Annotated in this window: 52 protein-coding genes (2 of these 52 cut by a window edge); 18 read left to right on the top strand and 34 right to left on the bottom strand. The window is 70.3% G+C overall.

Features of this window, described 5'->3' with window-relative positions; all coding sequences use genetic code 11:
- The 9 genes from NCG93_RS15555 to NCG93_RS15515 all read right to left on the bottom strand — a co-directional run.
- Window positions 1-245 carry the beginning of a LacI family DNA-binding transcriptional regulator gene (locus NCG93_RS15555; RefSeq protein WP_194412675.1) on the bottom strand. The gene continues 763 nt to the left of window position 1, outside the view, so the window shows 245 of its 1,008 coding nt (coding positions 1-245); the start codon lies at window positions 243-245; its stop codon lies off the left edge, out of view.
- A gap of 42 nt (window positions 246-287) precedes the next feature.
- Window positions 288-1,799, bottom strand: a complete 1,512-nt coding sequence (gene arfA / locus NCG93_RS15550) for an arabinosylfuranosidase ArfA (protein WP_194412674.1) — start codon at window positions 1,797-1,799, stop codon at window positions 288-290.
- Window positions 1,800-1,848: 49 nt separating this feature from the next.
- Window positions 1,849-2,775, bottom strand: a complete 927-nt coding sequence (locus tag NCG93_RS15545; protein WP_194412673.1) for a carbohydrate ABC transporter permease — start codon at window positions 2,773-2,775, stop codon at window positions 1,849-1,851.
- A complete protein-coding gene (locus tag NCG93_RS15540; protein WP_194412672.1) occupies window positions 2,772-3,698 on the bottom strand; it encodes a carbohydrate ABC transporter permease in 927 nt (308 codons plus the stop codon). The genes NCG93_RS15545 and NCG93_RS15540 overlap by 4 nt, the downstream gene beginning before the upstream one ends.
- Before the next feature lie 71 nt (window positions 3,699-3,769).
- Window positions 3,770-5,131: an ABC transporter substrate-binding protein gene (locus NCG93_RS15535; protein WP_194412671.1), complete on the bottom strand. Its 1,362-nt coding sequence runs from the start codon at window positions 5,129-5,131 to the stop codon at window positions 3,770-3,772.
- A gap of 196 nt (window positions 5,132-5,327) precedes the next feature.
- Window positions 5,328-6,281 carry a 3-hydroxyacyl-CoA dehydrogenase family protein gene (locus NCG93_RS15530; RefSeq protein WP_194412670.1) on the bottom strand — a complete coding sequence of 318 codons (954 nt, stop codon included), beginning with the start codon at window positions 6,279-6,281 and terminating at the stop codon, window positions 5,328-5,330.
- Window positions 6,278-6,739 (bottom strand): ribose-5-phosphate isomerase, encoded by a 462-nt coding sequence (locus NCG93_RS15525; RefSeq protein ID WP_194412669.1) that lies wholly within the window; start codon window positions 6,737-6,739, stop codon window positions 6,278-6,280. The genes NCG93_RS15530 and NCG93_RS15525 overlap by 4 nt, the downstream gene beginning before the upstream one ends.
- Before the next feature lie 3 nt (window positions 6,740-6,742).
- A complete protein-coding gene (locus NCG93_RS15520) occupies window positions 6,743-8,476 on the bottom strand; it encodes a dihydroxyacetone kinase family protein (protein ID WP_194412668.1) in 1,734 nt (577 codons plus the stop codon).
- Entirely contained in the window at window positions 8,473-9,450 is a 978-nt protein-coding gene (locus NCG93_RS15515) for a sugar phosphate isomerase/epimerase family protein (protein WP_194412667.1), read from the bottom strand. The genes NCG93_RS15520 and NCG93_RS15515 overlap by 4 nt, the downstream gene beginning before the upstream one ends.
- A gap of 171 nt (window positions 9,451-9,621) precedes the next feature.
- Between NCG93_RS15515 and NCG93_RS15510 the strand changes: the two genes are divergently transcribed.
- Entirely contained in the window at window positions 9,622-10,650 is a 1,029-nt protein-coding gene (locus NCG93_RS15510; protein WP_241741572.1) for a LacI family DNA-binding transcriptional regulator, read from the top strand.
- Between the two features lie 49 nt (window positions 10,651-10,699).
- Here the strand turns inward: NCG93_RS15510 and NCG93_RS15505 are convergent, their stop codons facing one another.
- Window positions 10,700-14,515, bottom strand: coding sequence for a proline dehydrogenase family protein (locus tag NCG93_RS15505; protein WP_194413733.1), 3,816 nt, complete (start codon window positions 14,513-14,515; stop codon window positions 10,700-10,702).
- A gap of 185 nt (window positions 14,516-14,700) precedes the next feature.
- Here NCG93_RS15505 and NCG93_RS15500 point away from each other — a divergent pair, with 185 nt between their 5' ends.
- From NCG93_RS15500 to NCG93_RS15485, 4 genes are read left to right on the top strand one after another with little or no spacing between them, the layout of a single operon-like run.
- On the top strand, window positions 14,701-15,606 hold the full coding sequence (locus tag NCG93_RS15500) for a LysR substrate-binding domain-containing protein (protein WP_194412665.1): 906 nt from the start codon (window positions 14,701-14,703) through the stop codon (window positions 15,604-15,606).
- A gap of 9 nt (window positions 15,607-15,615) precedes the next feature.
- Window positions 15,616-16,284: a hypothetical protein gene (locus NCG93_RS15495; RefSeq protein ID WP_194412664.1), complete on the top strand. Its 669-nt coding sequence runs from the start codon at window positions 15,616-15,618 to the stop codon at window positions 16,282-16,284.
- Entirely contained in the window at window positions 16,271-16,837 is a 567-nt protein-coding gene (locus tag NCG93_RS15490; protein WP_194412663.1) for a hypothetical protein, read from the top strand. The genes NCG93_RS15495 and NCG93_RS15490 overlap by 14 nt, the downstream gene beginning before the upstream one ends.
- On the top strand, window positions 16,822-17,349 hold the full coding sequence (locus NCG93_RS15485; RefSeq protein WP_194412662.1) for a hypothetical protein: 528 nt from the start codon (window positions 16,822-16,824) through the stop codon (window positions 17,347-17,349). Before NCG93_RS15490 ends, NCG93_RS15485 begins: the two co-directional genes overlap by 16 nt.
- Here NCG93_RS15485 and NCG93_RS15480 read toward each other — a convergent pair.
- Window positions 17,253-18,662 (bottom strand): hypothetical protein, encoded by a 1,410-nt coding sequence (locus tag NCG93_RS15480; RefSeq protein ID WP_194412661.1) that lies wholly within the window; start codon window positions 18,660-18,662, stop codon window positions 17,253-17,255. The genes NCG93_RS15485 and NCG93_RS15480 overlap by 97 nt on opposite strands.
- A 45-nt stretch (window positions 18,663-18,707) precedes the next feature.
- The gene (locus tag NCG93_RS15475; RefSeq protein WP_194412660.1) at window positions 18,708-19,349 is read right to left on the bottom strand and encodes a hypothetical protein; all 642 of its coding nucleotides are present in this window, start codon (window positions 19,347-19,349) and stop codon (window positions 18,708-18,710) included.
- 223 nt (window positions 19,350-19,572) lie between these two features.
- Between NCG93_RS15475 and NCG93_RS15470 the strand changes: the two genes are divergently transcribed.
- Window positions 19,573-21,525, top strand: coding sequence for a bifunctional diguanylate cyclase/phosphodiesterase (locus NCG93_RS15470; protein WP_194412659.1), 1,953 nt, complete (start codon window positions 19,573-19,575; stop codon window positions 21,523-21,525).
- Here the strand turns inward: NCG93_RS15470 and NCG93_RS15465 are convergent.
- Window positions 21,517-21,819: a DUF7882 family protein gene (locus NCG93_RS15465; protein WP_194412658.1), complete on the bottom strand. Its 303-nt coding sequence runs from the start codon at window positions 21,817-21,819 to the stop codon at window positions 21,517-21,519. The genes NCG93_RS15470 and NCG93_RS15465 overlap by 9 nt on opposite strands.
- Before the next feature lie 43 nt (window positions 21,820-21,862).
- Here NCG93_RS15465 and NCG93_RS15460 point away from each other — a divergent pair, with 43 nt between their 5' ends.
- On the top strand, window positions 21,863-22,120 hold the full coding sequence (locus tag NCG93_RS15460; protein WP_194412657.1) for a hypothetical protein: 258 nt from the start codon (window positions 21,863-21,865) through the stop codon (window positions 22,118-22,120).
- An 88-nt stretch (window positions 22,121-22,208) separates the two neighbouring features.
- Here the strand turns inward: NCG93_RS15460 and NCG93_RS15455 are convergent, their stop codons facing one another.
- Window positions 22,209-22,997, bottom strand: a complete 789-nt coding sequence (locus NCG93_RS15455; RefSeq protein WP_194412656.1) for an EAL domain-containing protein — start codon at window positions 22,995-22,997, stop codon at window positions 22,209-22,211.
- A gap of 137 nt (window positions 22,998-23,134) precedes the next feature.
- On the opposite strand from NCG93_RS15455, the gene NCG93_RS15450 reads away from it, so the two are divergent.
- Entirely contained in the window at window positions 23,135-23,440 is a 306-nt protein-coding gene (locus tag NCG93_RS15450) for a DUF7882 family protein (protein ID WP_194412655.1), read from the top strand.
- A 26-nt stretch (window positions 23,441-23,466) separates the two neighbouring features.
- On the opposite strand, the gene NCG93_RS15445 is transcribed toward NCG93_RS15450, so the two are convergent.
- Window positions 23,467-24,027: an acyl-CoA thioesterase gene (locus NCG93_RS15445; protein ID WP_194412654.1), complete on the bottom strand. Its 561-nt coding sequence runs from the start codon at window positions 24,025-24,027 to the stop codon at window positions 23,467-23,469.
- Between the two features lie 203 nt (window positions 24,028-24,230).
- On the opposite strand from NCG93_RS15445, the gene NCG93_RS15440 reads away from it, so the two are divergent.
- Both NCG93_RS15440 and cofE read left to right on the top strand, forming a co-directional pair.
- Window positions 24,231-24,737, top strand: a complete 507-nt coding sequence (locus NCG93_RS15440) for a GNAT family N-acetyltransferase (RefSeq protein WP_194412653.1) — start codon at window positions 24,231-24,233, stop codon at window positions 24,735-24,737.
- 81 nt (window positions 24,738-24,818) lie between these two features.
- Window positions 24,819-25,595, top strand: coding sequence for a coenzyme F420-0:L-glutamate ligase (gene cofE / locus NCG93_RS15435; protein ID WP_194412652.1), 777 nt, complete (start codon window positions 24,819-24,821; stop codon window positions 25,593-25,595).
- A 106-nt stretch (window positions 25,596-25,701) separates the two neighbouring features.
- On the opposite strand, the gene NCG93_RS15430 is transcribed toward cofE, so the two are convergent.
- From NCG93_RS15430 to NCG93_RS15415, 4 genes are all read right to left on the bottom strand, one after another.
- Entirely contained in the window at window positions 25,702-26,559 is an 858-nt protein-coding gene (locus tag NCG93_RS15430) for a hypothetical protein (protein ID WP_194412651.1), read from the bottom strand.
- A complete protein-coding gene (locus NCG93_RS15425) occupies window positions 26,556-27,305 on the bottom strand; it encodes a response regulator (RefSeq protein ID WP_194412650.1) in 750 nt (249 codons plus the stop codon). Before NCG93_RS15425 ends, NCG93_RS15430 begins: the two co-directional genes overlap by 4 nt.
- Window positions 27,293-28,558: a sensor histidine kinase gene (locus tag NCG93_RS15420; RefSeq protein WP_194412649.1), complete on the bottom strand. Its 1,266-nt coding sequence runs from the start codon at window positions 28,556-28,558 to the stop codon at window positions 27,293-27,295. Before NCG93_RS15420 ends, NCG93_RS15425 begins: the two co-directional genes overlap by 13 nt.
- 126 nt (window positions 28,559-28,684) lie before the next feature.
- A complete protein-coding gene (locus tag NCG93_RS15415; RefSeq protein ID WP_194412648.1) occupies window positions 28,685-29,560 on the bottom strand; it encodes an LLM class flavin-dependent oxidoreductase in 876 nt (291 codons plus the stop codon).
- Window positions 29,561-29,619: 59 nt separating this feature from the next.
- Here NCG93_RS15415 and NCG93_RS15410 point away from each other — a divergent pair, with 59 nt between their 5' ends.
- Complete coding sequence (locus NCG93_RS15410) at window positions 29,620-30,309, top strand: pentapeptide repeat-containing protein (RefSeq protein WP_194412647.1); 690 nt, start codon at window positions 29,620-29,622, stop codon at window positions 30,307-30,309.
- Between the two features lie 86 nt (window positions 30,310-30,395).
- Here NCG93_RS15410 and NCG93_RS15405 read toward each other — a convergent pair whose 3' ends face one another.
- The 3 genes from NCG93_RS15405 to NCG93_RS15395 all read right to left on the bottom strand — a co-directional run bounded on the left by NCG93_RS15405 (window position 30,396) and on the right by NCG93_RS15395 (window position 34,029).
- Complete coding sequence (locus NCG93_RS15405; protein ID WP_252787574.1) at window positions 30,396-31,790, bottom strand: cytochrome b/b6 domain-containing protein; 1,395 nt, start codon at window positions 31,788-31,790, stop codon at window positions 30,396-30,398.
- A 483-nt stretch (window positions 31,791-32,273) separates the two neighbouring features.
- Complete coding sequence (locus NCG93_RS15400) at window positions 32,274-33,239, bottom strand: electron transfer flavoprotein subunit alpha/FixB family protein (protein WP_194412645.1); 966 nt, start codon at window positions 33,237-33,239, stop codon at window positions 32,274-32,276.
- A 13-nt stretch (window positions 33,240-33,252) separates the two neighbouring features.
- Complete coding sequence (locus tag NCG93_RS15395) at window positions 33,253-34,029, bottom strand: electron transfer flavoprotein subunit beta/FixA family protein (protein ID WP_194412644.1); 777 nt, start codon at window positions 34,027-34,029, stop codon at window positions 33,253-33,255.
- A gap of 179 nt (window positions 34,030-34,208) precedes the next feature.
- On the opposite strand from NCG93_RS15395, the gene NCG93_RS15390 reads away from it, so the two are divergent.
- Entirely contained in the window at window positions 34,209-34,745 is a 537-nt protein-coding gene (locus NCG93_RS15390) for a MarR family winged helix-turn-helix transcriptional regulator (RefSeq protein WP_194412643.1), read from the top strand.
- Between the two features lie 132 nt (window positions 34,746-34,877).
- Here the strand turns inward: NCG93_RS15390 and NCG93_RS15385 are convergent, their stop codons facing one another.
- The 3 genes from NCG93_RS15385 to NCG93_RS15375 form a co-directional block, all read right to left on the bottom strand.
- Window positions 34,878-35,654 (bottom strand): enoyl-CoA hydratase, encoded by a 777-nt coding sequence (locus NCG93_RS15385; protein ID WP_194412642.1) that lies wholly within the window; start codon window positions 35,652-35,654, stop codon window positions 34,878-34,880.
- Between the two features lie 103 nt (window positions 35,655-35,757).
- Window positions 35,758-36,657 carry a 3-hydroxyisobutyrate dehydrogenase gene (mmsB, locus tag NCG93_RS15380; RefSeq protein WP_194412641.1) on the bottom strand — a complete coding sequence of 300 codons (900 nt, stop codon included), beginning with the start codon at window positions 36,655-36,657 and terminating at the stop codon, window positions 35,758-35,760.
- A gap of 41 nt (window positions 36,658-36,698) precedes the next feature.
- Complete coding sequence (locus NCG93_RS15375) at window positions 36,699-37,877, bottom strand: acyl-CoA dehydrogenase family protein (protein ID WP_194412640.1); 1,179 nt, start codon at window positions 37,875-37,877, stop codon at window positions 36,699-36,701.
- Window positions 37,878-38,105: 228 nt separating this feature from the next.
- On the opposite strand from NCG93_RS15375, the gene NCG93_RS15370 reads away from it, so the two are divergent.
- A complete protein-coding gene (locus NCG93_RS15370; protein WP_194412639.1) occupies window positions 38,106-39,800 on the top strand; it encodes a choice-of-anchor I family protein in 1,695 nt (564 codons plus the stop codon).
- Window positions 39,801-39,881: 81 nt separating this feature from the next.
- On the opposite strand, the gene NCG93_RS15365 is transcribed toward NCG93_RS15370, so the two are convergent.
- Complete coding sequence (locus tag NCG93_RS15365) at window positions 39,882-40,268, bottom strand: YciI family protein (RefSeq protein WP_194412638.1); 387 nt, start codon at window positions 40,266-40,268, stop codon at window positions 39,882-39,884.
- A 200-nt stretch (window positions 40,269-40,468) separates the two neighbouring features.
- On the opposite strand from NCG93_RS15365, the gene NCG93_RS15360 reads away from it, so the two are divergent.
- The 4 genes from NCG93_RS15360 to NCG93_RS15345 are packed head-to-tail and all read left to right on the top strand — an operon-like array spanning window position 40,469 to window position 41,871.
- Window positions 40,469-40,648, top strand: coding sequence for a hypothetical protein (locus tag NCG93_RS15360; protein WP_194412637.1), 180 nt, complete (start codon window positions 40,469-40,471; stop codon window positions 40,646-40,648).
- 40 nt (window positions 40,649-40,688) lie between these two features.
- Window positions 40,689-41,057: a bleomycin resistance protein gene (locus NCG93_RS15355; RefSeq protein ID WP_194412636.1), complete on the top strand. Its 369-nt coding sequence runs from the start codon at window positions 40,689-40,691 to the stop codon at window positions 41,055-41,057.
- A gap of 26 nt (window positions 41,058-41,083) precedes the next feature.
- Window positions 41,084-41,431: a hypothetical protein gene (locus NCG93_RS15350; RefSeq protein WP_194412635.1), complete on the top strand. Its 348-nt coding sequence runs from the start codon at window positions 41,084-41,086 to the stop codon at window positions 41,429-41,431.
- Window positions 41,428-41,871 carry a hypothetical protein gene (locus tag NCG93_RS15345; protein ID WP_194412634.1) on the top strand — a complete coding sequence of 148 codons (444 nt, stop codon included), beginning with the start codon at window positions 41,428-41,430 and terminating at the stop codon, window positions 41,869-41,871. The genes NCG93_RS15350 and NCG93_RS15345 overlap by 4 nt, the downstream gene beginning before the upstream one ends.
- Before the next feature lie 49 nt (window positions 41,872-41,920).
- Here NCG93_RS15345 and pulA read toward each other — a convergent pair whose 3' ends face one another.
- Complete coding sequence (gene pulA, locus NCG93_RS15340; protein ID WP_194412633.1) at window positions 41,921-47,719, bottom strand: pullulanase-type alpha-1,6-glucosidase; 5,799 nt, start codon at window positions 47,717-47,719, stop codon at window positions 41,921-41,923.
- Window positions 47,720-47,999: 280 nt separating this feature from the next.
- Here pulA and NCG93_RS15335 point away from each other — a divergent pair, with 280 nt between their 5' ends.
- A complete protein-coding gene (locus NCG93_RS15335) occupies window positions 48,000-48,137 on the top strand; it encodes a hypothetical protein (protein WP_194412632.1) in 138 nt (45 codons plus the stop codon).
- A gap of 19 nt (window positions 48,138-48,156) precedes the next feature.
- Here NCG93_RS15335 and NCG93_RS15330 read toward each other — a convergent pair whose 3' ends face one another.
- From NCG93_RS15330 to NCG93_RS15300, 7 genes are all read right to left on the bottom strand, one after another.
- Window positions 48,157-50,283: an MDR family MFS transporter gene (locus NCG93_RS15330; RefSeq protein WP_194412631.1), complete on the bottom strand. Its 2,127-nt coding sequence runs from the start codon at window positions 50,281-50,283 to the stop codon at window positions 48,157-48,159.
- Window positions 50,284-50,424: 141 nt separating this feature from the next.
- Window positions 50,425-51,603 carry a thiolase family protein gene (locus tag NCG93_RS15325; RefSeq protein ID WP_194412630.1) on the bottom strand — a complete coding sequence of 393 codons (1,179 nt, stop codon included), beginning with the start codon at window positions 51,601-51,603 and terminating at the stop codon, window positions 50,425-50,427.
- A 110-nt stretch (window positions 51,604-51,713) separates the two neighbouring features.
- Window positions 51,714-52,166: a hotdog fold thioesterase gene (locus tag NCG93_RS15320; RefSeq protein ID WP_194412629.1), complete on the bottom strand. Its 453-nt coding sequence runs from the start codon at window positions 52,164-52,166 to the stop codon at window positions 51,714-51,716.
- A 4-nt stretch (window positions 52,167-52,170) separates the two neighbouring features.
- Entirely contained in the window at window positions 52,171-53,361 is a 1,191-nt protein-coding gene (locus NCG93_RS15315; protein ID WP_194412628.1) for a bifunctional 2-methylcitrate synthase/citrate synthase, read from the bottom strand.
- Between the two features lie 103 nt (window positions 53,362-53,464).
- Entirely contained in the window at window positions 53,465-54,364 is a 900-nt protein-coding gene (gene prpB, locus NCG93_RS15310) for a methylisocitrate lyase (RefSeq protein WP_194412627.1), read from the bottom strand.
- 115 nt (window positions 54,365-54,479) lie between these two features.
- Entirely contained in the window at window positions 54,480-56,024 is a 1,545-nt protein-coding gene (locus NCG93_RS15305) for an MmgE/PrpD family protein (protein WP_194412626.1), read from the bottom strand.
- A gap of 10 nt (window positions 56,025-56,034) precedes the next feature.
- Window positions 56,035-56,111, bottom strand: partial view of a GntR family transcriptional regulator gene (locus NCG93_RS15300; RefSeq protein ID WP_194413732.1) — the 3' portion only. The gene runs 703 nt beyond the window's last position; 77 of the gene's 780 nt are visible here — the last part of the coding sequence; the start codon falls outside the window, past its right edge; the stop codon is at window positions 56,035-56,037.

Genomic DNA, 56,111 nt, shown 5'->3' with positions numbered 1-56,111 from the left:
CGGACCCCCTCGATGACGGCGAGCGCCCAGTCGCCGTCGAGTTCGTGGAGCACGACCTCGATGTACTCGCGCCGGTCCTTGCTCTTCCGGCGTCGATAGCCGCTGCGGCGCAACTGCTCCTCGACGAGGGCGCGCGTCGCCGACGACACGTCTGCCGCGCCGTTGAGCACCTTGGAGATGGTCGTCAGCGACACCCCGGTCTGCGCGGCGATCTCCTTCAGGGTCACCCGCTGGGTCGGCGCCATCACACCACCTGGACTTTGCGAGACGGATCGATCGGGCTGCGCTCAGTCGAGCGTCAGCACCGTCCATGAGACGGGCGGCAGCGTGATGCTGACCGTGCCGTCACCGATCCTCACCGATGTGTTCTCCTTCGGGGTGACGCGCTCGGGATCGTCCAGCGTGTTCGCCGCGTGGATGTCGCCGTCGAAGAGCGACGTCGCCCGGGCGTCTCCGACGGCCCCCATCGCGCGGGTGTCGATGTCGAGGGTGAGCTCCTCCGTGAGGCTGCGGTTGACGGCGAAGACCGTCGTGCCGCCGCCGACCTCGTCGTAGGTCGCGACGGCGTCGACGACCGGCACCTCGCCGTAGAGCTGCGTGTCGTAGGTGGGGCTGTCGAGCTTGAGCTCCAGCGCGACGCCCCGCGCCAGCCGCGAGGTGAGCGAGAACGGGTGGAACGTGGTCTGCCGCCACGCCGGGCCACCCGGCTCGGTCATGATCGGCGCGATGACGTTGACGAGCTGCGCGAGGCTGGCCGCCGTCACCCGATCGGCATGACGGATCAGCGAGATCATGAGGCTGCCGAGCACGACGGCATCCAGCACCGAGTACGAGTCCTCGAGCAGGCGCGGCGCGACCGGCCACTCCGCCACGTCGGTGATCCTGTCGACCTCGTGGTAGCGGGACTGGTACCAGACGTTCCACTCGTCGAACGAGATGTTGATGGTCTTGTCGCTTCGTCGCGTGGCCTTGACGTGGTCGGCGGTCGCCACGACGGCCTCGATGAAGCGGTCCATGTTCACGCTCGAGGCGAGGAAGCTGCCGTAGTCGTCGCCGCGGGGCTCGTAGTAGGCGTGGCACGAGATGAAGTCGACGTCGTCGTAGGTGTGCTCGAGGACCACGCGTTCCCATTCGCCGAACGTCGGCATCTGAGCGCTCGAGCTGCCGCAGACGACGAGCTCGAGATCGGGGTCGATCTGTCGCATCGCGCTGGCGGTCTTCGCTGCGAGCCGAGCGTACTCCTCGGCCGTGCTGTGTCCGAGCTGCCAGGGGCCGTCCATCTCGTTGCCCAGGCACCACATCCGGATGCCGTGAGGTTCGGGATGCCCGTTGGCCGCGCGGCGCTGCGCCCAGTGCGTGTCCGAGCGCAGGTTGGCGTACTCGAGGACGTCGAGAGCCTCCAGCACGCCTCGCGTGCCGAGGTTGACCGCGTACATCAGCTCGCTGTCGACCCTCTTCAGCCAGGTTGCGAACTCGTCCAGTCCGATCTCGTTGCTCTCGGTCGAGTGCCATGCCAGGTCGAGCCGCCGCGGTCGCTCTTCTCGCGGTCCGACGCCGTCCTCCCAGCGGTACCCCGACACGAAGTTGCCGCCGGGGTAGCGGATCGTCGAGACGCCGAGTTCGCGCACGAGTTCGATGACGTCGGTGCGGAAGCCGTCCTCGTCGGCGCTCTCGTGCCCCGGCTCGTAGATGCCGTCGTACACGCAGCGGCCCAGGTGCTCGACGAAGGATCCGAAGAGGCGGCGATTGACGGGACCGATGGTGAACTGCGGGTCGAGGGTGAGGTGTGCTCGGTTCATTCTTCTCTTCCAAGGACAGGGGAAAGGGGCAGGGGCGTGGACCGCCGGCTCACTTGAGGCTTCCGATCGACAGCCCGCCCTGCCAGTACTTCTGGAGGCCCAGGAACGCGATGATGAGCGGGATCACCGAGACGAGCGCGCCGAGGATGATGATGCTCCACAGGCTCTGCCCGCCCGCCGCCCCGTACGTCGATGCGGTGGACTGCCAGAGCCCGATGCCCACGGTCACGGGATAGAGGCGGTTGTCGGAGAGCATCACGAGCGGGAGGAAGTAGTTGTTCCACGACGCCACGACGGACAGCAGCACCACCGTCACGATAGCGGGGCGAAGAAGCGGCAGCGCCACCTGGAGGAAGGTGCGGAACTCCCCCGCACCGTCGACCCGTGCGGCGTCCAGCAGCTCGTCGGGCACCGCGTCTCGCGCATACACGTTCATCAGGTACACGCCGAACGGATTGAGCAGGCTGGGGAAGATCACCGCCCAGATGGTGTTCGTCCAACCGACCTGAGCGAACAGCACGAAGGTGGGGATGACGAGGGCCGTCGTCGGGATCATGACCGCGCCCAGCAGGATCGCGAACGCGGCACGCCGGCCGGTGAAGCTGTACTTCGCGAATCCATAGCCGGCCAGCACCGCGAGCACCGTCGCGCCGACACCGCCGGCGATCGCATAGAGGGCGGAGTTCGCCAGCCACCGTGCGTAGATGCCCCCGCTGTAGGTGAAGAGTTCGACCAGATTGCCGATGTAGTCGATGTCGTCCGAGAACCAGAGCGCACTGCCACCCCCGAACAGACCGGCCGAACTCTTCGAGCTGTTGACGATGAGCCACCAGAACGGGATGAGGAAGTACACCATCAGCAGCGCGAGCACGACATTCATCGGTATGCGGCCGCGTGTGCGCGGGGTCGTCCGGCGCTCGACGCGTCTGCGCGGCTTCGGGTTCGTCCCGGTGAGCTCCATGGGTGTGACGGTCATGAGAAGAAGCTCCCTCGCTTGCGGGTGGCGAACAGGAAGATGTAGACGCAGAGGAAGACGACCGCCCCGAGCGCGAACGAGATCGCCGACCCGTAGTTGTAGTTCGCCAGCGAGAACGCCTGCTGGTAGGCGTACATGTTCGGCGTGAAGTCGTTGGGGATCGCTCCGGCGGCCAGCTGCTGCAGGATCTGGGGCTCGTTGAAGAACTGCAGGGTGCCGATGAGGGCGAACACCAGGATGAGCAGCAGCGCTGGAGAGAGCAGCGGGATCTTGATCCGCAGGACGATCTGCCATTGGGACGCGCCGTCGATGCGCGCGGCCTCGTAGAGCGTCGGATCGATGCCCTGCAGCGCCGCGAACAGGATGATCATGTAGTAGCCGACCCACTGCCACGTGACGATGTTGAGCAGGCCGTAGAAGATCAGGCTGCTGCTCAGGAAATCAGGGGCCTGCATGCCGAAACTTTCGAAGATCTCCGCGAGCGGACCGAAGTTGTCGCTGTAGAGGAACCCCCACATCAGCGCACCGATCACGGTCGGGATCGCGTACGGCATGAAGATCATCAGGCGCGAGAATCGCGCGAACCGTGTGATCACGATGTCGAGGATCAGCGCGACCGCGAGCGAGATCGCCATCTGCAGCGGGATGAGCACCAGCGAGAACCGGATGACGAACCACATGCCGTCGAGGAAGGACGGGTCGGTGAAGGCCTTCACGTAGTTGCCGAAGAGGACGAACCTCGTGCCGCCGATGAGGGACTTCTGGAACAGGCTCAGATAGAGCGCGAACCCGATCGGGAGCACGAGGAGGGCGAGGAAGACGATCCCGAAGGGTCCGACGAAGAGCCAGCCGTAGAGGTTCTGGCGCCGCGTGGTCGACGTTCTGTGCTTCCTGTTCGCGGGAGTTGCGGTTGACGTGGTCATGATTTCTCCAGGTCTGGCAGGGGATGCCCGAAGGCCGGTCCGCAGGAGCACGGACCGGCCCTGCGGTCACGTCACTTGACGGTGAACCCCTGCTCCTCCGCGTAGGCCACGACGGCGTCCTGCAAGGCGTCCGCCGCCTCGGAGCCGGTTGCGGACCCCTCGTTGATGCGCGCGATCTGCTCCGTCAGCTGCGAGTAGTAGTACTGGCCGATCGGCGTGTACGTCATGCCCTCATAGGCGTTGGCCGCCGGCACGTACACCTCCTTGTTGGCCTGCTGGCCTCCGAAGAAGGGCACCTCGTAGTCCTGGAACTCCGGCGAATCGAGCACGTTGACGTTCAGCGGGAAGATGATCTGGTTCTGCCAGCCGTCGTCCAGCGAAGCCTGATCCGCGTAGACGCCGAACGCCACCTGGGCGGCGAGGTCGGGGTCGTTCGCCTGGCTCGAGACGGCCATGGCCGAGCCGCCCCAGTTGATCGCGATCGGGTTGCTGGGATCCCACTGCGGCATCGGGGCTGTCGCCCAGACGCCGGCATCCGCGCCCTCGCCGACACCGGCGCCCTGGAGGTAGCCCGGAGCCCACGCGGCCGAGAGGTACGTGGCGTAGTCGCCGTTGATCACACCGGCGATGTACTCGGGAGTGAACTGATCCTCCGTGCCGACCAGACCCTTCTCGACGAGACCGGCCCAGTAGTCGAGGACCTCCTTGACCTCGGGGCTGTTGAGTTCGATGCCGATCTCACCCTCGTTGGCAGGGTCGTACTCGAACGGCTGCGCACCGTTCTGGTACATCAGCGCCGTGACCTCGGCCGGCTGGTTCGCCGCGAAGCTCGCGAAGACCGGGCCGCCGGCATCCTTCACCGTCTGCGCCGCGGTCTCGAGCTCGGCCCACGTCGTGGGCGGGGTGATGCCGTACTGGTCGAAGATGTCGGTGCGGTAGATCATGCCCATGGGGCCGCCGTCGACCGGGGCCCCGTAGACGCCGTCGCCGACGGAAACGTCCTTCCACGCGCCCTCGCTGAAGTTGTCCTTGACGTCCTCGTAGCCGAGGTCGTTCAGTTCGACCAGGGCGTCCTGGGCCTGGAAGGTCGCGATGCGGTCGGCCTCGACCATCATGACGTCGGGGGCGCCGCTGCCGGCCGAGATGGCGGTCTGGAACTTGTCATAGGCGTCACCGCCCGCGCCCGCGTTCGTCCAGCAGACCTGGACCTCGTCGTTCTGCTCGTTGAAGTTGTCGACGACGAGCTCCATGTTCGGATACCAGGCCCACATGGTGACGACCGGCAGGTCCTCCTTGGGGATGGTGTTGGTGCAGTTGGCGTCGTCGTTGCCGCCGCCGTCGGCGTTGTCGCCGCCACCTCCGGCGGTGCAGGCAGACAGAGCGCCGACCAAGGCGAGCGCTGTGACTGCAGCAAGGACAGGCTTCGTCTTCACTGGAGTTTCCTTTCGGTATTGCTGACTTCTTCGTCGGTGCACGACCGTTGCGAGGGCCGTCCGCCCCGGGTGGCGGCGGGTGGTCCACGCGTGGTCTACAACGTTGTAGAGCAACGTTGTAGACACTTTCCCACCGGCCGCATCGAGTGTCAAGACGCCGACGGGATTTTCTGCGTGGGGAGCGAAACTTCTGCCGTCAGTAGGTGACCGGCGCCTCGCCGAGACGGGCAAGGAGCGCCGACAGGGCCGCGTACGCCTCGTCCCGGTAGGCCGCGAGCTCCGGTGCGCGCTCCGGCGGGGTGGCGAGGAATCCGGCGCCGGACTTGAGCCCGTGCTCTCCCCGCGCGACGTGGTCCTCCAGGATGCCGGGTGCGGAGAAGCGGTCCGGATAGGCGCCGTGGAGGGATCGATAGCAGTACTGATAGACGTCCAGGCCTGCGATGTCGGCGATGGCGAACGGCCCGAAGAACGGCAGGCGGAACCCGAACGTGGTGCGAGCGATGAGATCGATCGCCTCGGGAGTCGCCACCCCCTCCTCCACCAGGCGGGCCGCCTCGCCGAACAGCGCGTACTGCAGCCTGTTGAGCACGAATCCGGTGACGTCGGTGATGGGCACGCCGACCTTGCCGCAGTCACGGAGGAGCTCCACCACCGCGGCCACGGCGTCCGGGCGCGTGGCGGCATGCGGAATGACCTCGACGCCGGGGATGAAGGGGGCCGGGTTGCTGAAATGCACGCCCAGGAAGCGCTCCACCCCGTCGACGCCCTCTGCGAGCGTGCCGATGGAGATCGTCGACGTGTTGCTGCCGATCAGCGCGTCGGCCCGACAGCTGCGGCTGATCCGTCCCAGAGTCTCGTGCTTGATGGCGATCACCTCCGGCACGGCCTCCTCGATGAAGTCGACCTCGGCGACGGCCTCCTCGATCGAGCGCGCCGCGGTCACCCGGGCGGCGACGCGCTCGCCGGCGTCCTCGGGGAAGATCCCGCGGGCGGCGTAGTCGCCCGCCTCTCGGATGATGCGCTGCCGGTTCGTCTCGGCCAGCTCGGCACTCGCATCCGCGAGGACCACGTCCCGCCCGGAGAGCGCCAGCACCTGGGCGATGCCGCCTCCCATGTAGCCGGACCCCACAACCGCCGCCGTCGAGATCATCTCTCACCCTCCTCGTATCGCCCGATCAACTGCACCTTCTCGGCAGACGCCGACAAGGGGTCGAAATGATGGTCGAGCCAGTCCGAGACGAGCTTCTTGGCGAGCTCCATCCCGATGACCCGTGCGCCCAGCGTCAGAACCTGGGCGTTGTTGCTCTTGACCGAACGCTCCACCGAGTAGGCGTCGTGAGCGGTGACAGCGCGGATGCCGCGCACCTTGTTCGCGGCGATCGCCACCCCGAGTCCTGTGCCGCAGACGAGGAGCGCTCGGTCGGCTTCACCTCTCGCCACGCGGGTGGCCGCCTCGATGGCGACGCGCGGATACGGCGTGGAGTCGGCGCCGGCCACACCCACATCCACCACGCTGCTCACCCGTGGATCAGCCGACAGCATCTCCCGGAGCACCTCTTTGTACTCGTAGCCGGCGTCATCGGCACCGACGACGATGGTCCAGCCCATGCCTCACTCCTGTTCTTCTCGCGCAGACGCGAGGCCTGCGACGGTGTCGACGATGACGTGGAAGGAGGTCGCACCCGGGTCCGGATGCCCGAGACTGCGCTCCGCGAGCGGTTTCGCCCGCCCGCGGCGCGGCAGCATCGCGGCGGTGGCCGCGGCGCCTTCCTCCGCCGCCGCAGCGGCGACGACCAGTGCGGATCCGAGGTCCGCGCCGCTGTCGACCTGCGCGGTGAGAGCGTGCTGGAACGGCACCATCGCGTCCAGCATCGTCTTGTCACCGGGTGCCGCCCCGCCGAGCTCGGCGATGCGGGTGCAGGCCGCGGTCACGGCGGCCGCGGCATCCACCGGCAGGAACTGCTCGCGATCGCCCAGCGCTCGTCCGAGCTCTGCCAGTCCGCTGCCCCAGAGCGCGCCCGAGGTGCCGCCGGCGGTCTCCGACCACGCGTCGCCCGCTGTCTCCAACAGCTCCCGCACGCCGACGGCGTCGGCCAGGGCGTCGGCCGCACCGACGGCGGCGTTCAAGCCCCGCAGCATGCCGATGCCGTGATCGCCGTCACCGGCGACGGCGTCGAGCTCTCCGAGATGCTCGGCCTCGACGGCGATCGCGTCGCGCGCGGCCCCGAGGAGACGACGGGCCGTAGATGCGGCCGCACGTGAGGCGGGCGTCGCCGGGACGATCTCCCGGCGAAACTCCGTCCCGGCCATGGTGGGCGGCGTCGCCGGCTGCACCGGACGCGCGCCGGCCGCCGACGCACCCTTGCGGAAGGCCGGCGACGCCGCGGGTGCGCGCCACAGCTCCTCGAGCTCGTCGTCGAGCCAGAGCATCGTGAGCGACACCCCCGCCATGTCGAGGCTCGTCACGAACTCGCCGCATTCGGGCTCGACGATCTCGATCCCCTGACTCTCGAGGTGGTCGGAGACGTAGCCGAAGAGGACGAAGAGCTCCTCGTACTTCACCGACCCGAGGCCGTTCAGCACGACCGCGGCACGTCGGCAGCCCTCGGGGCGTTCGGCGAGCAGCGGCTCGGCGAGGGTCGCGGCGAGTTCCGGCGCGGACTGCAGGGGGACGTCCCGCACGCCGGGCTCGCCGTGGATGCCGAGCCCGATCGACATCTGACCCTCGGGCACCTCGAACAGCGGATGGGTCGCACCCGGCAGCGTGCAGCCGGCGAAGGCGACGCCGTGACTGCGCGTGCGGCTGTTGGCATGTGCGGCGAGGCGTTCCACCTCGTCGATCGTATCCCCGCGGTCGGCCGCCGCACCGGCGACGTGGAACACGCACAGGATCCCGGCGATGCCGCGACGCTCGTCCCGCGCATCCGGCGGACCGCTCGCCACATCGTCGGTGATGAGCACGGTGCGGGCGTCCACGCCCTCGGCGCGCAGTCGCCGCTCCGCTTCGCCGAAGTGGATGACGTCGCCCGCGTAGCGGCCGTAGGTGAAGAGCACTCCCCCGCCGGCATCGGCCGCGTGGGCGACGCGGACGGCCTGAGCGGTCGACGGGGATGTGAAGACGTTCCCGCAGACGGCTCCGGCCGCGAGTCCTCGACCGACGAAGCCCGCGAACGCGGGGTAATGCCCCGAGCCGCCGCCGATGAGAACCGCCACGCGACCCGGCTCCAGCGGCGCGGCACGGACGACGCCCCCGTCGACCAGGGCGACCTCGTCAGGGTGGGCGGCGGCGAAGCCGCGGAGCGCATCGGTGACGAAGGCGTCGGGGTCCGCGAAGATGCGCGTCATGAGGCGACCCGCCCGTGCTGCGGCTGCCGCACCCGGCTGCGTCCGGCTTCGTAGTCGCGACGCGGCAGCACGCGGTCGCGAAGGTAGTCGCGGTTCGTCGCACTGACACTCAGGCCGTCGCCGCCGTAGTGCTCGACGCAGATGACGCCCTGGAAGCCGTTGCGCAACGCGATCTTGACGGCTTCTCGGTAGTTGATGACGCCCAGCTCCAGGCTCGTCGGCACCGTCGAGATGACGCCGCCCGCGGCATCCTCGTCCCGCGTGTAGTTCTTGACGTGCCAGAAGTTGGCGTACGGCATGGTCGCTTCGGCGATCACGCGCCAGTCCTCGACGGGCTCGTGGAGGCGGATGAGGTTGCCGATGTCGGGGTTGAGGCCGACGGCGTCCAGGCCGATGTCCTCGACCAGCCGCACGGCGGACTCCGCCGTGCCCAGGAAGGTGTGCTCGTAGAGCTCGAGCGAGAGGAGGATGCCGAGGTCCTGTGCGTGTCGGCCCAGTTCGCGCAGCCGTGACACCGCCAGCGACCACGCCTCCGAATCGCCGAACGGGTCGCGATGGCCGTCGACGGTCCAGAACCACAGTTGCGCCCGCTGCGCGTCGGTGAGGGCCCGGTGCAGCCCGACCGACACCACCCCGATCCCGAGGCGAGCCGCGAACTCGAGGCAGCGGTGCGCGTAGGCCAGATGATCGGCGCCGTGCTCCTCGTCGATCACGCTGCGCCGGATCGCCGACAGCGAGGCCGCCGTGAGCCCGGTCGCGGTCAGGCATCCGGCGAGCTCGTCGGCCTGCGCGGGCGACAGGTCGCCGTAGCGGACCCACGAGTCGGTCAGGTCCACCTGGGTGAAGCCGGCATCGCCGACCTCGGTGAGATCCGCCAGCCACCGGATGCTGGGCTCAGCCCCTCCGGTCGCGGGATGGGCGTCGCCCATCGGGAGCATCGCCGCAGCGATCGGCCAGTCGTTCGACATCAGCATTGTCGGTCCTCCATGACGCGCACACCGGCACGATACACTAGTTTTACAACGTTGCATTTCGACGTTGCAACCCACTCCGCAGCTCCCCGGCGCACGCCGCTCGCCGACGCGGGAACGCAGTAGAGTGCAGTGATCGCACATGGGAAGGCGGGAGCATCGATGGGGGCAACGATGCATGACGTCGCCCGGGTGGCCGGCGTCTCCATCAAGACGGTGTCGAACGTCATCAACGACTACCCGCACGTCCGCCCCGGCACGCGCGATCGCGTCAACGAGGCGATCGAGCAGCTCGACTACCGCCCCAACCTCTCGGCGCGGGGGCTGCGGTCCGGCCGCACCGGTGTCATCGGGCTGGCGGTGCCGTCGCTGCGAGAGAACTACTTCGCCGAATTGGCGGACGAGGTGATCCGTGCCGCCGAGAAGCGCGGCCTCGGTGTCATGGTGGAGCAGACGAGCGGCGAGCGCGACGCCGAGCTGCGCGCCGTCACCGGCAACCGCCCGCGCTTCCTCGACGGCCTGCTGTTCAGCCCCGTGAGCCTCGGACAGGACGATGCCGAAGCGCTCGCCGTCGACGGGCCGCTCGTGCTCCTCGGCGAGCGCATCTTCGGCGGACCCACCGATCACGTCACCATGCACAACACGTCGTCGTCGCAGGCGGCCGTCGAGCACCTGCTCGAGATCGGCCGCCGCCGCATCGCGCTGGTCGGCGCCGACCTGCACGGCCGCGACGAGGCGAGTTCGGCGAGTCTGCGGCTGAAGGGCTACCTCCGTGCCCTCGAGCAGGCGGGCATCCCGCTCGACCCGGCGCTGGTCCGCCCGACCGCGATGCTCCGCTGGAACCGGGCCGGCGGCGCTGCGGCGACCCACCTCATGGTCCGTGAGGGCGTCGAATTCGACGCCGTGTTCGCCCTCAACGACACGCTCGGCCTCGGCGTGCTGCGCGCGTTGCGCGAAGAGGGCCTGCGTGTGCCCGACGACGTGGCCGTCATCGGCTTCGACAACATCGACGAGAGCAACTACTCGGTTCCGTCGATGTCGACGGTCGACACCGGCCGCGCCGAGATCGCAGCCATCGCGGTCGACCGGCTCATCGCGCGCATCAACGAGAAGGGCGAGCGCCGGCCGCCCGACACCGTCAAGCCGGACTTCCGCATCGTGCGCCGCGAGTCGACAGGTTTCGCCCACACTCCGCCCGAGTAGGCCTGGAGGAGGACGGATGCCGCGGCACGCGGCATCCGTGATCCCTCCGTCAGATCACGGTCTCCGACCACGGGTCGGGGTTGCCGAAGCGGTGCGCGGTGATCGTCACCGACTGCTCGCGCAGGAACGGCAGCAGCTCGAGCCGCCCGGCGGTGGTGACCTCGTTGTCGTAGATCGCGAGGTCGGGGTCGCCCCCGACCGCCCGCGCCACCGTGGCGTGGAGTGCCGCGACGGAGTCGGGCGGGCCGATGAGACGCACGCGCGACGGCCGGGGAGCCGGGTCCGCGTCGGCGACCGCCGCCAGGAGGTCGTCGCCCCGCGCGATGCGCTGCAGCCACTGCTCGTCCGTCTCGACGTACACCGCGACGTCCTCGTCGGCGAGCACGCGGCGCACGGCCGCCGGGAGCCCGACGGGGGCGCTCAGCGTCAGAGCCGACCCCGCCCGGATGCCGGCGACGACCACGCGCAGCACCGCCTGCCACGAGGCGTCCCCCGTGGCCCGCAGCGCGACCGACGGGATCGGCCGGTAGCGGAACAGGTTGCGCTCGATGCCGAGACCCGAGACGTCCTTGACCTGCCCGAACTCGCGGTCCCAGGCGATCGCATCCGAGAGGGCGCCGCGGCGCAGCCACTCGAACGCCTCGTAGCCGAGCGACGGCTGAGCCGCCTCGATAAGCGCGGCGATGCGGCTGTCGAGCCCGCGCAGGTGCAGGGTCGCCGACGCCGGCACTCCGGCGGTGGCGCGCCAGCGGCCGAGTCCGACGAGGTAGTTGGGTCCACCGGCCTTCGCACCGCCTCCGACGGACGAGCGCTTCCAGCCGCCGAACGGCTGCCGCTGCACGATGGCACCGGTGATGCCGCGGTTGACGTAGAGGTTTCCGGCTTCGACGCGGTCGAGCCAGAGGGCCAGGTCGTCGGGGTGCTGCGTGTAGAGGCCGGCCGTGAGTCCGTACGACACGGCGTTCTGCAGCTCGATGGCCTGCGCGAGCGACGAGGCGTGCATGATCCCGAGAACGGGGCCGAAGAACTCCTCCTGGTGGAAGCGCGACCCCGGCTGCACGCCGGTGCGGATGCCGGGGGTCCAGAGCCGGCCGGCGTACTCCGGTGGGCCGTCCACGCGTCGAGGCTCGACGAGCCAGGACTCCCCCTCGCCGAGGGTCGTGAGCGCCCACTCGAGCTTGCCGCGCGGCACCTCGACGACGGGCCCGACCTCGCTGAGCGGATCGGACGGCGGTCCCACGCGGAGGGAGGTCGCGGCATCCACCAACTGACGCGCGAAGCGCTGCGAGTGGCCGACAGGTCCGACGAGGATCGCGAGCGACGCCGCCGAGCACTTCTGCCCCGCATGTCCGAACGCGCTCTTGATCACGTCGCCGGCGGCGAGGTCTAGGTCGGCGGTCGGCATGACGATCATCGCGTTCTTGCCGCTGGTCTCGGCGAGGAGCGGCAGGTCAGGACGCCACGAGCGGAACAGCGCGGCCGTCTCCCATGCGCCGGTGAGGATCACCCGGTCGACGTCCGGGTGCGACAGGAGCGTCTGCCCGAGCCCGCCCTCGTCGATGTCGACGAGCGCCAGCACATCGCGCGGCACGCCGGCGTCCCACAGCGCCTCGGCGACGACGGCGGCGCATCGTCGAGCCTGCGGTGCGGGCTTGAACACGACCCCCGACCCCGCGGCGAGCGCGGCGATGACGCCGCCCGCGGGGATCGCGATCGGGAAGTTCCACGGGGGCGTCACCACGGTGAGTCGCGCAGGCTCGAAGACCGCCCCGCTCACACGGTCGAGCTCGCGCGCCGTCGCCGCGTAGTAGTTGGCGAAGTCGACGGCCTCGCTCACCTCGACGTCGGCCTCGGCGAAGACCTTGCCGGTCTCGGAGGCCGCGACCTCGATGAGCTCGCCGCGCCGCGCCTCCAGGGCCTTCCCGGCGGCGGCCAGCACGGCGGCGCGATCGGCGGCCGGCAGAGCGCCCCAGGCGGGGGCCGCGGCGCGCACGCGCGCCACGATCCCCTCCAGCGCCGGCTCGTCGGTGACGCGGGCGGCCGCGATGGTCGCGTCACCGGCGCGGGAGGTCTCCACGCGCGACAGGATGTCGCGTGCCCAGTCGCGGTTGCCCGGCAGCGCCGGGTCGCTGTCTGCCGCGTTCCGGAAACCCGGGGCGCCGGACGCCCGGAAGCCGCCCTCTCGCGGTGCGAAGACAGCGGTCTCGACGAACGCCTCGGCGCCGAAGACCTGCTCGGGGACGGCTCGTTCGAGCGGCGCAGTGTCGCCCGGCACGGCCGAGCGGGCGATGCCGATCACGGCCTGCGTGAGGCCGGCCTCGTCGGCGGCTGCAGCCCGGCGCAGGCGGGCCTGCGCGCGCGGCGAGTCTGCCCGGTCGACGGCCTGCGCTGCGTCGGTCGCGGTCGCCGCGGCGGCGGCCTCTGCGGCGCGGTCCTGCGCGCGGTTCGGGCCGGTGGCGAGCCCGTCGTCGTCGGCGCGCGCGAGCGAGGCGAGGAAGCGGTCGCGTTCCCGCTCGAACATGGCGGGGTCGTCGGCCAGATCGAACGCGGCCGACAGGAAGTTGTCGCTGGAGGCGTTCTCCTCCAAGCGCCGCACGAGGTAGCTGATCGCCACGTCGAACTCGTCGGGGCGCACGACCGGCACGTACAGCAGCACGTGACCGACCTCGCGCGCGACGGCCTGCACCTGACCCTGCGCCATGCCGAGAAGCATCTCGAACTCCACATCCGGCGACGCGCCGGCGGCGCTCGACAGGCTCACCCCGTGCGATCGGGCGAGCAGCCAGGCGTACGCGATGTCGAAGAGGTTGTGGCCCGCGACGCCGATGCGCACGGCGGCGGTGCGCGCCGGCTGCAGCGCGAAGCGCAGGCAGCGGATGTAGTTGGCGTCCGAGTCGACCTTCTGGCCGTAGGTGGCGAGGCTCCAGTCGTGCATGATCGCGTCGACGTGCTCCATCGCGAGGTTCGCGCCCTTCACGAGCCGCACCTTGATGCGTGCTCCGCCGCCCGCGACGCGCTGCTGCGCCCATGCGGTGAGCCGCTCGAGAGCCGGCAGCGCGTCCGGCAGGTAGGCCTGCAGCACGATGCCCGCCTCGAGCAGACGCAGCCTCGGATCTTCGAGCAGCCGCGTGAACACCGCGATCGTCAGGTCGAGGTCGCGGTACTCCTCCATGTCGAGGTTGATGAAGGTCGGCGAGCTCTGCGAGCCGGCCTGTCCTGAGCCTGCCGAAGGATCCGACGCGGCGGTGAGGTACAGCGGCAGCAGTCGCTGGACGACCTTGTCGACGACCTCGTCGAACGCCCACATCGAGATGTGGCTGGCGATGGCCGAGACCTTGACCGAGACGTAGTCCACGTCGGGCCGGCGGATGAGCTCATGGATGCCCTCGAGCCGCCGCAGCGCCTCCTTCTCACCGAGCACGGCCTCGCCGAGCAGGTTGAGGTTCAGCCGCGCGCCGCTCTCGCGCAGCGCCGCAATGGCTGGTCCGAGCTTGTCGGGGCGTGCGTCGACGACGAGATGGCCGACCATGCCGCGCAGCACCCGCCGTGCGATCGGCACGACCGGCGACGGCAGCACGGGGGCGACCGCACCGCCGACCCGCACGGCACCGCGGAGGTGCCACGGCAGGAAGCCGGGTACGAGCGGTGCGACGCGGTGCAGATGGGATGCCGCGGCCGAGAGGCTCTCGGGCCGCATGACGCCGTCCACGAAGCCGATGGTGAACGGCAGGCCGTTCGGATCCTTGAGCACGCCGGCGAGCCGTTCGGCCGCCGGGTCCACCTCGGCCTCGGCGCTCTCCGCCACCCAGCGCTGCGCGAGCGCCACCGCCTCGGCGGCCAGACGCTGGTCGGCTCCGTCTCGCATTCGCACTCCCGACGTCACATCGATCGACTCCGTGAGTCCAGCCTGCACCTCGATGTGCCCAGCCTGCGCGCCCGGAGGCGATGCGCGGTCCACTTGCTGCATGAACTCCAGGGTGCGGCATCCGTTCATTCGTGAATAGCGATGATCTACGATCAGTATCGTTCGAGATCATCGATGGGATCGGCATGTTCGAGCTGAGGCGCCTTCGGCTGCTGCACGAGCTGGCGCTGCGCGGCACCCTGTCCGCCGTGGCTGACGCGCTGTCATACAGCCCGTCGACGATCTCGCAGCAGCTGGCGCTGCTCGAGAAGGAGGCAGGCGTGACCCTCCTCGAGCCGGAGGGCCGCCGGGTGCGACTCACCGAGCACGGGCGCATCCTCGCCGCCCACGCGGCTCGCGCACTCGACCTCGACGAGCACGCCCGCGGCGAGCTCGAGTCGCTGCACCCCGGTCTCGCGCCGGTCCGCGTCGCGGTGATGCAGACCGCGGCGCTCGCGATCGTCCCCGCCGCGCTCGCCCTCGTCGCCGCCAGAGCTCCACGGCTCCGCGTCGAGCTGGTCGAGATGCCGCCCGAGCTCGGACTCTTCGAGCTCACCGCCCGGGGCGTCGACCTCGTCATCGCCGAGCAGTATCCAGGGCACACCCGCGCCCATGCCGACGGGCTGGATCGCGAGACGCTCGGCACCGATCCGATCCGTCTCGCCGTCGGCCCCGCCGATCCCGCCCAGTCGCTGATCGACCTGCGGGAGAAGGCCTGGGTGATGGAGCCCGCGGGCACGGCGGCACGGCTCTGGGCGGTGCAGCAGTGCCGAGCCGCCGGCTACGAACCCGACGTGCGCTACGAGCTCGCCGACCTGTCGGCGCACGCGCGACTGGTGGCCGCGGGGCAGGCGGTCGCCGTCCTGCCGGATCTGCTCTGGGCGGGCACGCATGCTCCGGTGCGCCTGCTGGAGCTGCCCGGCCACCCCGCACGTGAGATCTTCAGCGCCCAGCGGACGGCCTCACGGGCTCGCGCGGGCATCCTCGAGGTACGGCGGGCACTGCGCGACGCCTTCCCCGCGGCATCCGAGACCCGGCGCGTCTCGCCCTAGGCTGGCCTCGTGTCCGAGTCGCCGACCGCCCCCGCGCAGCCGAAACGTCGGTTCGCCTGGGTACGCGCCGCGACCGATCGCGTTCCGACGCGATGGTTCGCAGCCATCGCCACGGGCGCGTTCCTCCTCGCGACGGCGGCCTTCGGCGGGCTGGCGACCGCGGCCACGCCCGAGATCGCCCAGCTTCAGCCGGGTGACACGCACGTCACGGACGAGCGCTCGCTCACGGTGCAGCGGGCGGTGCTCATCGACGAGCTGCCTGACGCCGGCCTCTACCCCGAGACGTGGGAGCGTGTCCTCGCGATCATCGTCGACGTCGAGAACGAGTGGGATCGCCCCGTGGCGGCGAGCGGCGAAGGGATCGCCGCGACACTCACCGTCGAGGGCGTCAAGGCAACCGCCGACACGGGTGCGGTGCGCTACGACGACACGACGTTCGGACCATGGCTGCAGCCGCATGTGCCCGCGCGCATCGTCTTCGCATGGGTCGTTCCGGGCGGCGCGTTCGAGGCAGGTGATGACGTGCCCGTCACGCTCTACGCGCGGTCGCTGTACACCGGCTCGTTCGTCTTGACCGGCCAGCAGTGGTCCGATCCGGTGCGCGACGCCGTGGTCATGGTCGAGGTCGAGGATGTGGGAGCCGGTGCGGACGCGGAGGATGCCGATGGCCAGGGCTGATCGCACACTGCCGCGTTGGGCGGCCTGGTCCATCGGGGCGGGTCTCGTGATCGCCGCGTGGTTCGTCGCCCTCGCCACGCCCGGCGAAGAGCAGATCCAGGCCCCCATGCCGGTGCCCGTGGCCGTCGGCGAGAAGGGCATCGGACGCAACCTCGCCGCCACCGTCACCGACGTCCGTCGGACGTCCGAACTGCACGCGGGCGACTGGTCGGCAGAGGGCAACTGGCTCGTCGTCGATGTCGACGTCGCGGCGGTGACCTCGGAGGACCTCGTGAGTCTTCGTCACGCCGAGATCGTTGTCGACGGCGTGCGCTACGGCGCCAGCGAACGTCCGGACTCGCTGTCCGGACAGCCGCTGTCGGCGGGCGTCGCCACGCGTGGCGGTCTCGCGTTCGAGCTGCCGGCCGACGTGGACTCGGGAACCGCCGAACTGGAGCTCGCGCTGTCCTCCGACCGGCGGCTCGATTCGATGATCGTCGTGGAATTCGACCTCGACGCGGTTCCCACGGCTCCTCGCGATGAGCTTCCCGAGACGGGATGGGCGAACCCGTGACCGGGTGGTGGCGTAGGAATGCCGTGGCGCTCGGCGCGCTGGTAGTCGTCCTTCCGGCGCTGGGGGCGACGGTCGCCTGGCACGAGTGGAGCGAGGCGGACTCCGGCGTCCCGGCCGCGCCCGTCGTGGTCGAACCGGGGCAGGACGCGCACTACGGGAAGGCGCAGGTCGGTCCCGCGGTGGCGGACTTCGTCGACGACCCGCTCGCGCCGAGCAATGCCAGGGTGCTCAGAGTGCAGATCGATATCGACCCCGGCGCATCGGGACTCGCCTGCGCGGAGCCGATGCTCCGCGAGCTGGAAGGGGCGCAGCGCGAGTGGGACCCCGACACGTCGTCGCTCACCACGGACTGGGACCCGCTGCGTCCGGCATCGTGCTCGTCGGATCTGACCGAGCCGTACACCCTCGACGTGCGCTACGTCGTGCCGCGAGACGCCGTCGGCCCGTTCGGGGTGGACGTGATCTCGTCCGAACTCTGGCCCGACAACGTCCGCTTCGTCGTCGAGCCGTGATCGCTCTCTGATTCCGCGGGTGCCGCAGGCACCGCCTGCTCCGTCGAGGGCGCGACCGCACTCGAGGGCGCGGCCGCGGCCGCGCGGCGCGAGACCAGCCGGCCGATGACGGCGTCGTAGCCGCCCGCCACCAGCGCAATGCGGATGGGCTCGATGAGCACCGGGACGACGAGGAAGATCGCCTGATCGAACACGAGCCAGAAGTCGTTGAGGTCGTGCGGGCCGATGAGGCGCAGCAGACCCCATTCCGCCCACCCCTGCACGGCCAGCAGCACGGTGTAGAGCAGCACGAATCCGCCGATGAGCACCGGGCCGGCTCGCCACATCAGCACGATCGCCTCGCCGATCGGGGTGAACCGCGAGGCGATGTCCGCCCAGATGTCACGGAGGCGCGCACGCAGCCGGGCCGGCAGCGTGCGGTAGCGGCTGCGAACGCGCGCCGCCACCGCGCCCCCGAGCGCATCCGTGGGCACCGGCTCGGGCGCGACCGCCTGCCCGTACACGACGCCGGCGATCGCGAGCCACGCGAGAGGAAGGAGGATGATGCCGCCGGCTTCGCCGAGCAACCACTCCACGCCCTCCCAGATCCAGGCGAGCGGTGCGAACGCCGCGGAGACGGTGGCCCGGAGGTCGTCGAGCCACACCATCGCCTGCCGCGTCTGCACCCACCCGGTGACGGCTTCGATCGCGACAGACAGGACGAGGGCGGCGAAGTACACCCAGACCGCTTCGAGGTAGACCACGATGACGCCGAACCAGCGCGGCAGTCGCTGACGATAGCGCTTCAGCACCCACCGCAGCGCGAACGCGACGACCACGATCGCGAACGTCAGCGGGGTGAGCGTCAGCGCGCCCGCCAAGCCGTCGCCCGCCGGGTCGGTCTTGTCCACGATCGCGGTGAAGTTGAGCCCCGCGCTCACCTCCAGCGCGCGCGCCGAGTACGCCGCGGCATCCTCGCGCAGGAGACCCCACGCCGCATAGAAGGCGAAGAACGGCAGGATGCCGGCGAGGAGCGCGTCCGCGAACTGCCGGCGACGCGTGGCGGCGTCCTCCGGCAGCGGGGAGATGGCATCCAGCTGCCGCATCCCGTCCCGCACGACGAGGAGCATCGCGACGAGCGCCACCAGGCGCGAGAGGATCGCCAGGGGCAGCAGGAGGGACCCGGCGACGGCGTTGTAGGCGCCGACGAAGCCGGCCGCCTCGATCACGACATAGCGTCCGAGCACCCCTGCCGCATACCACGCGAGCAGCGCCGGCCAGTGCCGCCACAGCAGGCGGCCCGCGGTGCGGAGCACGTCGAGCACGGCGATCACGCCCCCACGCTAGCGGGCCGCGTGCCGTCGTGCTCGACGTGGGCGTCAGGCGCGGTCGTTGCGCGTCGGCGGGGCCGGCGGCCGGGTGATCTGCTCGTCGGCGACCGTGGTGCGATCGTCGACCGTGTCGGCGTCGCGCACCGCGGCGCGGTCGCCCCCGCTCGTCTCGCCGGCCGGCGTACGGTCGTCGACCGTGTCGGCGTCGCGGACGACCGCGCGGTCGCCGGCAGTGTCACCGTCACGGACCGCCGCGCGGTCGTCGGTGACCGCAGCGCCGGTGCTCGCCGCCGCTCGCCCGTCATCGCCGACGTACGGGTCGACATCGTCCGCCTTGCGCAACGTCTCCGCCTGCTGCTGGCGCAGCTTCTCGGCCTCCGTGCTGTGGTCGTCGATCGTTCCGGCGCGGCGCTCGGCATCGATCGACGCCTCGGCGGCGCGCGCCTTCGCGGCCTCGGCGGCCGCGGAGGCCGCCGCAGCGTCGGCACGGGCGCGGGCTGCTTCCGCCTCGTGCTCACGGGCCTGCAGCTCGGTCTCCCGCGCGTCGGCGCGAAGCTTCTCGGCGCGCCCGTGCTGCTGCTCCATCCGGCGCGCGCGGCGCCCCTTCGCCGTCACCAGCAGGGCGACGACGACGATGACCAGGACGATGGCGATGCCGACGATGATCCAGATGAGGGTGCTCGTATCCACGGCGCACTCCTTCCCTCCCGCACCGGCGGGATCGCCGGCGCCTCCGATCGTCCAGGCAACAGCACGCAGACCACCCGGGCAAACCGCTTGCGCCGCACATCGCCGTGCGCTAGCGGGCCACCCGCCGGGGAGGGCTCTTCGACGCCGACTCGGCTCGCGCCTATGATGGGACTCTCGCCAACGCAGTTCCCCCCGTCCCCCCACATGTACCGAAGGGCATGCGTTGACCGACCTTTCTTCACGGATCTTCGACGGCGACCGCGCACGCGATGCCGCAGAGAATCTGCGCCTGCAGGAATGCGCGACCGAGCCGATCCGCACCATCGGCCGGATCCAGTCCCACGGGATCCTCTTCGGCCTCGACGAGCCGACGGGTGTCGTCGTCGTGGCCAGCGAGAACGTCGAGCACTGGCTCGGCCGTGACCTGCGCGAGTCCGGCAGCGAGATGCTCATCCGGGCGATCAGCGAGGGGGTCGCTGTCGACCCCGTGCGCGCGGAGTTCGAGGGCCGGGCGTACGACGTCATCGCACACCGCGGCACGAGTCCCCTGCTCCTCGAGCTCGAGCCCATCGTGCCCGACCTGGATTACGTGCGCACCGGTGTGGTCAGCGCGATCCAACGTCTGGCCGGGATCTCCGATCCCGACGAGCTGCGTCGTCGCGCGGCCCGCGAGATCAAGGACATCACGGGCTTCGACCGGGTCATGTGCTACCAGTTCCACGAGGACGGGCACGGGCAGATCGTCGCCGACGAGCGCGAGTCCGACATGGAGCCGTACTTCGGACTCCACTTTCCGGCATCCGACATCCCCTCGCAGGCGCGCGCCCTCTACATCGACAAGCGCTCGCGCGTGATTGCCGACACGGAGGACCGGGGCCTGGCTCTTCACACCCTGCTGCCCGAGGCGGCTCCCGTGGATCTCGGCGCCGCAGAGCTTCGGGCCGTCTCGCCGCATCACCTGCAGTTCATGCGGAACATGGGTCAGGCGTCGACGGTGTCGTTCGGCATCGTCATCGACGACCACCTCGTGGGCATGTTCACCTGCGCGCACCGTTCACCCCGCCGGATGCCCGTGCTCCTGCGGCGTGCGCTCGAAGTCCTGGCGACGCAGGTGGGCACGCAGCTGACCGCCGCCCAGCAGATCCATCGCCTGCGTCGGCAGCTCGAATCCCGCGAGCGGCGGATGTCGATCATCGCCCCGCTGTACAGTCGCGCCGACGTGGGGACGGTGCTGATGACGGGTTCCCGCACCGTGCTCGACGTCGTGCCTGCCGACGGAGCCCTGCTGCGCATCGGCGATCTGGTGCACACCGTCGGCGTCGTCCCCCCGGCCGACCGACTGTTCGCCCTGGTCGAGGAACTCGAGGTGGGCCGGTTCGTGTGGGAGTCCCTTCCCCTCGAACGGCCGGAGCTCGCCGTCGAGATCCCGGACGTCACGGGGCTGCTCATCGTCCCGCTCGGCGGCGAAGGCGACATGCTCGTGTTCGTCCGCAGCGAGGTGGCGCGATCCGTCGATTGGCTCGGAGATCAGAGCGCCGCGAACCGCGACCACACCCTCTCGCCGCGGCGGTCGTTCTCGGCCTGGCGCGAGAGCGTCACCGGCCGGAGCCTGCCGTGGGGCGAGCACGCGCAGGACGCGTTCGAGCTCGGTGAGGAGATCCGTTCGGCCATGGTGGCCCGCACGCAAGCCGAACTCGCCGAGCTGGCACTGCGGGACCCGCTCACGGGCCTGCACAACCGCCGCTTCCTCGACGACCGCCTGGAGGAGCTCCTGGAGGGCTCCGAGAAGGCGCTCGCCGTCGTGTTCCTCGATCTCGACGACTTCAAGGCGGTCAACGACACACACGGGCACGAGATGGGGGATGCGGTTCTCGCGGCGATCGGCCGGCGCCTGAGCGGCGTGGCACGCGGCTCGGACGCCGTCGTGCGGCTGGGCGGCGACGAGTTCGTGATGGTATGCGTCGGCGCAGGCCAGGCCGAGGCGGCCGCGATCGCCGGGCGCGCGGTCGCCGCCATCAGGGAGCCGATCGTCGTTCGCGGAACCCAGATCACCGTGAACGCGTCGGCCGGCGTCGTCGCCACCGAGCGCGGCAGTTCACCCGGAGCGCTCATCGATGCCGCGGATGCGGCGATGTACCGGGCGAAGCGTGACGGCGGCGGACGCGTCTCAGCGTGAGGGCAGCTCCGGCTCGGGCACGAGCCGCAGTCCGCTGGAGGAGTTGGCGGTGTCGACGAGCTCCTGGAGCCACAGCCGGTTGATCTCCGGCATCGGGCCGTCGTAGGAGAAGCGCAGCGTGGTGACCGGTGAGATCCACATCGCCTGCCGCACGGAGGTCTGCTCGTCGACCAGTGAGAACGACAGGTTCTCGCGGCGGCGCAGCTTCGCCATCACCACGAGTTCGATGTGAGCGAGCGCGCGGTCGTCGATCTGGAACGAGGCCGGCGGGGAGCCGTAATGAAGTGTGCCCACCGCTCGATCCTAACCGGCGGCGAAGGGCGGGTACTGTGGGGCCATGGCGATCGTGAACCGACTGACTGTCGACGGACGCGACTATTTCCTCCCCGACCCGGTGACGGAGCTCAAGGGCAATATCCTCGAAGCGATCAAGGCCGGCGGCGGCTATGTGAACATCCCGCCGCTGCGGGGTGGGCCGGGCGTCGACATCCTGTTCTCACCGGGGATGCCCGTCACGTGGTCCCAGTTCGAGGTGGGCGATGCGACCGGCACCGCCGAGGAGTCCTCCGACGACGCGACGGACTACGGGCTCTGAGTCTCGGGCGCTGCGCATCCGCGCAGAACTGACGGCCTGAGCACTCGGGCCCGGAGGCGGATCGACCTCCAAGGAGGCCGCGGGGTCGTCAGACCTTGGCGAGTCGGACATCCATGTCGTCAGCCGACATGGGCATGCCCAACAGGTATCCCTGACCGCGGTGGCACCCCCGCGCGCGCGAGCGTTCCAGATCCGCGATGGTCTCGATCCCTTCGGCGACCACGCGCCAGCCGTGAGCGCCGCTGCTCTCCACGACCGCGGCGATCGCGTCGTCGGCGGCGGCGTCCGTGCGCTGGGTGAGCGATCGGTCGATCTTGACCTCGTCGATGGGGATCGCCTCGAGCATGGCGACGGTGGTGTCGCCGGCGGCGTAGTCATCGACCGAGATCGCGACGCCGACGGCGTGGAGCGACTGGATCGCGGCCAGCATCGGCGGTCGAAGCTGCGGTGAGGGCGCCTCGGTGATCTCGATCGTCACCGCGGCGGGATCGAGGTCGAGCGCATCGAGCCCGGCGAGAACCGCGTGGGCGTACTTCGACGAGAAGTGCGCCGGAGACGCGTTCACCGCGAGGCTGAGCAGGTGACCTTCGGCCCGCCACTGCGTGAGCTGCGCCGCGGCGCGGGCGAACACGTGGGCGTCCATCTCGTCGAGGAACTCGCCGGCTTCCGCGAGCGGGATGAACAGCTCGGGCGACACCGCACCCAGCAGGGCGTGGTTCCAGCGGCAGAGCGCTTCGACGGCGACCGGCTCGGGGAGCACCGCACCGGTCGTTGCGATCGGTCCCACGAGATCGAACTGAGGTTGGAATGCGACGGACAGCTCGCCGGCTGAGAGCGCCGAACGCAGGTCCCGAGTGAGTTGAGGCGAGCTGACCATCCACCCAGCGTCAACGAGCTTCGTGTTCCGGCGCAACACCAGACAAAGTGCCGCCAAACGACTATGATGCGATTCCCCGTCTGCGGACGCACGCTGATAGGCGTGAATCCGCCGGACCGACGACTACTGTGGAGACGATGGGAACGCTCACCTACGATTCACGGGTCACTGTCTCGTTCGACGACCGGATCCTCGCGCACCTGCAGCAGGTGATCTGGGCGAAGCTACGGCGCGGCGAGGCATTCCCCTTCACCTGGACCGACCCGATGCGCAGCGGCCTCGGCCGCACGTCGATCTGGCTGAGCCCGAACGTCACGCTGACGTTCGAGTACTTCGGCGGACGCCAGCCGCGCCTCAACCCGGCCTGGATCGAGGCCCTCACGAAGGCCGCCAACTCCCCCGCCGGTCTGACGATGGTGCCCGAGCCCGACCCACCCGCCTAGCCGATCCCACGTAGCCCGGCCGGAAGTCAGCTCCAGACGCTCGGCGCCTGCGCACGCGTCGGTGGAAGAGCGGATGCCGCAGCCCACTCGTGCACCCACTCGTCCACCTCCGGCACGCCCTCAGGGCGCCCGATGGCGGCGAACAGCTCCTCGTGCGGCAGTGTTCCGCCCGCTCGCTTCATCATCCGCGCCCGGATGATGGCGCGGGCGTAGACCTCGCCATCGACCACGGCGCGGTGCTCGAGGTACACGGCCTTGTTGTCGTGGCCGATCATGCGCGACTCGACGTCGAAGCGCTGCCAGAGGTTGAGGGACTTGCGGAAGGTGACGGTCTCGCTCGACACGACGGCGTACCAGCCGTGGGTCTTCATGACATCCCAGAGACCCGTGCGGATGAGGAGGTCCCAGCGGCCGAGATCGAACAGGGACAGGTAGCGGCCGTTGTTCATATGGCGCAGCAGGTCGATGTCGGTGAGCAGCGTGGTCAGCCGAATGCGGCTGATCCCGGTGGGCTCGAGTCGCCCTCCGCGGCGCAGGCGCCGGCGCGCGGTGAGCATCACGATCAGGGTCCGCCACATCACGTTCACGAGGTGTGATGGTAGCGATCCTCGACGGATCCGCCCATTCGATTGTCGAATCCTGACATGTGGGCGCTCCTGGACACCTGGCGCTCGCACCGCCTGCGCCGTGAAGTGCGTCACGCCAGGGCCGCGGCATCCGTTCGCCATACGGTGTTCACCGGGTGTTCTCCGGATTTCTGGTCTCGCGCCGAGCCGCGTAGAGTCTGGCCATGGAAGCCGAAACCCAGACCGACATCGTCGTCCGTCCGGTGCGTGACGTCGACGCGGAGGCCCTCGGCCGCGTTCACGCGACCGCCTGGCACGAGACATACGACCACCTGATCAGCAAGGCCGCGCTCGAGGCGGTCTCACCCAAGCGCCTCGCCGAGCTCTGGACCCACTGGGCCGTCCAGGGCCCGGAGTTCAAGATGTTCGCCGCCCTCGTGGACGGCGAGATCGTCGGGTTCGCGGGCTCCGGCCCCGCCCGCGACAAGGATGCGCCGCGGTTCCGCGAGCTGTACTTCATCTACCTGCTGGACGCGTTCCACGGCACCGGCATCGGACAGCGCCTCTTCGACGCGGTCGTCGAGCCCGCCGAGGGCCTGTACCTCTGGGTCGCCGAAGACAACCCCCGCGCGCACCGCTTCTACGCGCGCAACGGCTTCACGCTCGACGGCGCGACGCACACCGAGCCGTTCCTCGGTGAGACGCTCACCGAAGTCCGCTTCGTGCGCTGATCGCCCGCTGTCCGCTTTTCACGAGGGGCGTGTCCGGTTCCGCCGGACGCGCCCCTTCGTCGTTTCCGGAAGACTGGACCCATGCCGTCTCGCACCGCGCTCACCGTCTGGCCTCTCGAAGGCATCCCCGAGATCGAGGCCGGTGCCGACCTCGTCGACATCATCGTGCACGCCGGGGGGCAGGAGCTCGCGGACGGCGACATCCTCGTCGTGACCTCCAAGATCGTGTCGAAGGCGGAGGACCGATTCGTCGAGGCCGATGATCGCGAGGACGCGATCACCTCCGAGTCGGTGCGGGTCGTGGCATCCCGCACGACACCCACCGGATTCACCACCCGCATCGTCGAGAACCGCCTGGGCATGGTCTCGGCGGCCGCAGGCGTCGATGCCTCGAACACCCCCGCAGGAACCGTGCTGCTGCTTCCGGTCGACCCCGACGCATCGGCCCGGGCGATCGCGGCCGGGCTGCGCGAGCGGCTGGGCGTCCAGGTCGGCGTGATCGTGTCGGACACCCTGGGCAGGGCGTGGCGCGAGGGCCAGACCGACCACGCGATCGGTGCGGGCGGCGTGCAGGTCTTCGAGGACCTCCGCGGGGGGACGGATGCCGAGGGCCGTCCCCTCATCGTCACGATGCCGTGCGTCGCGGACGAGCTGGCGGCAGCCGCCGATCTCGTCAAGGGCAAGGCAGCGCGCCGCCCGGTCGCCGTGGTGCGCGGACGCGCCGACCTCGTCGGGGGTCTGGACCTCCCCGGTGCCCGGTCGATCGTGCGTCCGCTCGAGCGCGACATGTTCCGCCTGGGTGCTGACGAGGCCTACGCCGAGGGGTTCGCCGCCGGCAAGGCCGCTGCCTCGGCCTGAACGCCTCGACCGGGCTCATCACCGGACCCGGAACGGCGCCGCAGAGCCAAGCAGAGCCCGAGCCCTTCCGAGGCCGAGCCCGGCCCGAGCCGGCACTGCCGGCGCGTCAGCGCCCTGCCTTGAGCACGGCCTGACCCGCCGACACCTGCACCCGGACCACGCTCGAGGCCCCCGGCGTCGAACCGATCTCGTTCTCGAACTCTCCGGCCGACACGTCGGATGTGACGTCGTAGTCGCCCTCCGGCACCGTCATCCGCAGTGTGCCGGCGCTCACGTCGGCCTCGATCACGTCCGGCCTGCTGCCGGTGAGCACTGCGTCCAGCGAGCCGGCACTGACCGTCAGCTCGGCCTCGCCCACACCGTCGAGCTCGAGCGTGCCGCGTCCGGCGCTGACGTCGGCGCTCAGCGACTCCGCCGAGCCCGACACGTCGAACGACCCGGCTGCGAGCGACAGGTCGAGCTCGCCGAAGTCCCCGTCGGTCACGAAGTCGCCGGCCGCGAGCGAGACGTCCGCGTCGAGGCCCTCGAGCGCGGCGGGCAGCAGCAGCACGGCATCCGCTCCCCCGTCGCCGAACCACCCGCGCCACCCGAACCATCCGAACCGATCGGGTGATGCCACCTCGAGCGTGTCGCCGTCGCGCTCGAACCGCCAGTTCTCGGCGCCCCACGAGCTGGTGACCTCGAGCTGGGCCTCCTGCACCTCGGTGAACTCGACGCGCAGCGTTCCTGCCGCCGCGTCGATGTCCAGCTCGCCGACTCCGGCGACGTCGAGGGAACGCGACGACGTGTGGACCGATGCCGATGCGATGGTCCCGACCACCGCCGATGTCATCGCGCCCAGCAGCACGACCGCGCCCAGCACGATGATGACGATCGCGACGACGCGTGATCCGCCCGCGGGCGGCTTCGGCGCGTCGGGGAGTCGTTCGGGAGCGGCAGGAGGAGGCGTCATGGTCGTGCTCATCGGTTCGTTCCTGTCTGCGGCCCGCGGCCGCCCGGTGTCTGCGAAGGACGTGTGTGCGAAGGAGGTGTCGGTGGAGCGGGCGGCGCCGGCGGCGTCGTCCCGCCGTGCTCGAGGTGGGCGATCGCCGCCAGCACGCGGCGATTGCCGGACTCATCGGGTTCGAGGTCGAGCTTCTGGAACACGGCCGTGATGTGCTTCTCGACGCTGCCCTCGGTGACGTGCAGCGTCTTCGCGATGGCCTGGTTGGACCGGCCCTCCGCGATGAGGGCGAGCACCGTGGCCTCGCGATCCGTGAGGCGCAGCATCCGCTCGTCCCGGGTGCGACGGCTGAGCAGCTGCGCGACGACCTCCGGGTCGAGCACGGTGGCGCCCGAAGCGATGCGTTCGATCGCCTCGAGGAAGTCAGTGACGTCGGCGACGCGGTCCTTGAGGAGGTAGCCGAGCGCGCCGCCGCTGGACGAGATGAGGTCGGCGGCGTACCGCTCCTCGACGTACTGGGACAGCACGAGGACGGCGAGCTCGGGCAGCCGCGCGCGCAGCGACAGCGCCGCACGGATGCCCTCGTCCGTCCATCTCGGCGGCAGGCGCACGTCGAGGATGCACAGCTCGGGGGCGGTCCGGTCGACGGTCTCGTCGAGCTGCGACGCGTCTGGCAGAGCGGCGACCACCTGGTGGCCGGCATCCTCGAGCACCCGCACCAGGCCTGCCCGCAGCAGGGCCGAGTCCTCGCAGATCAGGATGCGCATGGGATGCTCACCTCCACGCTCGTCGGTCCGCCGACGGGACTGTCGATGCGGGCCTCGCCGCCGGCCGCGAGGACGCGGTTGACGATGCCATCGAGCCCGCCGCCGGCGATCACCCGCGCACCGCCCACGCCGTTGTCCTCCACCCGCGCCCACAGCGTGCCCGGTTCGCGCAGCCGCGCGACGACGCGCACCTCGGTGGCCCGGGAGTGCTTCGCCGCGTTGGTGAGTGCTTCGGCGATCACGAAGTACGCCGCCGCCTCGGTCTCGCGGCTGCAGCGACCGTCGAGCCGCACGTCGGTGTGCACCGGCACGACCGAGCGGGCCACGAGGGCCGACAGGGCGGCGTCGAGACCCCGATCGTCGAGGACGGACGTGTGGATGCCGCGGGCCAGCTGTCGCAGCTCGGTGATGGCCGCCTTGGTCGAGGTGTGAGCCTCGGCGATGAGTGCGCGTGCCGCCTCGGGGTCGGTCTCGATCTTCTGCTGCGCCAGGCCCAGCGTCATGCCGACCGACACCAGCCGCGGCTGCACCCCGTCGTGAAGGTCGCGCTCGATGCGCGTGCGCTCGACGTCTGCGGCGCGGACTGCGCCGGCGTGCTGCTGGCTCGAGACGCGCGCCTCGGCCGCCAGCTGGGCCTCGCGCGAGGGCACCATGATCGCCCGCGCCATGATGCCGTGGAGCACGCCGAGCCCGACCAGGCCGGCGGCGCCGACGAGCACGGCGAGGATGCCGACCGGCACCGCCCACGAGAGCGGAACCTCGATGCCGGTGCGGGCCAGTCGCACGGAGCTCGCTTCCGCGAACAGCGGCGTGAAGGCCAGGACGGCGCCCGAGACCAGGAGTCCCGCGAGGGCCACCACCACCCATCCGAGGATCGTCGCGATCGCGAGGTTCGCGATCGCCCGCCAGGTGAGAGGGTCGATCGCCTGCAGCCAGAGCGTCCGCATGGCGCCGCCGAATCCGGGCCGTCCGCTCCGGCGGAGTCGGAGCAGGGGAAGGCCGAAACCGTAGAGACCATCGACCCGCTGCGTCTCGAGCCATCCGAGCGCGAAGAGCACGTAGACGAGCCCCGCGAGCACCAGCAGGCCGATGCCGACGACGAACACGAGGGCGATGCCGACGCTCAGCAGCGAGAGGACGAGCGTGAACGCGGCGACGCCGATCACGCCGAGCGCGGCGAGCTGTGCGATGGCGCCCGCCACCTGGGCAGGCCGCGTCACCGGGTGGACGGCGGGAGAGTCCGAGGAGGTCATGCCCCTTACGGTAGGCGTGCGGGCCGCCGGGCGCGCCCGAGGCAGCCGGAGTCTTGTCTTCGGGTTATCCCCCACGCGGCCGGGCACTGAGCTCGAGCGTGCCCGCGGTGCGGGGCACGTGCGAGGTCAGCGCAGCTGCGCGAGCGCCCGCTCGTGCACCCGCGGGTCGGAGCCCATACCGGCGGGCGAGTCGGGGCTGTAGACCACCAGCTCGTCGACGCCGAGGCTCTCCGCCTGCTCGGCTGCCTGGAGGAAGGCGTCGACATCGGTGGTCGGGCGCACCCGGCCGAAGCCCAGCAGCAGCGAGCGCCGCACCGTCGACGGGTCTCGTCCGACCCGGTCGCACTCGGTCGCGAAGCCGGCGGCCTGCTGCGCGATCAGCCGCCAGTAGTCCTCCGCGTCGAGCTGCGTCGACCCCGGTCCGCCGTAGGTGTTCCAGGTGTCCGCGTAGCGCGCGGCCAGCCTCAGCGCGCGCGGACCGTGCGCGGCGAGCAGCAGCTCGGGGGCGTCGACGCCCTCCGGGCGACCGGTCGTCTCGATGCCGGTGAACGACATCGTCTTGCCCTGCCACTGCGTGGCGCCGTCGAGCACCGCCCGGTAGCCCTCGACGACATCGGCGAAACGGGCGGACATCTCCCCCATTGTCGAGTTCTCTCCGCGATCGGCGAGCTCGCACGGGGGTGCTCCCAGACCGAGCCCCAGCACAAGGCGCCCCGCGGAGATGTCCTGCACGGTCATCGCGGCCCGCGCGAGCGCGACCGGCCGTCGGAAGACGGCGGACGCGACGAGGGTCCCGAGCCGGATCCGCTCAGTGACGGCCGCGGCCGCGGTCAGGGTGGTGAATGCCTCGCCGAGCCATTCGCCCTTGGCGGTCGCATGGGTGAGGTGGTCGTACGTGTAGGCGACGTCGTAGCCGACCTCCTCCGCCCAGCGATACCAGCGCGCCTGCGCGCGCCACGGGCCGACGGGAGGGATCACCAGACTGATGCGGCGCAGGGTCATGCGTTTCAGGATGGCACGCGGCGGCAGCCGGTGTCGTGACGACGGGCTAGGGTGCAGTGGTGGCGATACGGACGAAGGCGGCGCGCAGAGGCAGCGGCACGCAGGCACCCCAGTTCGACTTCGACGAGACGGCACTTACCGACCTCGCCGCGGGTGACTCCGAGTCGTTCGACTCCGCCCTGTTCGAAGGTGTCGCGTACAGCGACGTGATCCGCGACACGTGGGAGCTCAAGGTCGGCGACACCGTCGAGGCCTGCCGCTTCCAGGGCCTCGGAATCGGCACCTGGACGCTGCGTGGCGCACACCTCGCCGAATCGGTGATCGCCGGCGCCGACATCCCCGCGGTCTCCGGCGCACGCAGCGGCTGGCGCGACGTCGAGCTGCGCGACAGCCGGTTCGGATCCTTCGAGGCGTATGACGCGTCGTGGCGCGGCATCCGCTTCACCCGCTGCAAACTCGGCTACGTCAACGTGCGCGCGGCGCAGCTGCTCGACGTCGCCTTCATCGACTGCACCATCGACGAGATCGATCTGCTGGATGCTGCGGCCCGGCGCGTCACGTTCGAGTCCACGCGCATCGGCACGGTGAACGCGAGCGGGGCGCGGCTCACCGACGTCGATCTGCGGGGCGCCGACATCGCTCAGGTGGTGGGCCTCGAAGGGCTGCGGGGAGCGACGATCTCGTCCGAGCAGCTCCAGCTCATGGCACCTGCGCTCGCCGCCCTCGCGGGCATCCGCGTCGACGACTGACGACCGCCGCGCCGCGGCGGGTCCCCCGGTCGTTGAGCGAGCGAGGAACGAGCGAGACGAAACGCCACCCTCCGCGCCGTGAAGCCTCAGCGCCCGGAGACCTTGCCGAAGAGACGGGCGATCGGGGCCAGCACGAGCGGCCGCGCGGCGATCCAGGCGGCCGCGATCACCACGAGCGACGCGACGAAGAACCAGAAGCCCGTCCAGTTGTCGGCATAGGCATTCGGATCGACCGAGCCCTGTGCCGCGTACATGTGGTTGAGGTTGCGCAGCGCCCCGGTCGCGAACACGAGGAACACGTGCACCGCGATGAACGCCACGAAGTACAGCATCACCGGGAAGTGCACGGCACGCGCCCACTCCACCGGGTACGCCTTGTTGAGCCCCGCCGCGTTCTTGGGCCACACCCCCGACATGCGGACGCCGGTGATCGCGGCCAGCGGCGCGGCGATGAACACCGTCGCGAAGTACGCCAGCTGCTGCAGCGCGTTGTAGTTCACCCACCCGTTCTCGGTCGGCCAGTCCAGCGACACGTACTGCAGCGCGGCCGACACGGCGTTGGGGAACACCTCCCACGAGGTGGGCACGATGCGCATCCACTGGCCCGTCACGAACAGCAGCACGACGAACGCCACGCCGTTGACCAGCCACAGGATGTCCAGCGACTGGTGGAACCACAGGTTCAGGCTGATCTTGCGCCGGTTGTTGTTCCGCGGCGACCAGAAGGCGGTCGGCCGCTTCTCGGTGCGCACGCGCAAACCCGATCGGATGATGAGCACCATCAGGAACACGTTGAAGAAGTGCTGCCAGCCGAGCCACGCCGGGAATCCGACCGGTGTGCCTGCGGGCAGGTGGTACTCGCCCGGATACGTCTCGAGGAAGTCGATGCCCCACGACGTCGACAGCAGCCAGCGCACGGCGAGCACGGCCATCGCCGCGGCGTACAGGAGGCCCGCTCCGCCGACGATCACGATGCCCGCCCACTGCCCGCGGGTGAAGGGTCCGATCCGCTGCGGCTCGGCTGCGGCTGCCGAGGAGGCCGAAGCACGTGCCGCCGCACCCGGCCACACGGTGCGCGGGAACGGCAGCGGCTCCGACAGCGGCCGCCCGGTCGGCGTGCGGGGAGCCGCCGGCGCGTGCTCCGTGGGGACGACCTCGGCGGCGACCGGCGCAGCCGGAGCAGCTGCGGCATCCGTCACGGACGTGTCGGTCGCCGTTCCGGCCGTATTCGGCGCCGGCGTGGCTGCGGGAGCGAGGCCGGCGGGCGGCCAAGGCTCGCCGCCCGGCACGCGCGGCAGGCCTCGGCGCAGCGCCTGGGCACCGGCGGCGCCCGCTGCAGCCGCAGCGGCGGGAGCGACGGGGCCGGACGCGGCCGGGCTGGACTCGGCGGTCTCGGTGGGCGCGGCGGTCTCCGCCCCCGCGGGGGCGGGCGACGATCGCTGCGGGGCCGGGGTCTGGGGAGTGGCCGCAACGGTGGCCACGACCGCATCCGGAACCACGGTTCCCGCCGGGGGCCACGGCTCGCCTCCGGGCACACGCGGCAGGCCACGACGGATGGGCCGGGCTCCGCCGGTGACACCTCCGGTACCCGAAGTGGCACCCCCGGTCCCTGAATCGGCGCTCCCGGTCCCTGAATCGGCGCTCCCGGTCCCTGAATCGGCGCTCCCGGTCCCTGAATCGGCGCTCCCGGTCCCTGAGCTTGTCGAAGGGACGCGCGCGTCGGACGCTTCGACAAGCTCAGCGACCGGAGCAGGAGCGACACCGGCAGCAGATGCCTCCGCCGTCACGTTCTGAGCCGACGCCGTCGCTGAGGTCCCAGGCTCTGCCGGGGGAAGGATCGCGGTCGTCGCCGCTGCGGCCGCACCGTTCGGCACCGGCGCGGCGCCGGCGGGCGGCCAGGGCTCGCCGCCGGGCACACGGGGCAGTCCTCGCCGCACCGCAGAACCGAACGTCGCCATACCCGGTTACGCCTTCTTCGCCTCGAGCGCGGCGATCAGCTGCGGCACGACGGTGAAGAGGTCGCCGACGATGCCGAAGTCGGCGATCTCGAAGATCGGGGCGTCCGCGTCCTTGTTGATCGCGACGATGGTCTTCGCAGTCTGCATGCCGGCCTTGTGCTGGATCGCGCCCGAGATGCCGAGCGCCACGTACAGCTGCGGCGCCACCGAGACACCGGTCTGGCCGACCTGGTACGAGTAGGGCACGTAGCCGGCGTCGACCGCGGCACGCGACGCTCCGACAGCCGCGCCGAGCGCATCGGCGAGCTGCTCGACGAGCGCGAACTTCTCGCCCGATCCGAGCCCGCGGCCACCCGAGACGACCTTCGCGGCACCGCGCAGCTCCGGACGCGTGGACGACACCACGGTCTCATCGACCGAGGTCACCGTCGCCGCGCGGCGCCCCGAGGCGCGCACCTCGAGCGGTTCGGCCTCGACACCCGCGACGGCATCGGCGCGGGCATCCACCGATCCCTGACGGATCGTGATGACCGGGGCGCCCCACGTGACGGCGGCGTCGACGTTGTAGGCGCCGCCGTAGACGGAGTGGTGCGCGATCACGCCCTCCGGGTCGCGCGAGACGCCGACGGCATCGACGGCGAGGCCCGACCGGGTGCGCGCGGCGTACCGGCCGGCGACCTCGCGGCCCTCCACCGAGTGCGAGACCAGGATGGCGTCCGGTCGCACCTGGTCGGCGGCCGAGGTGAGCGCGTCGACCGCCGCGGCGCCGAGCCCGTCGCCGGGAGCGGCGACCAGCACTGCCGCAGCGCCGAGGGCCGCGGCATCCGCTGCCAGCGCCGCGTCGCCGACCACCACCGCGACCGGCGTGCCCACCGACGCAGCCGCGCCCAGCAGCTCGGCCGCCGACTTGGCGAGCCCGCCCGAGGGGGTCGTGTCGAGGAAGACCAGGATGGAGTCATCTGCAAACGTCATCACGCACGCACCCTCACGCAAGCCGGTTCTGGATCAGGTACTCCGCGAGCTTCTGGCCCGCGTCGCCCTCGTCGACGATCTTCACGCCGGCCTCGCGCGGCGGCTTCTCGCTCAGCGCGATGACGATGGACCGCGACGCGGTCGGGTCGTGCGGCTCGATCTCGAGCTCGGCGAGCGACAGCGTCTCGAACGGCTTCTTCTTCGCCGCCATGATGCCCTTGAAGTTGGGGAACCGCGCGTCGGGGAGCGCCTCGGTGATCGAGATCACGGCGGGAAGCGGTGCGCTCACCTGCAGCGTCGCACCGTCCGACGCGCGCGTGCCCGAGACGGCATCGTCGCCGATCTCGACAGAGCTGAGGTAGGTGGCGCTCGGCACGTCCAGGATCTCCGCGACCATCGCCGGGATGACCCCGCCCGTGCCGTCGGTGGACTGGTTGCCGGCGATCACCAGGTCGAAACCCGTCCGCTGCAGTGCCGCGGCGAGCACCTCGGCCGTCAGCCCCAGGTCGGCGCCCAGGAGCGCGTCGTCGACCACCTGCACCGCCGACGCGGCGCCCATCGCGAGCCCCTTGCGCACCGTCGCCGACGCGGACTCGGGCGTCATCGAGAGCACGACGACCTCGGTGCCCGGCGTCTTGTCGGCGTACGACAGCGCGACCTCGAGCGCCCGCTCGCCGATCTCGTCGAGGACGGTCTCACTCGCTGCGCGATCGGCCAGGCCGGTCTCCAGCGACAGCTTGCGATCCCCGTAGGTATCCGGGACTTCCTTGACCAGGACGACGATCTTCATCACGATCTCCTCACGCTGCGGACGAGTCTATGGCGCGCCCGCGCAATGTACCCAATCCCCGGAAATGCACCGAGAAGACCCCGGCCTGGCGCACCGTGTGTATACATAAACGCGGGTGCGCGGCATCCGAGATCCGTGGTCTGCACCCTGGACCGGTACGGTGAAAGGAGGAGGTCGTCATGGCAGCACCCAAGCGTCTTCCGGTCGATCCGATCGCCGAAGCCAAGCGCCAGTGGATCGCCCACGGCTGGGAACCCGCCGCCGCGGGCATGACCGCCGTGACGTCGATCATCCGCGCGCAGCAGCTGCTGTTCGCACGCATCGACACGACGCTCAGGCCGTTCGGACTCTCGTTCGCCCGGTACGAGATGCTGCGACTGCTCGGCTTCACACGCGAGGGACGGATGCCGATGGCCAGCGCCATCGCCCGCCTGCAGGTGCACCCGACCAGCGTCACCAACACCGTCGACCGGCTGGCCCGCGACGGGCTCGTGTCGCGCGAGCCGCATCCCGGCGACGGGCGGGCCGCGATGCTCGTGCTGACCGACGCCGGCCGTGACCTGGTGGAGCGGGCGACCGCCGCCCTCAACGGCGAGGTGTTCGAGGACCCCGGGCTGAGCGATGCCGACACGACGGAGCTGGTGCGGATCATCGCGCGGTTCCGCAAGGACGCGGGCGACTTCACCGAGCCGCGTCCGCAGCCCGAGCCGCTCTGACCTGCGGGCTCGACCGCCGCCGCCTCGCGAAACCGGGGGTTCCCCGCGAAACCCAGGGCAACGCCCCCGGTCTCGGCGCAACCCCCCTGTCTCGGCGAAACACGGGGCTCTCGACCGGGCGGGCGCGGCGCGTCAGCGGCCCTCGAACTCCGGAGCGCGCTTCTCGCGGAAGGCGGCCATGCCCTCCTTCTGGTCCTCGGTGTCGAAGAGGCCGGCGAACACTTGGCGCTCGAGGCGCAGTCCCTCGGCGAGCGACGTCTCCAGTCCGGCGTCGAGCACGGCCTTCGCGGCGTACAGCGACGGCAGGCTCTTGGAAGCGATGGTCTCAGCGGTCTTCTGCGCCTCGGCGAGCAGGTCGGCAGCGGGCACGACGCGCGAGACGAGTCCGGAGCGCTCGGCCTCGGCGGCATCCATCATCCGTCCGGTGAGGATCAGGTCGGCGGCCTTGTAGTACCCGACCGCACGCACGAGTCGCTGCGATCCGCCCATGCCGGGGATCACGCCGAGGTTGATCTCGGGCTGCCCGAACTTCGCGGTGTCGGCGGCCAGGATGATGTCACACATCATCGCCAGCTCGCATCCTCCGCCGAGGGCGTACCCGGAGACGGCCGCGATCACCGGCGTGCGCACGGCGGCGAAGTGCGCCCAGCCGCCGAAATGGTCGCTCATCACCATGTCGAGTCCCGACTTCGACTCCATCTCCTTGATGTCGGCGCCCGCCGCGAACGCGCGCTCCGAGCCGGTCACGACGATCGCGCCGATCGCCTCGTCGGCATCGAAGGCGGATGCCGCGGCCACGACATCCCGGCACACCTGCGTGTTCAGCGCATTGAGCGCGTCCGGGCGATTGAGCGTGATCCACCCGACCCGGCCGCGCGTCTCCGTGAGGATCGTCTCGTATTCGGTCATCTCTGCTCCGTCCCGCGTGCGTGTGTGCTGCTCCGCTGTCACATTGTGTCCGTTCCGACGACACCTCGTGACAGCCCGCCTTGTGACGGGGTGCCGATTCGCGTCAGGCGCTGTCGGCGCGGATCGTGTTGATGATGCCCGAGAAGTCCTGCGAGGCACCCTCACCGGCCGCGTACTGCGCATACATCTCGCGGGCGAGCATGCCCATCCTCGCCTCGACGCCGGTTGCCGAGATGGCGTGCTCGGCGAGGCCGAGGTCCTTGTTCATGAGCGCGCCCGCGAAGCCCGGCTGGTAGTCGCGGTTCGCGGGGCTGGTGGGCACGGGCCCCGGCACCGGGCAGTTCGTCGTGAGCGCCCAGCACTGGCCGGATGCGTTCGACGCCACGTCGAACAGCGCCTGGTGCGAGAGTCCGAGCCGCTCGCCCAGCACGAACGCCTCGGCGACCGCGATCTGCGACACGGCCAGGATCATGTTGTTGCAGACCTTGGCCGCCTGCCCCAGCCCCGCACCGCCGCAGTGCACGACGCGGCGGCCCATCGCCTCGAGCAGGGGACGCGCGGCCTCGAAGTCCTCATCGGTCCCGCCGACCATGAAGGCGAGCGTCGCGTTCTCGGCGCCGACCACGCCGCCCGACACCGGCGCATCGAGCGAGCGGTGGCCCGCGGCTTCGGCGAGCGCGTGCGCGGCGCGCGCCTCATCGACCGCGATCGTCGAGCAGTCGATGAACAGTGCTCCGGATGCCGCGACCTCGAGCAGCCCGGCAGCGCCGTCGGTGCCGCGATAGGCGTCGAGCACCTGCGCGCCGGTCTGGAACATCGTGATGACGACGTCGGCACCGGTGGCGGCATCCGTTCCCGACTCCGCGGTGGTCAGCCCCGCGCCACGGGCGGTGTCGACGGCGGCCGGCATGACGTCGAAGCCCGTCACCTCGTGGCCGGCGGCCGCCAGATTCTTCGCCATCGGCAGACCCATGTGGCCGAGGCCCAGGAATGCGATCTTCATCTCGGATCTCCTCGTCGGTGTTCGGGAACGGTCGACGAACGTCAGCCGGCGAGCAGCTGTCGTCCGATGATGACGCGCATGATCTCGTTCGTCCCCTCCAGGATCTGATGCACGCGCAGGTCGCGCACCACCTTCTCGATCCCGTAGTCGTGAAGATAGCCGTAGCCGCCGTGGAGCTGCAGTGCCTGGTTGGCGACGGTGAACCCCGCGTCGGTCGCGAACCGCTTGGCCATCGCGCACTGCATCGAGGCGTCCGGTGCCTTCTCGTCGAGCGCGGCGGCGGCGCCGCGCACGAGGGCACGCGCGGCGTGCAGCTCCGTGGCCATGTCGGCGAGTGCGAAGACGACGGCCTGCCTCTCGGCCAGCGGCTCGCCGAATGTGAAGCGCTCGTGCACGTAGCGCACGGCGCGGTCGAGCGCCCACTGCGCGCCGCCCAGCGAGCAGGCGGCGATGTTGATGCGGCCGCCGTCGAGGGCCGACATCGCGATCTTGAAGCCCTGCCCCTCGGCACCGAGGATGTTCGCCGCCGGCACGCGCACCTCGTCGAGGATCACCTGACGCGTCGGCTGCGCGTTCCAGCCCATCTTGTGCTCGATCGCGCCGAATGAGAGGCCGGCGGTGTCAGCGGGCACGAGGAACGCCGTGATGCCGCGCGCCCCCGGTTCGCCCGTGCGGGCCATGACGATGTAGACGGATGCCTCGCCCGCGCCGGAGATGAACTGCTTGACGCCGGTGAGCACGTACTCGTCGCCACCGTCGTCACCCGCGACGCGGATGGCGCTCGTGGCGATGGCCGCGGCATCCGATCCGGCACCCGGCTCGGTGAGGCAGTAGCTGCCGAAGCCCGCCATCGAGGTCAGGAGCGGCAGCCACTCGGTGCGCTGCGCGTCGCTGCCGTAGGTGTCGATCATCCACACGACCATGTTGTGGATCGAGATGTAGGCGGCGATCGCCGGATCGCCCTGCGCCAGCTCCTCGAAGATGGCAGCCGCGTCGGAGCGCGACAGGCCGGACCCGCCGAGGTCGTCGCGGGCATAGATGCCGCCGAGCCCGAGTTCGCCGGCGCTGCGCAGGGTGTCGCGAGGGAAGAAGGACTGTGCGTCCCACTCCAGCGCGTGCGGTGCGAGCTCGTTCTGCGCGAAGTCGCGCACGGCGTCGAGGATCGCGGCGCGCTCCTCGGTCGTGAGGCTCGATGTGACGGGGGTGATCGTGGACACCATTGCTCCTTCAGAGATGCAGGTCGCCCTTGTGGGCATCCTGATCAACGCGATCGTGCCGACGTTGGCACATCGGCGATTTTACATGGACATCCAACTATCTGCTAGGTGAACCATCGAATGCACCGGCGACCACGGCGTTCGCCCGTCGTTCACCGGCCGGACACCGCGGCGCGATAGTCACGACCTGCGCGTTCTGCGCACCGCCCGCCCCTTCGAACGAGGAATCCGATGCCTTCGCCTGCACCTCGCCCTGACCGATCGACGAGGCGCCTGGCCGCTCTCGCCGCCGTGGCCGCCGCCTGCGCCGTCGCGTTCACGCCGCTCGCCGCCGCCTCCGCAGCGGTCGTCCCCGACCCCATCACGTTCTCCGCCGACGACGCGGCCCTCTCGCTCGCCCCGATCGGCACCTATGAGACCGGGGCATTCGACCAGTCCGCGGCAGAGATCGTCGCCGCGTACGGCGACCGCCTGTTCGTGGTGAACGCGCTCGCCGGTTCGGTCAGCGTCCTCGACTACTCCGACCCGGCCGCGATCACCGAGGAGTTCGCGCTGAGCTCCCCCGGCGTCGCGAACTCGGTCGCCGTCCGCGCCGACGGCCTCGGCGTCGTGGCAGTGGAGTCGACCACGAAGACCGACGCGGGTCACCTGCTGTTCTTCGACGCGCGCGCGACGGATGCCGCATCCGCCGTGCTCGGCACGGTGCAGGTGGGCGCGCTCCCCGACATGGTCACGATCGTGCCGGACGGCAAGTATGCGCTGATCGCCAACGAGGGCGAGCCGGCCGACGACTTCTCGGTCGACCCCGAGGGGTCGGTCAGCGTGGTCAAACTGCCGAAGCGCATCGCCGCGCCCACGCAGAAGGACGTCAAGACGGCGGACTTCCATGCGTACGAGGTCGGCGGCGGCAAGACGCTGCCGCAGGATGTGCGCGTCTTCGGCCCGCAGCCGCACGGCGACGACCACCCGGTGAGCCGCAACCTGGAGCCGGAGTACATCGCCGTGGACGGCAACAACGCCTATGTGGCACTGCAGGAGGCGAATGCGATCGCCGTCGTGCAGATCCCCAGCGCACGGGTCACCGACATCCTGCCGCTCGGCGCGAAGGACCTCGGCCTCGCCGAGAACGCGCTCGACCCCAGCGACAAGGACAAGGCGTTCGCGCTGCGCAGCTACCCCGGACTCAAGGGGCTGTTCATGCCCGACGGCATCCAGTCCTACACCGCGGGCGGCAAGACCTACCTGGTCACCGCGAACGAGGGCGACGCCCGCGAGTGGGGCGAGTACAGCGAGGTCTCGCGTGTGAAGGACCTGGCGAAGAACGGCCGAGGTGCGGTGTGCGCCACGAGCCCGCTCGCCGCGTCGCTCGGCGACGCCGCACTCGGCCGCCTGAACGTCACGATCGAGGACGGCTTCGATGCCGCTGCCGGCTGCTACAGCGAGCTGTATGCGTTCGGCGGCCGGTCCTTCTCGATCTGGAGCACCGACGGCACGCTCGTCTTCGACTCCGGCTCGCAGTTCGAGCAGCTCACTGCGGCGGCGATCCCCAGCTTCGTGAACTCGAACCACACGGCGTCGAACTTCGAGGGGCGCAGCGACGACAAGGGCCCGGAGCCCGAGGGCGTCGCGATCGGGAAGGTGCAGGGCCGCACGTACGCCTTCATCGGCTTCGAGCGCGTCGGCGGCGTCGCCGTGTTCGATGTCACCGACCCCGCGGCATCCCGTTTCGTCACCTACGTCAACAACCGCGACTTCTCTGTCTCGGTCGAGGACGGCGGCGACCTGGCGGCTGCCGGCGATCTCGGACCCGAGGGCGTCGCCTTCATCCCCGCCGCCGCTTCGGCGACCGGCACGCCGCTGCTCGCCGTCGGCAATGAGGTCTCGGGCACGACCACGCTGTTCGAGATCACCGCGCTGGTCGACTGAGGCCGGAGGGATCCGGCTGCACCGATCGAAAGGGCGGCTCCCGCATGGGAGCCGCCCTTTCGCGATTCCGGATGCCGCGGCTCAGGCGTCGGCGTGCGCGTGAGTCTCGGCGGGCTCGGCGTCGGCGTCGGCGGCGGCGTCGGGCCAGACCATGAACGGTCGCAGCTCGAGCTGACCGTTGCGTGCCATCGGGTGCCGCGAGGCGATCTCGATCGCCTCGTCGAGGTCCTCGACCTCGAGGATGTCGAAGCCGCAGATCACCTCGGACGTCTCCACGTAGGGGCCGCGCGCGGTGAGCACCTTGCCGCCGCGCACCTTCACGACGGTGGACTCGGTCTGCGGAGCCAGCACCTCGCCGATGACGCGCTTGCCGCTGGCGTCGAGCGGGTCGACCCAGAGGTCGACGTCGGAGTCGTCGGTTTCGACGTCGGGCTCGAGCGAGGTGACGACGAACATCATGTACTTCATGGTCTGATCCTTCCGTTGCGGGCGGGCCGGCGCGAGCCTCACTCGGGTCGTCGGACGGGGTCGCCCGATGTCGACACTTCGCTCGAGATTCTTTTTTCGGGTTGCCGCCGACGTTCGGCGCACCAGCATCATCCTTTGGGCTGACGGTGATCCGACCCGCGGTGGACGCGGCGCGACGGGCGCGTCCGTAGCGTCGAAGCATGGCCAGCACCACCACCTCCGTCCCCATCGCCCGGCGCCGCGAGCTGCCACCCGCGGCAGCGCTGCTGCTCACGATCGCCGGCAACATCCTCGTCCTCGGGATCGCCGCCGTCGCGGTGGCCGGCGTCGCGGTCGCCGCGGTCGCGGTGTTCGGTCCGGCCGTTCTCGCCGCGCTCTGACCACCTGTCGAACGCGTCCGCCCCGCGCTAGCCTGCCGATGTGACCGAGCGCGCCGTCCCGATCCTCCTCAGCCGCGACCTTCGTGAGACCCTCGGCTTCTTCGAGAGGCTGGGGTTCGAGAATCGCGGAGCGCCTCCCGAGGAGTGGGGCTACCTCATCGTCGGGCGCGGCACCGCGGAACTGCATTTCACCGAAGACGCCACCGTGGACCCGCTGCGCACCTCGTCGATGTGCTATCTCTATGTCGACGACGCGCAGCGCCTGTTCGAAGAGTGGGAGAAGGAGGTCGTGCCCGACCCGGCCACCGGCAGCCGCATCGTCGCCCCGGTGAGCACCGACTACGGCATGCGGGAGTTCGCCGTGGTCGACCGCAGCGGCAATCTGGTCCGCGTCGGCAGCCCGCTCTGACTCCGCCCCGGCGCTATGCTCGCGCCATGACGGACGTCGCGACGAAGCCCCGGCCCGGAACGAGCCTGAGAGGCTTCTCGGCCCCCATCCTGCTGATCGGCGGTCTCATCATCGTGCCGACGGCGCTCAGCCTGCTCAACACCAGCTCGTCGGCGCCCGATGACGCGGCGTACGTGCGCATGGCTTTCTCGGCCGTGGCGGGGGCGACTCTCGCCATCGCCACGGTGCTGGGACTGCTGGTCGACCGCATCATCCGGCGTGCGACCGTTTCGACGATCGCGATCTTCGCCGTGATCGCCCTCTTCGTGGTGCCCTACGAACTCGGCGTGATCTCCAGCGCCGCCGAGCAGCTTCTCGTCCGTCTGAGTCTGTGAGGCTGCGCCGCTCGCTCGCGACCGCCGGGCTCGTCACTTCGGCCGCGATGACTCTGCTCGCGGTCGCGGGATGCGGCGACGGCTCGGGGAGCGACGGCTCCGCAGCGCAGGACACAGAGCAAGGCATCCCCGATGACTGGGACGGCCCCGTCCCCGATCCGCTCACCGGTCAACCGGCCGCGGGCTGGATCGACGACGACGAGTTCGCGGTCATCACCATGGGCAGCGGCAGCTGCCCGCCCGTCCCCTCCGAGCCGGAGGTGACGAGTCCGGGTGAGATGCGCATCGAGTTCGGCCCATCACCCAACGAGGTCTGCACCGCGGACATGTCGCCCACCACCCACGTCTTCACGCTGCCCGCGGAGCTGATCGACCGTCCCATCACCGTCACGATCGCCTACACCGACTACGACGAGATGTACGAGCTCGAGCTTCCGTAGCCACCGGTCCGGCGCCCGCCCGCCGCGCGACGAGCGAGCGCCGGAGTCGTCAGCGGCGCTGAGGCTCGACCAGCACCACCGCAGTGCGCGCCGGCACCGTGATCGTGCCGGTGGACGCGTCCCACGTCGTGGTCTTCGCGACGGGGTCGGAGCCGCGGGCGAGCGCCGGCGTCAGCGAGAACTTCCGGCCGCTGAGCTCGGCGACCGTCTGCGTCGTCGGCTCGGTGCCCGCGTTGAACACCACCAGTGCGCCCTTCAGCTTCGGGTCGACATCCTTGCCCACGAGGTCGTCGACGAGCATGACGACCACGCCGGGTGCGGCATCCGTTCCGCTGTTCGGGAAGGAGACCTTCTGCTCGATCAGCGACGCCGACCCGAGACGCAGGAGACCCACCTCGTCGCGCACCCGCAGCAGGTCGAGAGCGGATGCCTCGGCCGTGGCGATGTCGGAGGCGCCGGGCTTGTTGGCCGGGTTCGCCAGCAGCGGCTTCATGATGCCCCAGTTGTCATCGTTGTCGGCGGCCGGTGGCAGCCCCGAGCCGAACGTGGACTGCTGTCCGGTCCAGTCGATGCGGTTGAACCAGTCGCCCGAGTTGTAGCTGTTGCGGTCGAGCGACTTGGAGCGCAGCAGCTCGGTGCCCGCGTGCCAGAACGACGGCGTCTGGGCGTAGGTCGTCGTCGCGAGCGACAGGGTGTTCATGCGCACTCGGTCGGCCATCGGTGTGTCGGCCGGCAGCTTCATCACCGACAGGTCGTACAGCGTCTCGTTGTCGTGCGCGTCGACATAGGTGATGATCTCGTCGGGCTGCTCGGCGTAGCCGGCCGGCGAGCCGCGGTAGTCGAGCTCGTCGCCCGCCTTCACGGTGCCGTCCGATGCGGTCAGCGTGTAGTCGCGCAGGTTGCCCGCGAGACCCAGCTTGAGCAGGTCGGTCTGATGCGCGAGATCCGCGAGAGCCTGTTCGGTGGTCCCGTTGATCGGCACGCCGTTCGGGTCGGTGCCGAGACCGGTGCCGAAGCCCTGCTGCTGGATCGTCTCGCCGGCGACAGGGCTGCCGCCGTGCACGGCGTCGCGCAGCCGGTCGCTGAACGTGCCGATGCCGGTGCCGCCCAGCTGCCCCTGCGTGGCCTGCTCGAAGAGGGCGTTGTTCGCCACCTCGCCGAAGTTCCAGCCCTCCCCATAGAGGTAAATCGACTTTCCGTCGACGCCGTCCTTCTTGAGGGTCAGCTTGTCGAGGGCGTGGCGGATCGCCAGCATGTTGGCCTTCGAGTGGTGGCCCATGAGGTCGAAGCGGAAGCCGTCGACCTTGTACTCGCGCGCCCACAGCACGACCGAGTCGACCATGAGCTTCTGGGCCACCTCGTGCTCGGTGGCCACGTTCTGGCAGCAGGTCGAGGTCTCGACCGCGCCCGCGGCGTTCAGGCGCTGGTAGTAGCCGGGCACGACTTGGTCCAGCACCGAGGTGTCGGCCCGTCCCGACGCGGAGGTGTGGTTGAACACCTGGTCGAGCACGACCTGCAGGCCCATGCCGTGCAGCGCGCCGACCATCGACCGGAACTCGGCGACGCGTGCGCCGCCCTCGGGATCGACGGCGTACGAGCCCTCGGGCACCGAGAAGTGGTACGGGTCGTAGCCCCAGTTGAAGCCGTCCGTGTCGGCGACGGCGGCGATGCACGCCTGCTGCTGGTCGCTGTCGGCGGGCAGCGACGCGAGGTCGCAGTCCGGCGTCTGCTGCTGGGAGCGGTCCTCCTCGATCGTGGCGATGTCGAACGTCGGCAGCAGGTGCACCGTGTTGATGCCGGCGTCGGCGAGCTGGCGCAGCTGCGCGGTGCCTGCGCTGGCGCGCGTGAAGGCGCGATAGGTGCCGCGTTCCGCCTCGGGCACCGTGGTGTCGCCGATCGAGAAGTCGCGCACGTGCAGCTCGTAGATGGCGCGATCGACCGGCCGGGCCACGACGGGCGCCCTGGTCTTCTCCCAGGCCTTCGGGCGCCAGTCCTTGTCGTCGAGGTCGATCGCCACCGACCGCTCCGAGTTGGTCGTCAGCGCGACCGAGTACGGGTCGGTGACCTGGTTGGTCTCGATCTTCCCGGTGGTCGGCGCGTAGACGACGACCTCCCACAGGTACTCGTCGCCCGTGAGCGACTTCCTGCCCTTCACGGTCCAGATTCCGGATGCCGCATCCCACGTCGCCTCGTGGCGCACCGGTTCCGCAGCCGGGGTCCCGGTCGACGCGTCCCACGTGAGCAGCGTCGCGCGCTGCGCCGTCGGCGCCCAGAGGCGGAACCTCGGCTTGTCCTTGGCGAACGTCACCCCGAGGTCGCTGTCGGCGACGGCGTCGGCGTACAGGTCGTCGAGCACGCCGGCCGTCTGCACGCCGGTGAACGCGGCGAGCGCCCCACCTGCCGCCCGCTGGGCGACCATGAGCTGACCGGTCAGCAGGTCGGCGGCCGCCTCTCGGGAGACGTCGTCGACGTGCAGCGCCACCGCGCCGGCGAGGGCCGGAAACCGCTCCTTCTGCGCGTCGGTGAGCCCACCGTCGATGGGGCTCAGCGTGATCGGGTCGGAGCCGCCGGTCACCTCGCGGTCAGCCGAGAGGCCGAGCGAGGCATCCGCGGCACCGAACAGCTGCCATGTCGCCTCGGCCACCGGGGCACCGAGGTCGGCCGGCCATGCGATGGTCTCGGCATCGATCCACTGCGCGCGCAGCTCGCCGGTGCCGGCGAGCGGCGGGTCGCTGGCCTTCACGGTCAGCACGTGCGTCTCGAGGTCATAGCGGAACGTCACCACCTTGCCGGTGCTGGCACTGAACGAGATGTTCGCTCCGCCGGGGGCGCCGCCGGCGCCGTAGTTCTCGCTCCAGCTGCGGTTGTGCATCACCTTCACCTCGTACGAACCGGTCGGGAGGTCGTCGGTGGTGAACTGGAAGACGCCGTCGCCGTCACGGTCGAACATCATGGTGGCGAGGCAGTCCGGAGCCCAGTCGCCCGCGCACCCCACCTCGCTCTGCAGCGAGCCGGGCAGCGTGATGACGGGGCCGTCGGCCGTCGAGCGGATGTTCTTGGTGCGGGGGTCGAAGAAGAACGTGATCGGGCCGCCCGCATGGGTGAGGACGATGTTGGACCCGTTTTGGGCGCCGCCGGCGCCGTAGTTCTCATCCCACTTCTTCTCGGTGGCGACCTTGTACTCGTACGTCCCGGGCGCAAGGTTCTCGAGCGCGAGCGTCCAGATGCCGTCGACCTTCGTCATCTGCACGGCGGCGCAGTCCGGCTGCCAGTCTCCGGGGCACCCGGCCTCGTCGTTGAAGCTGCCGGCGACGCTCACCGCGCCGTACGCGGTCGGCGTCTGAGGCTCCGGCTCCTCCGGCTCCTCGGGCGTCTCGTCGACGCCCAGGCTGACGCGGTTGCCCACTGACGCATAGGTCGAGGCGGCGGCGTGGTGGCCCGCGGCATCCGTCGTCACCGCGCGGTACTCGACCAGCGTGCCGGCGGCGAGGCCGTCGACATCGTGGAAGACGCCGGGCGCGGTGTCCTCGGCCGTGCCGAGGGCGTGCCACTCGTCGGATCCGACGACGCGCCACGCGAAGCTCGTCTCCTGCCACGTCGCGGGCTGCGCAGAGGTCGCGTCGATGTCGACCCCGATCGCCGCCGAGCCCGTCAGTCCGGCCCCGGCCGCCGGCACCGACACGCTGATCGCGGACGCCTCCGCGCGGGAGGTGACGATCCGGTCGGCGCGATACACGACGGCCGAGAGGGCCGGCACGGTGACGGATGCCGCGGCCGCGGCATCCGTCGAGATCGCCGTGGTGGTGCCGTAGACAGGCGCGAACGACGCGTCGGCGGTGAGGGTCGTCACGTCGACCGTCTTGTCGGCGGTGGTGTTGTTGAGGGCGACGAGGTATTCGACCTTGTCGTCGCGGTCGACGCGCGAGAAGGCGTACACGCCGGCGCCGTCGTCGGCGTAGCGCTCGATCTGGGCACCGGTCACGAGGGTCGGGTGCGCCTCGCGCAGGGCCGCGAGCTCGGCGATGTGCGTGTAGATCGGCGCCGAGGTGTCGTAGCGGTCGACCGACCCGGCCGTCGTGCCGTCGATGAGGCTCTGGCTCTGGTACGACGGCACCTCGCTCGCGAAGAGCGACTGGCGGGCGTCCTTGTCGCCACCGGTTCCGGCGAAGCCCTGCTCGTCGCCGTAGTACACCACCGGCTGGCCGCGACCGAGGAACATCAGGTCGTGCGCCAGGAGGTCGCGCTGGGCAGCGTGGTCGGCGTCCTTGAGGAAGAAGCCCGCACGGCCCATGTCGTGGTTGCCGAGGAACGTCGGCAGCGCCGTGGCCGACGAGTGCGGGGTCGTGTAGTGGTCGTCGCCGGCGTAGACGTTCTGCAGCAGCGCGGCCGAGCCGCCCTTCGCGAAGGAGGTGGCGCCGCTCTGGAAGGTGAAGTCGAGCACGCTCGACATGTCGGTCTGGCGCACATACGGCGAGAGCTTGACCGGGTCGGCGTCGTAGACCTCGCCGAACATGAAGAAGTCGGGCTTCTTCGCCACCGTGCGGGCGTAGTCGAGCACCTGGGTCGACCACTGCTGCCAGAACTCGAAGTTCACGTGCTTCGCAGTGTCGATGCGGAAGCCGTCGATGCCGAGGTCGATCCACTGCTCGTAGACGTCGACGAACCCGTTCACGACGGTGGGGCTCTCGGTCATGATGTCGTCGAGGCCGTCGAAGTCGCCGTATGTGACCGACTCGCCCGCCCACGTCGAGTTGCCGCGGTTGTGGTAGATCGTCGGGTCATTCAGCCACGCCGGCACCTTGTGGTCCTTGTCGGCGTCGGCGACCACCGGTGTGTACGGGAACGACGTGGCCGGGTCGAGCGCCGGGAACGTGCCGGTGCCCGCGTAGGTGTGCGGGTCGAACGCGGCGCCCTGGGCGTCCGTGTAGGGCGAGGTCGCCTGGTCGATGTAGCCGTACTGCTTCTCGGCGTAGTCGATCACATCGGCGGTGTGGTTCGTGATGATGTCGAAGTAGACCTTGATGCCCTTGGCGTGCGCCTCGGCGATGAGCGCCTCGAGCTCGGCGTTGGTGCCCAGGTGCGGGTCGATCTGCGTGAAGTCGGTGATCCAGTAGCCGTGATAGCCGGCGCTCACGTTGGCGCCGACCCCCTGCACCGGCTTGTTCTTGAAGCTCGGCGTGAGCCAGATGGCGGTGGTGCCGAGGTCGTCGATGTAGTCGAGCTTCTCGCGGAGGCCGGCGATGTCACCGCCGTTGTAGAACCCCTTGTCGGCCGGGTCGAAGCCGGTCGTCAGGCGGTCACCGGTCAGTCCCCCTGCGTCGTTGGAGGCATCGCCGTTCGCGAAACGGTCGGTCATGACGAAGTAGAACTGCTCCTGGCTGCCCGGCTGGCGCACCGGCGGCGCGACCAGCGCGTCGTCGTCGGCGGTGTAGCCGGCGCGCAGGCTCTGCACCGCGACGCCCACGCGATGCGTGGCGTCGTCGAAGAGGAACCGCAGGTGCGCGGGGCCGGCGACCGTGAGCGGGACGTTGTCGGTGCCGCCGTTCAGCCCGTACGACTCGTCCCACGCGTCGTTGACCGCCACCTTGTACTCGTACGTCCCGGCGGGCACCTCGAACTCGGCGGCGTAAACGCCGGTCGCGTCTGTCGCCGCGAGGTCGGTGGCGGCGCATTCGGGCTGCCAGTCGGCCGAGCAGCCGAGCTCGGACTGCAGGCTTCCGACGAGCGCGAACGTGCGCTCCGCCGCGGCGGCGGGGGCGATGGCGACCGCTCCCCCGGTGAGGACGAGGGCGGCCGCGACAAGGGCGGCGGCCGCGATGCGGGCACGGGGACGGGTCGACTTCGACACGGAAGCTCCTGGGGTGGGGCGGTGGGCACGCCGGCGTGCCCATGGTGCAGTGTGCCGCCGACACTAACAGCGAGATCGCAGGAACTGCAAGCGCTTACACCATGAGAACGCTTTCATCTGGCGGATGCCGCTGCTCGCAGCATCCGCTCGGCCACTGTTGTCGCAACCGCTTGCATTGCCCAGGCCCCGCAATGCGCGGCGGCGCCGAGGACCCGCAGCTGCGCGAAGGAAACCGCACCGGGAACGGCCGCGGTGCCGCTGGGATGCCTAGGCTGAGGTCATGACGGAGGCACCCGATCCGCGAGCGTGCCCGACGTGCGGCGATCCCCTGAGGTTCGAGATCCTCGACGACGAGCGCTTCCTCGTCGCATGGTCGTGTGTGAACTGCGGCCTGATCCGCACGACGGAGCCGGCCTGACCAGCGACCGGGGCTGCGCTCACTCGGCCAGCCGGGCTTCGCGCGCCTCGCGGCGCGTGAGCGGGGCGGCCCCGGCCCCGGCCCCGGCGGGCACGCGGATGCCGCCGGTGTCGATGTCGACCGGTGCTCCGGCCTGATTCGCGGCCCGCTGCGCCGAGAGCGCCGCGTCGTCGTCGACCGCCTCCTGCAGTGCGGACTTCGCACGCAGCGGCGGCGTCTTGAAGAACAGCGAGAGCACGAAGGCGATGATCACCACCCACATCGCCACCCAGTACACCGACACCGCCGAGTCGTTGAAGGCCACCAGCAGCGGCTTGCTCAGTCGCGGGTCGGCGCCCACCAGGAACGAGGTGTCGTCGATCGTGCTGTTGTCGATCTGCGAGTCGCCGCCGCCGTCGGCGAACTGGTCGAGCAGCGTCGGCACCAGCGTGCCGACGAACTCGGCGCGCTCGTCGGCGTCGGAGAAGTCCAGACTCACCTGTCCGTCATCCGAGACGCGGGCGACCGGCACCTGCTTCTGCATCTCGGTCAGCGCCGCCTGCTGGGCCTGAGCCACGGCCGCCTCGGTCGCCGCCGCCTGTTGCTCCGCAGGGATCTGCCCGGCCTCGACCTGGTCCGCCACCGCCTGGGTGGCGGCATCCGTCGCCTGATCCATGACCTCCTGCAGCTTCGCCGTGGTCGCGTCGGTGGTCTCCGTGACGATGGGCGTGTAGATCTTCGCCATGATGTCGGCGTTCTCGGGCGCCGCGGCGACCTCGGGGTCGAACGCCGCGTCGAGCGCCGACGTCAGGGTCGCCTCGTCGGCGAAGGAGACCTGGATGTTCTGCGGCATGAGCGCGAACATCAGCGACAGGAGGACGGCGGTGCCGAGGGTGCCGCCGATCTGGCGGAAGAACGTCGAGGAGCTGGTTGCCACGCCCATGTCGCGGAGGCCCACCGAGTTCTGGCTCGCAATGGTGAGGGTCTGCATCAGCTGGCCGAGCCCCAGGCCGATCAGCAGCATGCCGCCCGCCATGAACCAGTACGACGTGTCGTACTGCAGATGCGTCAGCCAGAAGAAGCCGATCGACAGGAACGCCGTGCCCAGGATCGGGAAGATGCGGTAGCGCCCGGTGCGGGAGATGATCTGGCCGCTGCCGATCGAGGCGATCATCATGCCGAGGATCATCGGCAGCATCTGCAGACCGCTCTCGGTCGGCGTCGAGCCGAGCACGAGCTGCAGGTACAGCGGGATCGTCAGCATCGCTCCGAACATGCCGAACCCGACGAAGACGCCGATCACTGTCGCCATCGAGAACGTCGACGAGCGGAACAGCTTCAGGGGGATGAGCGCGTCGTCCTTCATGACGGCCTCGACGATGATGAACGCGATGACCCCGAGGCCGCCGACGATGTAGCACCCGAAGGCGAGCGGCGAGTCCCAGCCCCATTCGCGGCCCTGCTCGGCGACCAGCAGGAGCGGCACGAGCGCGATGATGACGGTGGTGGCACCCCACCAGTCGATGCGCACCGAGTGAGGGGGCCGCTTCGGGATGTGCAGGAACCGCACCACGATGCCCAGCGCCACGAGGCCGATCGGCACGTTGATGAGGAAGACCCAGCGCCAGCCGGCGATCCCGAGGATCTGGTCGGCACCGGCGAACAGTCCGCCGATGAGCGGCCCGAGGAGGCTCGAAACGCCGAAGACCGCCAGGAAGTAACCCTGGTACTTGGCGCGCTCGCGGGGCGCGAGGATGTCGCCCATGATCGCGAGCGGCATCGACATGAGGCCGCCGGCGCCCAAGCCCTGCACGGCACGGAAGGCCGCCAGTTCGAGCATCGAGGTGGCGAACGCGGCCAGGATCGACCCGATCACGAAGATGACGATGGCGATGATGAACAGCGGCCGCCGGCCGAAGATGTCGGAGAGCTTGCCGTAGATCGGCGTCGAGATCGTCGAGACGATCAGGTAGGCCGTGGTCACCCAGGCCTGCTGGCTGAGACCGTGCAGGTCATCGCCGATCGTCCGGATCGCCGTGCCCACGACGGTCTGGTCGAGTGCCGACAGGAACATGCCCGCCATCAACCCGAAGATGACGAACATGATCATGCGGTGGGTCATGATCGGAGCGGCAGTGGCCTCGGACGTGACGCGGGTCTCGGACATGACACTCCCGATATGCGGATCAGCGATGGGGATAGGCGACGCCGTCGTCGTCAGGTCAGGCCCATCGTAGACCGGACGACGACGGCGAGGCCCTTAGAGCCAGTCGACCTCAGAGCCAGTCGACCTCAGAGCCGTTCGATCTCAGAGCCGTTCGATGACAGTGGCGTTGGCCATGCCGCCGCCTTCGCACATCGTCTGCAGGCCGTAGCGGCCGCCGGTCGCCTCCAGGTACGACACGAGCGTGCCGAGCAGGCGCGTGCCCGATGCACCGACCGCGTGGCCGAGGGCGATCGCGCCGCCCCACGGGTTGAGCTTCGCGGGATCGGCGCCGAGCTCGCGCAGCCACGCGAGCGGCACCGAGGCGAACGCCTCGTTCACCTCGTAGGCGTCGAGGTCGTCGACGCCCAGCCCCGTGCGCTCGAGGATACGCCGCGTCGCGGGAATCGGACCGGTCAGCATCATCATCGGGTCGTCCCCGACGACCGCGAACGAGTGGAAGCGCGCCCGCGGCGTCAGGCCGAGCTCGGCGGCCTTCTCCTCGCTCATGATGAGGACGGCGGATGCGGCATCCGTGAGCGGTGACGAATTGCCGGCGGTGATGCGCCAGCCGAGGTCGGGGAACCGGGCGGCGAGCGCATCGGTGCGGAAGGCGGACTTCAGCCCGGCCAGCGAGTCGACGGTCGTCCCAGCGCGCACCGTCTCGTCGAACGCGACAGCATCGGCATCACCGGCGAGCACCGGGATCACCTGCGAATCGAACGCGCCGCGGGTCCAGGCATCCGCCGCCCGCCGATGCGACTCGGCCGAGAACGCGTCGAGCTCCTCGCGGTCGAATCCCCAGCGCTGCGCGATGAGCTCCGCCGACACTCCCTGGTTCACCAGGCCGTCGGGGTAGCGGTGCGCCACGCCCTGCGAGACCGTGCCGCCGTGTGCCGACGAGCCCAGCGGCACGCGGCTCATCGACTCGACGCCCGCAGCGATCACGATGTCGTACGCGCCGGCGATCACGCCCTGCGCCGCGAAGTGCGCCGCCTGCTGGCTCGACCCGCACTGGCGGTCGATCGTCACCGCGGGCACCGTCTCGTCGAAGCCGGCGGCGAGCACGGCCTGCCGCGCGATGTTGAGGGACTGATCGCCGATCTGGCTGACGCACCCCATGAGCACGTCGTCGATCTGCCGGGACTCCAGGCCGCTGCGCTCGAGCAGCGATGTGAGCACTCCGGCGACGAGGTCGACGGGGTGCACCGCGCTCAGCGCGCCCCCGGGCTTGCCGCGCCCGGACGGGGTGCGGACGACGTCGACGATGACTGCGCTGCGCATGATGGCCTCCTCCTCAGAGCCTAAGACGGCCCGGGATGCCGCGGGCCCCGGCATCCGTGTTCAGCCGCGGCCCCGGCATCCGTGATCATCACGGGCCGCGGCATCCGTCATCAGCCGCGCGTGTCAGGCGTCGCGTACGTGCTGCGCTGCTCGATGACCGCGAGCGTGCACCGCGAGATGCAGACGAGCTTGCCGGCCTCGTCGACGATGCGGATCTCCCACACGTGCACACGGCGACCGATGTTGACGGGCGTCACGGTAGCCGTCACCCAGCCCGACGAGATCGGCCGGATGTGGTTGGCGTTGATCTCCTGGCCGACGACGTGGAACCGCTCGCGATCCACGGCGAGGTAGCCGGCCCACGACGCCAGCGTCTCCGCGAGCGCCACGGAGGCCCCGCCGTGCAGCACGCCCGCCGGCTGCACGGTGCGGTGGTCCACCGGCATGCGTCCGACCAGCGCGTCGTCGCGGATCTCGACGATCTCGATGCCGAGGTTCTCGATGAGGGTTGCGTCCGCCATCGCGCCGAGGTCGACGGCGTCCGCACCGTGCCACAGGCTCATCGGGTCAGCCCGCCGCTTCCTCGTCGCGGTCGGCGACGGCGAGGATCGCGGCATCCGGAACATAGCCCTCGATGTGGCGCTCGTCGGGGCCGTTGTACTCCGACAGCGGGCGGATGAGCGCGTTCGAGGCGAGCTGCTCCATGATGTGCGCGGTCCAGCCGGTGACGCGCGCCGCGACGAAGAGCGGGGTGAACGTGAGCCTGTCGAAGCCCATGAGGTTGTATGCCGGGCCAGAGGGATAGTCCAGGTTCGGGTAGATCCCCTTGCGCGACACGAACTCCGACTCGAGGGTGTCGTAGAGCGCGGCCACGTCGGGCCGGTCGTAGTGCTCGACGAGGGTGTCGAGGGCCGCCTTCATCGTCGGCACGCGCGAGTCGCCGCGCTTGTAGACGCGGTGGCCGAAGCCCATGATCTTGCGCTTCTCGGCGAGCGCCTCGTCGAGCCAGGGCCCCACGTTCTCGGCCGTGCCGATCTCGTCGAAGATGTGCAGGACCGCCTCGTTGGCGCCGCCGTGCAGCGGTCCCTTGAGGGCGCCGATGGCTCCCACGACCGCCGAGTAGAGGTCGCTGAGCGTCGAGGCGATGACGCGGCCGGTGAAGGTCGAGGCGTTGAAGGAGTGCTCGGCGTACAGGACCATCGAGCGGTTGAAGGCGTCGACGACGACGGGGTCGGCCTCCTCGCCGAACGTCATCCAGAGGAAGTTCGCCGCGTAGTCGAGGTCGTCGCGCGGCGCGACGGGCTGCTGCCCTCGACGGCGACGCTGACCGTAGGCGACGATCGCGGGGATCACGGCGAACAGCCGGACGCTGCGGGCCAGGTTCTCCTCCGCGCTGCCGCTCACCTCGAGCACCGAGCCGGTGCCGGCGAGGTCGCGCGCCCCGATCAGGCTCACGGCCGTGCGCACCTCGTCCATCGGGTGGGCGTCGATCGGCACGAGGTCGATCGCGGCGCGCACGTCGGCCGGGAGGTGACGGTAGGCCCGCTCGGTGGCGCGCAGCTGCGCCAGCTGCACGTCGGTCGGCAGGTCGCCGTGCCACAGCAGGTACGCGACGGCCTCGAACGACTGCGTCGCGGCGAGCTCCTGCACCGGATACCCGCGGTACAGCAGCGAGTTCGTCTCGGGGTTGACCTTCGAGACCGCCGTGTAGTCGACGACGACGCCCGCGAGCCCCTTCTTGATGTCGGGTTCGGTCATGATGACTGCTCTCCTTCGGGGTGCGGCATGTCCCGGAATCGGTCGTTCCGCAGGTGCGGCAGCGAGTGATCTCGGGACATGCAACGCGAAGTTCGGGACATGGTCAGCGCTGAATCTGGAAGTTGAAGACGTCCTGGTCGAAGTGGTTGTACTGCTCGTAGTCGATGAGGTCGTAGAGGTCGGCCCGGTGCTGCATCTCCCCCAGCTTCGAGGTGAGGTGCCCGTCCTCGATGAGCGTATCGAGTGCACGGGATGCCGCGCCCGTCGCGATCCGCAGCAGCGACACCGGCCAGATGACGATGTTCACCCCGACGTCGCGCAGCTGGTCGACCGAGAACAGGTCGGATTTTCCGAACTCGGTCATGTTGGCGAGGATCGGCACGTCGACGGCCGCCCGGATGGCGGCGAACTCCTCGAGCGTCCGCATCGCCTCCGGGAAGACGGCATCGGCCCCCGCGTCGACGAGCGCCTTTGCACGGTCGGTGGCGGCATCCATCCCCTCCACGGCGCGGATGTCGGTGCGCGCCATGATGAGGAAGTTCGGGTCGCGGCGCGCGTCGGCCGCCGCTCGGATGCGCTTGATCGCGGTGTCCTCGTCGACGACGGCCTTGCCGTCGAGGTGACCGCAGCGCTTCGGGTTGATCTGGTCCTCGATGTGGGTGCCCGCGAGGCCGGCGTCCTCGAGCGTCTGGATCGTGCGCGCCACGTTCATCGGCTCGCCGAAGCCCGTGTCGGCGTCGATGATCGCCGGCAGGTCGGTCATCCGCGCGATCTGCTGCCCACGCCCGGCGACCTCGGTCAGCGTCGTCAGACCGATGTCGGGCAGGCCGAGATCGGCGCTGAGCACCGCGCCCGAGATGTAGACGCCCTCGAAGCCCTTGCGCTCGATGAGCCGGGCGCTCAGCGGGTTGAAGGCCCCGGGGAAGCGCATCAGCTCCCCGGTCGCGAGCCTCTCGCGGAACAGCCGGCGCTTCTCGTGCGCGGGGATGGCGGAATACAGCATCAGTCGTCCTTTCCGAGCCGACCGGAACTCCTCATAGACACGGGCGAAAGCGCTGCGACGTGCGACGGAGCCGCGATCCGCGCCTGATCTTGAGGAGTTGTTGCTGGGCCGCGCATCAGAACAGCCCCTTCGGGGCAGGGGCGCCGGCGAGGACGCCGAAGTCGGCGACGATCGTCAACTGCTGCACCTCTTCGGGGGTGAGTTCGGGCAGCCGCTCGGCGAGGCCGAGGAAGCGCTCGATCTCGCCGGCTGTGAGCACCGGCTCGGCCAGCAGCCGGAACTTGCGCACGTAGTCCTCGCGCGCGAACGGCCGCGCGCCGAGCGGGTGGGCGTCGGCGACCGCGATCTCGTCGACGATGGTCTCGCCATTCGTCAGCCGGATCTCGACGCGCCCGCCGAACGCCTTCTCGTTCGGGTCCTCCGAGTGGTAGCGACGCGTCCACTCGGGATCCTCCGCCGTGGTGATCGTGTGCCACAGCGCGACGGTGTCTTCGCGGCCCGCGCGCGACGGCAGGTACGAGTCGACGTGGTGCCAGCCGCCGTCCTGCAGCGCCACCGCGAAGATGTACGGGATCGAGTGGTCGAGCGTCTCGCGCGAGGCCGTCGGGTCGTACTTCTGCGGGTCGTTCGCGCCCGAGCCGATCACGTAGTGCGTGTGGTGCGACGTGTGCAGCACGATCGACTCGACGTTGACCTCAGAACCCGGTTGCTGAGCCTGTCGAAGCACGGGGTGCTCGCCGTGGAGCTTGCGGGCGAGGTCGATCCAGGCCTGCGCCTGGTACTCGGCCGAGTGCTCCTTCGTGTACGAATCCAGGATGCCGCGCTTGGACTCGCCCGCACCCGGCAGCGGCACCTCGTAGGTGGCGTCGGGTCCGTCGAGCAGCCACGCGATGACGCCGTCCTCGCCCTCGTAGATCGGCGACGGCGACGTCTCGCCGCGCATCGCCCGGTCCACGGCCTCGACCGCCATCTTGCCGGCGAACGCGGGCGCGTGCGCCTTCCACGTCGAGATCTCGCCCTTGCGCGACTGCCGCGTCGCGGTCGTGGTGTGGAGGGCCTGGCCGACGGCCTGGTAGATCGTCTCGACGTCGAGGCCCAGGAGCGTGCCGATGCCGGCCGCGGCCGACGGGCCGAGGTGGGCGACGTGGTCGATCTTGTGCTTGTGCAGGCTGATCGCGCGCACCAGGTCGATCTGGATCTCGTAGCCCGTCGCGAGCCCGCGCACGAGCGCGGCACCGTCGGCGCCGACGTGCTGCGCGACGGCCACGATGGGCGGGATGTTGTCACCCGGGTGCGAGTACTCCGCCGCGAGGAAGGTGTCGTGGTAGTCGAGCTCGCGCACGGCGACCCCGTTCGCCCACGCCGCCCATTCCGGGCTGGTCTTGCGGTCGAGCGCGCACCCGAACACTGTCGCGCCCGAGCCGCCGACCGACACGGCGTGGTCGAGGGCCTGCTGGCGGGCGGCACTCACCGGTGAACGGGTGAGGGATGCCGCGGCCACCGCCGCGTTGTCGATCACACGGTTGATGATCATGTCGACCACGTCCTCGTCGACCGCCACCGGGTCGGCGGCGATCTCGGCGATGTGCCAGGCGAGCTGCCCCTCGCGCGCGAGGTTCTCGTCGCTGCGGTGGACGCGGAGGTGGTGGATGACGGTCATGACCGGCCTTTCACTGGTGCAGGCCTTCGACGGGCTCAGGGAACCGATCGGTCGCGGGGACCGGGGTGTTCGCAGCGCCGGCCGCGG

The sequence above is a fragment of the Microbacterium yannicii genome, from assembly GCF_024055635.1.
In the GTDB taxonomy this organism is placed as follows: domain Bacteria; phylum Actinomycetota; class Actinomycetes; order Actinomycetales; family Microbacteriaceae; genus Microbacterium; species Microbacterium yannicii.
Note: the sequence above shows the minus strand (reverse complement) of the source record. Positions and strands in the feature narration are given on the sequence as shown.

Bases quoted from the DNA above. Each gene is read 5' to 3' on its own strand.
- arfA (WP_194412674.1), bottom strand. From the start codon at position 1,799: ATGAACCGAGCACACCTCACCCTCGACCCGCAGTTCACCATCGGTCCC.
- NCG93_RS15545 (WP_194412673.1), bottom strand. From the start codon at position 2,775: ATGACCGTCACACCCATGGAGCTCACCGGGACGAACCCGAAGCCGCGC.
- NCG93_RS15540 (WP_194412672.1), bottom strand. From the start codon at position 3,698: ATGACCACGTCAACCGCAACTCCCGCGAACAGGAAGCACAGAACGTCG.
- NCG93_RS15530 (WP_194412670.1), bottom strand. From the start codon at position 6,281: ATGATCTCGACGGCGGCGGTTGTGGGGTCCGGCTACATGGGAGGCGGC.
- NCG93_RS15525 (WP_194412669.1), bottom strand. From the start codon at position 6,739: ATGGGCTGGACCATCGTCGTCGGTGCCGATGACGCCGGCTACGAGTAC.
- NCG93_RS15520 (WP_194412668.1), bottom strand. From the start codon at position 8,476: ATGACGCGCATCTTCGCGGACCCCGACGCCTTCGTCACCGATGCGCTC.
- NCG93_RS15515 (WP_194412667.1), bottom strand. From the start codon at position 9,450: ATGCTGATGTCGAACGACTGGCCGATCGCTGCGGCGATGCTCCCGATG.
- NCG93_RS15510 (WP_241741572.1), top strand. From the start codon at position 9,622: ATGCATGACGTCGCCCGGGTGGCCGGCGTCTCCATCAAGACGGTGTCG.
- NCG93_RS15505 (WP_194413733.1), bottom strand. From the start codon at position 14,515: ATGCGAGACGGAGCCGACCAGCGTCTGGCCGCCGAGGCGGTGGCGCTC.
- NCG93_RS15500 (WP_194412665.1), top strand. From the start codon at position 14,701: ATGTTCGAGCTGAGGCGCCTTCGGCTGCTGCACGAGCTGGCGCTGCGC.
- NCG93_RS15490 (WP_194412663.1), top strand. From the start codon at position 16,271: ATGGCCAGGGCTGATCGCACACTGCCGCGTTGGGCGGCCTGGTCCATC.
- NCG93_RS15485 (WP_194412662.1), top strand. From the start codon at position 16,822: ATGGGCGAACCCGTGACCGGGTGGTGGCGTAGGAATGCCGTGGCGCTC.
- NCG93_RS15460 (WP_194412657.1), top strand. From the start codon at position 21,863: ATGGCGATCGTGAACCGACTGACTGTCGACGGACGCGACTATTTCCTC.
- NCG93_RS15455 (WP_194412656.1), bottom strand. From the start codon at position 22,997: ATGGTCAGCTCGCCTCAACTCACTCGGGACCTGCGTTCGGCGCTCTCA.
- NCG93_RS15450 (WP_194412655.1), top strand. From the start codon at position 23,135: ATGGGAACGCTCACCTACGATTCACGGGTCACTGTCTCGTTCGACGAC.
- NCG93_RS15440 (WP_194412653.1), top strand. From the start codon at position 24,231: ATGGAAGCCGAAACCCAGACCGACATCGTCGTCCGTCCGGTGCGTGAC.
- cofE (WP_194412652.1), top strand. From the start codon at position 24,819: ATGCCGTCTCGCACCGCGCTCACCGTCTGGCCTCTCGAAGGCATCCCC.
- NCG93_RS15430 (WP_194412651.1), bottom strand. From the start codon at position 26,559: ATGAGCACGACCATGACGCCTCCTCCTGCCGCTCCCGAACGACTCCCC.
- NCG93_RS15425 (WP_194412650.1), bottom strand. From the start codon at position 27,305: ATGCGCATCCTGATCTGCGAGGACTCGGCCCTGCTGCGGGCAGGCCTG.
- NCG93_RS15420 (WP_194412649.1), bottom strand. From the start codon at position 28,558: ATGACCTCCTCGGACTCTCCCGCCGTCCACCCGGTGACGCGGCCTGCC.
- NCG93_RS15415 (WP_194412648.1), bottom strand. From the start codon at position 29,560: ATGACCCTGCGCCGCATCAGTCTGGTGATCCCTCCCGTCGGCCCGTGG.
- NCG93_RS15400 (WP_194412645.1), bottom strand. From the start codon at position 33,239: ATGACGTTTGCAGATGACTCCATCCTGGTCTTCCTCGACACGACCCCC.
- NCG93_RS15395 (WP_194412644.1), bottom strand. From the start codon at position 34,029: ATGAAGATCGTCGTCCTGGTCAAGGAAGTCCCGGATACCTACGGGGAT.
- NCG93_RS15390 (WP_194412643.1), top strand. From the start codon at position 34,209: ATGGCAGCACCCAAGCGTCTTCCGGTCGATCCGATCGCCGAAGCCAAG.
- NCG93_RS15385 (WP_194412642.1), bottom strand. From the start codon at position 35,654: ATGACCGAATACGAGACGATCCTCACGGAGACGCGCGGCCGGGTCGGG.
- mmsB (WP_194412641.1), bottom strand. From the start codon at position 36,657: ATGAAGATCGCATTCCTGGGCCTCGGCCACATGGGTCTGCCGATGGCG.
- NCG93_RS15375 (WP_194412640.1), bottom strand. From the start codon at position 37,877: ATGGTGTCCACGATCACCCCCGTCACATCGAGCCTCACGACCGAGGAG.
- NCG93_RS15370 (WP_194412639.1), top strand. From the start codon at position 38,106: ATGCCTTCGCCTGCACCTCGCCCTGACCGATCGACGAGGCGCCTGGCC.
- NCG93_RS15365 (WP_194412638.1), bottom strand. From the start codon at position 40,268: ATGAAGTACATGATGTTCGTCGTCACCTCGCTCGAGCCCGACGTCGAA.
- NCG93_RS15360 (WP_194412637.1), top strand. From the start codon at position 40,469: ATGGCCAGCACCACCACCTCCGTCCCCATCGCCCGGCGCCGCGAGCTG.
- NCG93_RS15350 (WP_194412635.1), top strand. From the start codon at position 41,084: ATGACGGACGTCGCGACGAAGCCCCGGCCCGGAACGAGCCTGAGAGGC.
- NCG93_RS15335 (WP_194412632.1), top strand. From the start codon at position 48,000: ATGACGGAGGCACCCGATCCGCGAGCGTGCCCGACGTGCGGCGATCCC.
- NCG93_RS15330 (WP_194412631.1), bottom strand. From the start codon at position 50,283: ATGTCCGAGACCCGCGTCACGTCCGAGGCCACTGCCGCTCCGATCATG.
- NCG93_RS15325 (WP_194412630.1), bottom strand. From the start codon at position 51,603: ATGCGCAGCGCAGTCATCGTCGACGTCGTCCGCACCCCGTCCGGGCGC.
- NCG93_RS15320 (WP_194412629.1), bottom strand. From the start codon at position 52,166: ATGAGCCTGTGGCACGGTGCGGACGCCGTCGACCTCGGCGCGATGGCG.
- NCG93_RS15315 (WP_194412628.1), bottom strand. From the start codon at position 53,361: ATGACCGAACCCGACATCAAGAAGGGGCTCGCGGGCGTCGTCGTCGAC.
- prpB (WP_194412627.1), bottom strand. From the start codon at position 54,364: ATGCTGTATTCCGCCATCCCCGCGCACGAGAAGCGCCGGCTGTTCCGC.
- NCG93_RS15305 (WP_194412626.1), bottom strand. From the start codon at position 56,024: ATGACCGTCATCCACCACCTCCGCGTCCACCGCAGCGACGAGAACCTC.